This is a genomic window from Terriglobia bacterium (assembly GCA_020073205.1).
In the GTDB taxonomy this organism is placed as follows: Bacteria; Acidobacteriota; Polarisedimenticolia; order Polarisedimenticolales; family JAIQFR01; genus JAIQFR01.
This window is the reverse complement of record JAIQFR010000009.1, coordinates 1-57,671: the sequence shown is the minus strand read 5'-3', so window position 1 is coordinate 57,671 and position 57,671 is coordinate 1. Positions and strand designations below refer to the sequence as shown.

48 protein-coding genes (1 of these 48 running past the window's edge) are annotated in these 57,671 nt (G+C 70.2%); 27 read left to right on the top strand and 21 right to left on the bottom strand.

Annotation, left to right across the window (positions count from 1 at the left end):
* Positions 1–1,204, bottom strand: partial view of an FAD-binding oxidoreductase gene (locus tag LAO51_03255; GenBank protein ID MBZ5637757.1) — the 5' portion only. It extends 218 nt beyond the left edge of the window; only the first 1,204 of its 1,422 coding nucleotides appear in the window; the start codon lies at positions 1,202–1,204; the stop codon falls past the left edge of the window.
* A 213-nt stretch (positions 1,205–1,417) separates the two neighbouring features.
* Positions 1,418–1,987: an isoprenylcysteine carboxylmethyltransferase family protein gene (locus LAO51_03250; GenBank protein ID MBZ5637756.1), complete on the bottom strand. Its 570-nt coding sequence runs from the start codon at positions 1,985–1,987 to the stop codon at positions 1,418–1,420.
* Between the two features lie 129 nt (positions 1,988–2,116).
* Between LAO51_03250 and LAO51_03245 the strand changes: the two genes are divergently transcribed.
* A complete protein-coding gene (locus LAO51_03245) occupies positions 2,117–3,031 on the top strand; it encodes a class I fructose-bisphosphate aldolase (GenBank protein MBZ5637755.1) in 915 nt (304 codons plus the stop codon).
* A 7-nt stretch (positions 3,032–3,038) separates the two neighbouring features.
* Here the strand turns inward: LAO51_03245 and LAO51_03240 are convergent, their stop codons facing one another.
* Together LAO51_03240 and LAO51_03235 are read right to left on the bottom strand one after the other, a co-directional pair.
* Positions 3,039–4,259 carry an HDOD domain-containing protein gene (locus LAO51_03240; protein MBZ5637754.1) on the bottom strand — a complete coding sequence of 407 codons (1,221 nt, stop codon included), beginning with the start codon at positions 4,257–4,259 and terminating at the stop codon, positions 3,039–3,041.
* 60 nt (positions 4,260–4,319) lie between these two features.
* The gene (locus tag LAO51_03235; protein MBZ5637753.1) at positions 4,320–5,564 is read right to left on the bottom strand and encodes an AmpG family muropeptide MFS transporter; all 1,245 of its coding nucleotides are present in this window, start codon (positions 5,562–5,564) and stop codon (positions 4,320–4,322) included.
* Between the two features lie 144 nt (positions 5,565–5,708).
* Between LAO51_03235 and LAO51_03230 the strand changes: the two genes are divergently transcribed.
* The 10 genes from LAO51_03230 to LAO51_03185 all read left to right on the top strand — a co-directional run bounded on the left by LAO51_03230 (position 5,709) and on the right by LAO51_03185 (position 15,669).
* Positions 5,709–6,749 (top strand): hypothetical protein, encoded by a 1,041-nt coding sequence (locus LAO51_03230; protein MBZ5637752.1) that lies wholly within the window; start codon positions 5,709–5,711, stop codon positions 6,747–6,749.
* Positions 6,750–6,856: 107 nt separating this feature from the next.
* Positions 6,857–8,788 (top strand): glycosyltransferase family 39 protein, encoded by a 1,932-nt coding sequence (locus LAO51_03225; GenBank protein MBZ5637751.1) that lies wholly within the window; start codon positions 6,857–6,859, stop codon positions 8,786–8,788.
* 60 nt (positions 8,789–8,848) lie between these two features.
* A complete protein-coding gene (locus tag LAO51_03220; protein ID MBZ5637750.1) occupies positions 8,849–9,805 on the top strand; it encodes a hypothetical protein in 957 nt (318 codons plus the stop codon).
* A gap of 71 nt (positions 9,806–9,876) precedes the next feature.
* Positions 9,877–10,965 carry an AAA family ATPase gene (locus LAO51_03215; protein MBZ5637749.1) on the top strand — a complete coding sequence of 363 codons (1,089 nt, stop codon included), beginning with the start codon at positions 9,877–9,879 and terminating at the stop codon, positions 10,963–10,965.
* Between the two features lie 100 nt (positions 10,966–11,065).
* Positions 11,066–11,854, top strand: coding sequence for a PhzF family phenazine biosynthesis protein (locus tag LAO51_03210; GenBank protein MBZ5637748.1), 789 nt, complete (start codon positions 11,066–11,068; stop codon positions 11,852–11,854).
* Between the two features lie 24 nt (positions 11,855–11,878).
* Positions 11,879–13,177, top strand: coding sequence for a beta-ketoacyl-[acyl-carrier-protein] synthase family protein (locus tag LAO51_03205; GenBank protein MBZ5637747.1), 1,299 nt, complete (start codon positions 11,879–11,881; stop codon positions 13,175–13,177).
* 82 nt (positions 13,178–13,259) lie between these two features.
* Positions 13,260–13,874 (top strand): hypothetical protein, encoded by a 615-nt coding sequence (locus tag LAO51_03200; protein MBZ5637746.1) that lies wholly within the window; start codon positions 13,260–13,262, stop codon positions 13,872–13,874.
* Positions 13,875–13,902: 28 nt separating this feature from the next.
* Positions 13,903–14,247 (top strand): transcriptional regulator, encoded by a 345-nt coding sequence (locus LAO51_03195; GenBank protein ID MBZ5637745.1) that lies wholly within the window; start codon positions 13,903–13,905, stop codon positions 14,245–14,247.
* A gap of 28 nt (positions 14,248–14,275) precedes the next feature.
* On the top strand, positions 14,276–15,022 hold the full coding sequence (locus LAO51_03190) for a di-trans,poly-cis-decaprenylcistransferase (GenBank protein ID MBZ5637744.1): 747 nt from the start codon (positions 14,276–14,278) through the stop codon (positions 15,020–15,022).
* Between the two features lie 74 nt (positions 15,023–15,096).
* Complete coding sequence (locus tag LAO51_03185) at positions 15,097–15,669, top strand: hypothetical protein (GenBank protein MBZ5637743.1); 573 nt, start codon at positions 15,097–15,099, stop codon at positions 15,667–15,669.
* Here the strand turns inward: LAO51_03185 and LAO51_03180 are convergent.
* The 3 genes from LAO51_03180 to LAO51_03170 form a co-directional block, all read right to left on the bottom strand.
* On the bottom strand, positions 15,666–17,885 hold the full coding sequence (locus LAO51_03180) for a fused MFS/spermidine synthase (protein MBZ5637742.1): 2,220 nt from the start codon (positions 17,883–17,885) through the stop codon (positions 15,666–15,668). The two genes, LAO51_03185 and LAO51_03180, sit on opposite strands and share 4 nt — an antisense overlap.
* A gap of 157 nt (positions 17,886–18,042) precedes the next feature.
* Positions 18,043–18,603: a hypothetical protein gene (locus tag LAO51_03175; protein MBZ5637741.1), complete on the bottom strand. Its 561-nt coding sequence runs from the start codon at positions 18,601–18,603 to the stop codon at positions 18,043–18,045.
* An 84-nt stretch (positions 18,604–18,687) separates the two neighbouring features.
* A complete protein-coding gene (locus tag LAO51_03170) occupies positions 18,688–20,721 on the bottom strand; it encodes a matrixin family metalloprotease (GenBank protein MBZ5637740.1) in 2,034 nt (677 codons plus the stop codon).
* Between the two features lie 181 nt (positions 20,722–20,902).
* On the opposite strand from LAO51_03170, the gene LAO51_03165 reads away from it, so the two are divergent.
* Positions 20,903–22,615 carry a tetratricopeptide repeat protein gene (locus LAO51_03165; GenBank protein ID MBZ5637739.1) on the top strand — a complete coding sequence of 571 codons (1,713 nt, stop codon included), beginning with the start codon at positions 20,903–20,905 and terminating at the stop codon, positions 22,613–22,615.
* A 34-nt stretch (positions 22,616–22,649) separates the two neighbouring features.
* Here LAO51_03165 and LAO51_03160 read toward each other — a convergent pair whose 3' ends face one another.
* The 4 genes from LAO51_03160 to mgtA all read right to left on the bottom strand — a co-directional run bounded on the left by LAO51_03160 (position 22,650) and on the right by mgtA (position 29,104).
* Positions 22,650–24,419 carry a tetratricopeptide repeat protein gene (locus LAO51_03160; protein ID MBZ5637738.1) on the bottom strand — a complete coding sequence of 590 codons (1,770 nt, stop codon included), beginning with the start codon at positions 24,417–24,419 and terminating at the stop codon, positions 22,650–22,652.
* An 89-nt stretch (positions 24,420–24,508) separates the two neighbouring features.
* Positions 24,509–24,841: a hypothetical protein gene (locus LAO51_03155; GenBank protein MBZ5637737.1), complete on the bottom strand. Its 333-nt coding sequence runs from the start codon at positions 24,839–24,841 to the stop codon at positions 24,509–24,511.
* A 126-nt stretch (positions 24,842–24,967) separates the two neighbouring features.
* Complete coding sequence (locus tag LAO51_03150) at positions 24,968–26,527, bottom strand: hypothetical protein (GenBank protein MBZ5637736.1); 1,560 nt, start codon at positions 26,525–26,527, stop codon at positions 24,968–24,970.
* 36 nt (positions 26,528–26,563) lie between these two features.
* Positions 26,564–29,104 carry a magnesium-translocating P-type ATPase gene (gene mgtA, locus LAO51_03145; protein MBZ5637735.1) on the bottom strand — a complete coding sequence of 847 codons (2,541 nt, stop codon included), beginning with the start codon at positions 29,102–29,104 and terminating at the stop codon, positions 26,564–26,566.
* 108 nt (positions 29,105–29,212) lie between these two features.
* Here mgtA and LAO51_03140 point away from each other — a divergent pair, with 108 nt between their 5' ends.
* A complete protein-coding gene (locus LAO51_03140; GenBank protein ID MBZ5637734.1) occupies positions 29,213–31,615 on the top strand; it encodes an ATP-binding protein in 2,403 nt (800 codons plus the stop codon).
* Between the two features lie 29 nt (positions 31,616–31,644).
* A complete protein-coding gene (locus LAO51_03135) occupies positions 31,645–32,271 on the top strand; it encodes an endonuclease III (GenBank protein MBZ5637733.1) in 627 nt (208 codons plus the stop codon).
* Positions 32,272–32,287: 16 nt separating this feature from the next.
* Here LAO51_03135 and LAO51_03130 read toward each other — a convergent pair whose 3' ends face one another.
* Both LAO51_03130 and LAO51_03125 read right to left on the bottom strand, forming a co-directional pair.
* Entirely contained in the window at positions 32,288–33,952 is a 1,665-nt protein-coding gene (locus LAO51_03130; protein ID MBZ5637732.1) for a transporter, read from the bottom strand.
* A gap of 84 nt (positions 33,953–34,036) precedes the next feature.
* The gene (locus tag LAO51_03125) at positions 34,037–34,822 is read right to left on the bottom strand and encodes an energy transducer TonB (GenBank protein MBZ5637731.1); all 786 of its coding nucleotides are present in this window, start codon (positions 34,820–34,822) and stop codon (positions 34,037–34,039) included.
* A 166-nt stretch (positions 34,823–34,988) separates the two neighbouring features.
* On the opposite strand from LAO51_03125, the gene glk reads away from it, so the two are divergent.
* The 3 genes from glk (at position 34,989) to LAO51_03110 (ending at position 39,511) form a co-directional block, all read left to right on the top strand.
* Complete coding sequence (gene glk, locus LAO51_03120; GenBank protein MBZ5637730.1) at positions 34,989–36,005, top strand: glucokinase; 1,017 nt, start codon at positions 34,989–34,991, stop codon at positions 36,003–36,005.
* 4 nt (positions 36,006–36,009) lie between these two features.
* Positions 36,010–38,010 carry a transketolase gene (tkt, locus tag LAO51_03115; protein MBZ5637729.1) on the top strand — a complete coding sequence of 667 codons (2,001 nt, stop codon included), beginning with the start codon at positions 36,010–36,012 and terminating at the stop codon, positions 38,008–38,010.
* 454 nt (positions 38,011–38,464) lie between these two features.
* Positions 38,465–39,511 (top strand): OmpA family protein, encoded by a 1,047-nt coding sequence (locus LAO51_03110; protein ID MBZ5637728.1) that lies wholly within the window; start codon positions 38,465–38,467, stop codon positions 39,509–39,511.
* 68 nt (positions 39,512–39,579) lie between these two features.
* On the opposite strand, the gene LAO51_03105 is transcribed toward LAO51_03110, so the two are convergent.
* Complete coding sequence (locus tag LAO51_03105) at positions 39,580–39,828, bottom strand: type II toxin-antitoxin system HicA family toxin (protein MBZ5637727.1); 249 nt, start codon at positions 39,826–39,828, stop codon at positions 39,580–39,582.
* A complete protein-coding gene (locus tag LAO51_03100; GenBank protein MBZ5637726.1) occupies positions 39,812–40,006 on the bottom strand; it encodes a type II toxin-antitoxin system HicB family antitoxin in 195 nt (64 codons plus the stop codon). The genes LAO51_03105 and LAO51_03100 overlap by 17 nt, the downstream gene beginning before the upstream one ends.
* Positions 40,007–40,562: 556 nt before the next feature.
* Between LAO51_03100 and LAO51_03095 the strand changes: the two genes are divergently transcribed.
* On the top strand, positions 40,563–41,090 hold the full coding sequence (locus tag LAO51_03095; protein MBZ5637725.1) for a hypothetical protein: 528 nt from the start codon (positions 40,563–40,565) through the stop codon (positions 41,088–41,090).
* The gene (locus tag LAO51_03090; GenBank protein ID MBZ5637724.1) at positions 41,087–41,635 is read left to right on the top strand and encodes a hypothetical protein; all 549 of its coding nucleotides are present in this window, start codon (positions 41,087–41,089) and stop codon (positions 41,633–41,635) included. Before LAO51_03095 ends, LAO51_03090 begins: the two co-directional genes overlap by 4 nt.
* Positions 41,636–41,688: 53 nt before the next feature.
* On the opposite strand, the gene acs is transcribed toward LAO51_03090, so the two are convergent.
* Entirely contained in the window at positions 41,689–43,593 is a 1,905-nt protein-coding gene (gene acs, locus LAO51_03085; GenBank protein ID MBZ5637723.1) for an acetate--CoA ligase, read from the bottom strand.
* Between the two features lie 311 nt (positions 43,594–43,904).
* Between acs and LAO51_03080 the strand changes: the two genes are divergently transcribed.
* Entirely contained in the window at positions 43,905–46,658 is a 2,754-nt protein-coding gene (locus LAO51_03080; GenBank protein MBZ5637722.1) for a SpoIIE family protein phosphatase, read from the top strand.
* Positions 46,659–46,698: 40 nt separating this feature from the next.
* Here the strand turns inward: LAO51_03080 and pgl are convergent, their stop codons facing one another.
* The 4 genes from pgl to gnd are packed head-to-tail and all read right to left on the bottom strand — an operon-like array spanning position 46,699 to position 50,995.
* Positions 46,699–47,451, bottom strand: a complete 753-nt coding sequence (pgl, locus tag LAO51_03075; protein MBZ5637721.1) for a 6-phosphogluconolactonase — start codon at positions 47,449–47,451, stop codon at positions 46,699–46,701.
* Between the two features lie 7 nt (positions 47,452–47,458).
* Entirely contained in the window at positions 47,459–48,556 is a 1,098-nt protein-coding gene (locus tag LAO51_03070; protein ID MBZ5637720.1) for a glucose-6-phosphate dehydrogenase assembly protein OpcA, read from the bottom strand.
* Positions 48,556–50,091 carry a glucose-6-phosphate dehydrogenase gene (gene zwf, locus LAO51_03065; protein ID MBZ5637719.1) on the bottom strand — a complete coding sequence of 512 codons (1,536 nt, stop codon included), beginning with the start codon at positions 50,089–50,091 and terminating at the stop codon, positions 48,556–48,558. Before zwf ends, LAO51_03070 begins: the two co-directional genes overlap by 1 nt.
* 4 nt (positions 50,092–50,095) lie before the next feature.
* Positions 50,096–50,995: a decarboxylating 6-phosphogluconate dehydrogenase gene (gene gnd, locus LAO51_03060; GenBank protein ID MBZ5637718.1), complete on the bottom strand. Its 900-nt coding sequence runs from the start codon at positions 50,993–50,995 to the stop codon at positions 50,096–50,098.
* Between the two features lie 120 nt (positions 50,996–51,115).
* On the opposite strand from gnd, the gene LAO51_03055 reads away from it, so the two are divergent.
* The 7 genes from LAO51_03055 (at position 51,116) to LAO51_03025 (ending at position 56,593) form a co-directional block, all read left to right on the top strand.
* Positions 51,116–51,982 carry a hypothetical protein gene (locus LAO51_03055; GenBank protein ID MBZ5637717.1) on the top strand — a complete coding sequence of 289 codons (867 nt, stop codon included), beginning with the start codon at positions 51,116–51,118 and terminating at the stop codon, positions 51,980–51,982.
* Between the two features lie 5 nt (positions 51,983–51,987).
* A complete protein-coding gene (locus LAO51_03050; protein ID MBZ5637716.1) occupies positions 51,988–53,472 on the top strand; it encodes a 1-acyl-sn-glycerol-3-phosphate acyltransferase in 1,485 nt (494 codons plus the stop codon).
* Entirely contained in the window at positions 53,469–54,005 is a 537-nt protein-coding gene (locus LAO51_03045; GenBank protein MBZ5637715.1) for a hydrogenase maturation protease, read from the top strand. The genes LAO51_03050 and LAO51_03045 overlap by 4 nt, the downstream gene beginning before the upstream one ends.
* The gene (locus LAO51_03040; protein MBZ5637714.1) at positions 54,002–54,442 is read left to right on the top strand and encodes a hemerythrin domain-containing protein; all 441 of its coding nucleotides are present in this window, start codon (positions 54,002–54,004) and stop codon (positions 54,440–54,442) included. Before LAO51_03045 ends, LAO51_03040 begins: the two co-directional genes overlap by 4 nt.
* 202 nt (positions 54,443–54,644) lie before the next feature.
* The gene (locus tag LAO51_03035; GenBank protein MBZ5637713.1) at positions 54,645–55,439 is read left to right on the top strand and encodes a hypothetical protein; all 795 of its coding nucleotides are present in this window, start codon (positions 54,645–54,647) and stop codon (positions 55,437–55,439) included.
* On the top strand, positions 55,423–55,893 hold the full coding sequence (locus LAO51_03030) for a ribonuclease HI family protein (protein ID MBZ5637712.1): 471 nt from the start codon (positions 55,423–55,425) through the stop codon (positions 55,891–55,893). Before LAO51_03035 ends, LAO51_03030 begins: the two co-directional genes overlap by 17 nt.
* A 1-nt stretch (position 55,894) precedes the next feature.
* On the top strand, positions 55,895–56,593 hold the full coding sequence (locus tag LAO51_03025) for a YggS family pyridoxal phosphate-dependent enzyme (GenBank protein MBZ5637711.1): 699 nt from the start codon (positions 55,895–55,897) through the stop codon (positions 56,591–56,593).
* Between the two features lie 17 nt (positions 56,594–56,610).
* Here LAO51_03025 and LAO51_03020 read toward each other — a convergent pair.
* Positions 56,611–57,671, bottom strand: a 1,061-nt coding sequence (locus LAO51_03020; GenBank protein MBZ5637710.1) for a tetratricopeptide repeat protein, incomplete at its 5' end; no start/stop codon positions are given.

Here is a 57,671-nt window from a genome sequence, read left to right as displayed (position 1 = left end):
CCGTTTCCCAGCGGCCATGAACGTTCACGGCAAACAGCGTATCCCGGTGCGGGTACGCCGTGGCGTCCGGCTTGACCCGCATCGTCTGCCCCCCGATGCACCCGAAGAAGATCTCGCAGTGGGGCGACGGCAGGCGGTGCACCGAGTCGATCAGGGCGTCGATCGCGCCGTCGGCGAGGGAGGCGAAGTTGTGCGACTTCCAGTAGTTGCGGGCGCCCGGCGTGAGCAGGGGATCGAACGCCTGCTGCCACGACGTGTAAGGCTGGGCGCCGAGGTGGGCCCCGACCGGTGTCCCCAGGGATTGGGCCTTCGACAGGATCTTCTCGCCCTTGGCCGGATCACCGGCGTAGAAGACGGCGAACGCGACGATCTCCCTGCCATGCACGGCGGGGGGCAGGAACGGCAGCGGGGGCGCCTTGCGCGCCACCACCCACACGGTCGCCTCGTCAGGCAGGCTCGGCAGCCACTCGCGGTAGGCGGTGAGCACCTTCTTCGCTTGGTCGATCGGGTACACGACCAGGCCCGAGTACACCTGAGGCCCGAGCGGGTGGAGCTGGAACTCGAAGCCGGTCACGACACCGAAGTTGCCGCTGCCTCCGCACAGCGCCCAGAAGAGGTCGGGGTTCTCGCCGGCGCTCGCGCGAAGGAGACCGCCGTCGGCGGTGACGATGTCGACGGAGAGGAGGTTGTCGCAGGTCATGCCGGCCTTGCGCGAGAACCAACCGAACCCACCGCCGAGGGTGAGTCCCGCGACGCCCGTCGTCGAGTTGATACCGAGCGGCGTGGCCAGCCCGAAGGCCTGCGCCTCGTGGTCGAAGTCGGCCAGGGTTGCGCCTCCTTCGACCCAGGCGCGGCGGGCCTTCGCGTCCACCCGTACCGACCTCATGAGCGAGAGATCGACGACCATCCCGCCCTCGCAGATCGCGCTGCCCGCGATGTTGTGCCCGCCCCCTCGGACGGACAGCAGCAGGGAACGATCGGCGGCGAATTTGACGGCGCGCATGACGTCCGAGGTCCCGCGGCAACGAACGATGAGCGCAGGGCGGTGGTCGATCATGGCGTTCCAGATCGCGCGCGCCTCGTCGTAGCCGGGGTCTCCTTTCAGCACGAGCTGGCCACGCAACGATCCACGCAGCGAATCGACGGCGGCCGCGTCCAGAGACGTCGCCGTGCGCTCGAGGGTCATGATTTCGACAGCGGACATGCGCTCCTCCCTTCGGCGACCGGCAAGTGCGAGATGCTCTTCCCGAATATCGCCTAAAAAATATCCATTATATCACCCCGGCTCCATCCGGACTCGGCACACCCCCGTTGCTCCTCCTCGACACGGATCTGCTCGGGCTCGCGTGAGGAGCTCGACGTCGTCATCGGGTGAGGGATGGCACGACGGGCTCGATGCGTGATCGGAGCGGGGGGATCAGAACACGCCGGGGACGAGCCGCTTGGTTCGGGCGCAGTAGGACGCGTAAGCGGCTCCGAGCGATGCGGTGAGCGCCCTCTCCTCCTTCAAGATGCGGTTACCCACGGCCAGTGTGATGGGGAGGAGCAGAAGCAGCATGCCGAGCCAGTTGCCGAAAGAGACGCCGAGCCCGACGAAGGCGATCAGCAGACCCGCATACGAGGGGTGGCGTACGTAGTGGTAGAGCCCGGTCTCGACGACGGTGTGCTCGCGCTGGATCGCCACGTCCACGGTGAACAGGCGCCCGAGCGTGATAATGGCCGTCCAGCGGATGCCGAGCCCGAGGACCATGAGAACCAAGGCGATCACGCCAAGAAGTCCCGGCGAGCCGGGCAGGCGCGCCTCGGGAACGCCTCGAGTCACGATGGCCAGGGCCACGCCCAGGGAGATGGCCGCCCAGAGAAGGCGCATCGAGCCCCGATCCTGGACGTCGGCGAGGCTCGGATTCGCGCGCTTGACGACGGCGAGCACGATCTCCGAGGCCGGGAAGAGCGCGACGACGGCCCACAGCGTGAAGTAGAGCATCATCGTTGTCCCCTTTTCTTGCACGATTGTACCGCCCAGGCCGGTCGGGAGGCTCCGGCTTGAAATGACTCCCCGCTTCGGTCAGCATAGACGCCCGGAGGACGCAGTTCTTCCCTATCGAGAGGACGAATCATGACCCCACGCGTTCGAGAGATCCTGTCCTGGTACGAGAGCGACAACCCGGGCGTGAAGGCGAACCTCGCCCGCATGCTCAACCACGGAACCCTGGCGGGTACCGGGAGGATGGTGATCCTGCCGGTCGACCAGGGCTTCGAGCACGGTCCGGCGCGGTCGTTCGCGCCGAATCCCCCCGGCTACGACCCGCACTATCACTTCCAGCTGGCGATCGACGCGGGCTGCAACGCGTACGCGGCGCCGCTGGGATTCATCGAATCCGGCGCGTCCTCTTATGCCGGCGAAGTCCCGCTGATCCTGAAGCTCAACAGCCACGAGACTCTGCTGTCCGACAAGGACCCGATATCGGTGCAGACCGGAAGCGTCGGCGACGCGCTCCGGCTCGGCGCGTCGGCCATCGGCTACACGATCTATCCCGGCTCGAACTTCGCCGGCGAGATGTACGAGCAGATCCGCGACCTCGCCGAGGAGGCCAAGGCGGCCGGGCTCGCGGTGGTGATCTGGTCGTACCCGCGCGGCACGAGCCTCTCGAAGGAGGGGGAGACCGCCATTGACGTCGCGGCGTACGCGGCGCAGATCGCGGCGCAGCTCGGCGCCCACGTCATCAAGGTGAAGCTCCCGACGGGTTACGTCGAGCAGGACGCGGCGCGCAAGGTCTACGAGAAGGAGAAGGTCCCGATCGGCACGCTCACCGAGAGGGTCCGGCACGTCGTCGAGGCCGCGTTCGGCGGTAGGCGGATCCTGATCTTCTCGGGCGGCGCCAAGACCGGGGACGCGGAGCTCCTGGAGCAGGCGAGGGCGATCCGCGACGGCGGAGGCTTCGGCTCGATCATGGGCCGCAACTCGTTCCAGCGCCCGAAGGACGACGCGGTCAAGCTGCTCCACGCGATCATGGAGATCTACAAGGGATAGGCGGCCCTCACGCCGCCTCGACCTCGAAGCAGCGTCCTCCCCACCGGAGCGCCTCGAGGTAGAGGTCCGGGCAGCGGAGCTCGGGGATGCCCGCCGCCTCGGCCCGAACGGCGAATTCCTCCCAGTCCCCCCGCTCGTAGGCGAGCGCGCAGGAGAACACGGCCCCGATCGGGCTCGGCTCGCCGAGGAGCGCCGCGATCGAGTCGGCCGAGATCGGCAGGTCCTTGAGGAGGGACCGGAGCGGCCGGTCGAGCACCGCGTCGATGAGCGAGAGCATCCCGACGAGAAACAGCTCCTCGGATCGACGCGCCAGCCCCGCCAGAGGAGCCAGTAACTCGCAGAAGCGCGCTCGCGTCGCCGCGTGGACCAGGAGCTCGTGCGGCTTGTCCTCCGCCATCCCGGTGAGGACGATCACCGTGACCCAGCGCCGGACCTCGCTCTCCCCGAGTAGCACCAGCGCTCTCTTGATCGAGCCGATCCGCTGGCGCCAGCCGAACCAGGCGGAGTTGATGTACCGCAGGAACTTGTAGCAGAGCCCGGCGTCCTGTTTCAGGATCCGCTCGATCCGTGGAAAATCCAGGTCCACCCGGTTGACCTCCTGCAGGATGCCGAACAGGTGGAGCTTGTATCCGGGGATGTCCTTGGTGGCGAGAATCGCCGGGCGGGCGAAGAAGTACCCCTGGAAGTGGGAGTAGCCGGCTCGAACGGCCTCTTCGAACATCTCTCGGGTCTCGACCTTTTCCGCGAGCATCCTGATCCCTCGCGGGGCCATCCGCCGGACGATCGCCGCCCGCTCGTCGCCCCCCGTCGCCAGGACGTCCACCTTGACGAAGTCGGCGAGCGCGACGAGCGCCTCGTATTCCGGCCGGTCCACGAAGTCGTCGAGGGCGAGGAGGTATCCCTCGCTCTTGAGCCGGCCGCAAGCCGCGAGGACATCGGGCTCGGGGGCGACGGTCTCGAGGAGCTCCACGACGGTGTGGGCCGGCGGGAGGAGCGCGGCGTGCTCCTTCATCAGCACCTCCCGCGTGACGTTCACGAACGCCTTCTTCCCGCCGGTGATCGTCTCGAGTCCGAGGAGGTGCACGCTGTCCGAGATCACCTTCGACGCGGCGGCGTCGAGGTCGTCGGTCCGGCAGGCGTTGTCGAGGCCCGACCGGAACAGGAGCTCGTAGGCGAACACGTTCTGCTCGCGATCGAAGATCGGCTGCCTGGCGAGGAAGACGTCCAACGCGAACCCCCGCTCCGCCGCGAATCTAGCGCGAGGCGCCGGCGGCGGCAAGGCTCGGGCTCAGTCGGTGGGCGATGACGAAGCCTCCCGCCACGGCGCGACCCAGAGGAGCAGAACGAGCCCCGGGATCGCCGCCGCGGCGCAGAACGTGAAGAAGCCGGTCCAGCCGAGCGCCTTCGCCAGGAATCCCGTCGGGGCGGCGGCGAGCACGCGGGGGATCCCGGTCAAACTGCTGAACAGCGCGAACTGCGTCGCGGTGAAGCGCTTGTTCGTCTGGCTGGCCATGTACGCGGAGTACGCGGCGGCCCCCATTCCGAAGCTGAAGTTTTCCAGGCTGACCGCGCCGGCGAGGATCCCGTAGATCCTCCCGGCCTGCGCCAGGGCCGCGAACGCCAGCACCGACAGCGCCTGGAGGATGCCGAACGCCCAGAGCGACCGGCGGATCCCGAGCTTCAGCATGACGATCCCACCCACCAGCCCCCCGCAGATCATGGATACCAGCCCGAAGACTTTCACCACCGCGGCCAGCTCGGTCTTGCTGAACCCGAGATCCAGGACGAAGGGAGTGGTCATGGCCGAGGCCATCTGGTCGCCGACCTTGTAGAGGACGATGAACGCCAGGATCAGCCAGGCCCTCCGCCGGCGGAAGAAATCGACGAACGGCTCCACCACGGCGTCGCGAAGCGAGCGCGGAGGCGGGGCGTCGATGACGGGCTCGCGGCAGAGGAGGGCGGTCACGACCCCCACCGACATCAGACCCGCCATGAGGAAGTAGACGCTGCGCCACGGGACCCGGTCCGCCAGGGCCAGCGCGAGCGCCCCCGACACCAGCATGGCCAGCCGGTATCCGCTCACGAACACCGAAGTGCCGAACCCCAGCTCGACCTCCTCCAGCGCCTCGCGCCGGTAGGCGTCGAGCACGATGTCCTGGCTGGCGCTTGCGAACGTGAGAGCGAGGGCGAGAACGGCCACGCCGGACGGGGAGACGGCCGGGCTCGAGAGGCCGACGCCGGCGATCGCCGCGGCGACTGCGAGCTGAGTCAGGAGCATCCAGCCGCGCCGCCGGCCGAGAAAGGGCGGAACGTACCGGTCGAGCAGGGGCGACCAGAAGAACTTCAGGGTGTAGGGCAAGCCGACCAGCGCGAACAGACCGATCGCGCCGAGGTCCACCCGCTCGTCCTTCAGCCAAGCTTGGAGGGTGGATCCCGTCAGCAGCAGCGGCAGGCCGGACGAGAACCCTGCCAGGAGCTGCGCGAGCATCCTCGCGCTGAAGACGACGCGGTGCACCGGCGGGCGGGTCGCCATGGCGGGACACCCTACCACGTCCACCCGATCCCCGGCGCGGGGGGGACTCGTGGTGTAACATTCCGAGCTGTACGCTCCAAGGTCCTTCGCACCGGTATTCGGGATCGGGGGCCTGGCGGCGCAGCGAGGGGTAGGAGGCCATCCATGCAGAAGCGCGTCCTGGGAATCGCGGCCGTGGCGGGGCTTCTCGCCATCTCCGCCGCGCTGGCGCTCGCTCAGGAGACCGTGGCACCCGAGTACAAGTGGGTCAAGGGAGACACGGCGCGGTACAAGATGACGATCGAGAAGCTGCAGAAGGTAGCCGGCACCCAGCAGGGCGAGGCGACCGACAATCGGTTCTACATCTGGCGCCAGGAGGTGACCGACGTCGCTGCGGACGGCACGGCGACCGTTCAAGCCAAATTCGAATCCGCCGGGGATCATCTCCAGATCCCTTCGCAGAAAGTCGACTTCACGTACGATCCCGCGAATCCCGACGACGAGAAGCGGAAAGCGAGTCCCCTTGCGATCCCGTACACGGCGATCATCGGAGAGTCCATCACCTTCAAGCTGAACAAGAAGGGGAAGCTCCAGGCGGTCACCGGCTTCGACACGCTCACCAAGAAGGTCCTTGACGAGATGAAGGCCGCCCCCAACGGAGCTTCCTACCTCCCGTTCGCGCAGGACTCCCTCGGAGACCTGCTGGAGTGCCAGATGGAAGGGCTGTTCCGGCTGCTCCCCGAGAAGCCGGTGAAGCCGGGGACGCTTTACCGGAAGGCCAAGGTCCGGGAACCCCATCCGGTCCTAGGGTCCCTCATCTTCGAAACGGATTACACGCTCGCAGGTTCTGAGCCGTTCCAGGGGGACGACAGCTTCAAGTTCACCTACGCCACGTCGAGGACCGTCGAGATACCGGCTGCCGGCGCCGCTGCGCCTCCTCCCTCGCCGTCCAACGGCAAACTGAGCGACGCGAAGGGATCGGGCGAGTTCTACCTGAGCAAGTCGAAGGGAATCGTGACGAAGAACTCGTTCCAGTTCGGGATGACCACGGAAACGCCCGCGCCCGCTGCCGCGGGAGGGACGCCCGGGACGATCTCGACGCGCGAGGACCTGAAGACCGTCGTCGAGCTGGCTCCCGCCGAGGGCGCCCCCGCGGCACCCGCCGCGCCGCCGGCGGCGCCTCCCGCCGAGGGCCAGCCCAAGTAGGCCGCGACGCGATCGAGAGAAAGAGCGCAACGGGGGGCCGGGGGCGACGGGTTTTCCCGATGTTCCCGGCCCGTCGTGTTTTCCGACCTTTCTGGCTAGAATCCCTCGTGCCCATCCGACGCCTTCCGCACGTGTCCGCGGTGGTCCTCTTCGTCGCGCTGTTCGTCGCGTGCGGCGCCGCGTCGGCGCTCCGACTGTCCGCGACCTTCGACGAGACGACGCACCTGCCCGCCGGCTTCACCTATCTCGACCGGCTGGATTTCCGCCACAACCCGGAGCATCCGCCGCTGGCGAAGATGTGGGCCGCGCTGCCGCTCTGGATCTCCGGTCGGGGATCGGCGGACTACGATTCCCCGAACTGGCTGGGCGCCCACGTCCCGCCCGGCGACCCGCGCCGATCCCGGGCCGACCAGTGGAAGTTCGGGTACGAGTTCCTCAACGGGCGGATCGGCGATCCGGTCAGGAAGGACCCGAGGCGGGTGCTCATGCCCGGCCGGATGGCGATGCTGGCGGCGGGAGTGCTCCTGCTGCTCGTGGTGTACGCGCTGGCCCGGGACCTGTGGGGGAGGGATGGGGCGCTCGTCGCGCTCGCCCTGGGCGCGCTCTCGCCGACGACGCTGGCGCACGCCGGGCTCGTGACCACCGATCTACCCGCGGCGCTCGGCTTCGCGGCGACCGCGTGGTGCTTCCTGCGCTTCACCCGCCGTCCGGGGTGGAGGCCCGCCGTGGCGACCGGGGCGTCCCTCGGGGCCGCTCTCCTGACGAAGTACACGGCGATGCTGCTGGCGCCGATCCTCGTGCTGATGGCCGCCGTGTGGATCGTCGCGGGGGTCGCTCCCGGCGGCCGACCCGCCGCCGGCCGCTGGCGTGCCGCCGCGGCGGGTCTCGCCGGCGCGTTCCTGGTGGCGTACGTCGTCCTGTGGGCGGGGTACGGCTTCCGGTACTCGGCGGTGACGGATCCCGGCTACCGGCTCGAGTGGGAGATGCTGGACAAGGTCCACGGGCCGATGGCATCGGCGATCGCGTGGGCCAAGGACGCCGAGGTGCTGCCCGAGGCCTGGCTCTTCGGCCTCGCGTACGCTCGGGGCGGAGCCTCCGCGAGGCTCGCGTTCCTGAACGGGGAGCAGTCGGTCACCGGATGGTGGTACTACTTTCCGGAGGCGTTCCTGCTCAAGACGCCCCCAGCGTTCGTGCTCCTCCTTCTTTGGGTGCTTCTGGCGGGGATCGCGAGGACGCGGGGCCGCTCCGTCGACGGGTGGCTCCTCGCGATCCCGCCGGTCTTGTACTTGGCGGCGTCCATGGCGGGCAACCTGAACATCGGGTATCGCCACCTCCTGCCCGTGGTCCCGTTCCTGTTCGTCGCCGCGGGCGGGACGGCAGGCTTGCTCGAGGGCACCCGGGTTCGGCGGGCGGCGGCGACGACGCTCCTCGCGGGCTGCGCCCTTTCCTTCGGCCTCGCGACGCCCCGCTACCTGTCCTACTTCAACGCGTTCGCGGGCGGGGCCCGGGGCGGCTTCCGCTACCTCGTGGACTCGAACATCGACTGGGGCCAGGACCTGCCGGCCCTCGAGGCCTGGCTGGACGCGCACGGCCACGAGTCCGTGGACCTCGCCTACTTCGGCACCGCCGATCCCAAGGCCTACGGGATACGGTATCGGAAGGTGGTCCGGGTGCACGACTTCGAGCCGACCGAGCCGTCGGTGCGGCCGGGGCGCGGCGACCTTTTCGCGGTGAGCGTCACGCTCCTCGAGGGCGTGTACCTGGACGCGGACCACGAGGTGGCGCAGGAGGCGCTGCGCCGCGGCCTCGTCGCCGAGCGCAGGATCGAGGACTGGATCGCTCTGCGCGACGGCCGGGTCGCCCGCGGGGAGCGGTTCCCGCCGCTCGCCGACTGGCTTCTGGCGTCGGGGGGGATCTCCCCTGGCCAACGGACGGAGATCGAGGCAGGCCTGCTGACCACCTGGATGAGCCGGCTCCGGGACACGCTGACCCCCGTCGGACGCGCGGGAGACTCGATCCTGATCTACCGGATCCCCTGATCGCCCGATTGACTTTTCCCCTCCCGCGTCCTCAGAATCGGCGGCGGAGGGCGGAGCAGCATGGACATCGCCTTCATCGCCCCGCTCGAGCGGGCCCTGGACCGGATGAAGCGGATCCTCTTCAGGCCGTTCGAGGTCGAGACCTGGATCGTACTGGGCTTCGCGGCGTTCCTGTCCGCCCTCGGCGAGGGTGGAGGCGGTTGGAACGCCGTGCTCCGCCGCTCGATCATGCGGCGGGAATCGGAGGACCTGGGGGAGGCGACCGGCCGGGTCTTGGAGCTCCTCCGCAACCCGATCTGGGTCGTCGTGATCGTCCTCGCGGTCTGCATCGTGCTCGCCCTGGTCGTGCTGTTCCTCTGGATCAGCTCCCGGGCGAAATTCATCTTCCTCGACGGCGTCATCCACGACCGCGCGGCGATCGTGGAGCCCTGGAAGCGCTTCCAGAGGCTCGGGGACTCGCTCTTCCTCTGGCGGCTCGTCTTCGCGGCGATCTGCATCGTGCTGGCCCTCCTGCTCGTGCTGCCGCTCGCGCTCGTGGTCCTCAGCGCGTTCCGGGGCGGCTGGCTCGCGGCGCGCGTCCTCGCGCTCGTCGGACTGGGCGCCGTCATCGTGGCCCTGGTGCTCGCCGTGCTCTTCGTGGAGATGCTCCTCGGCAACTTCGTGGTCCCGGTGATGTACCGGGACGACCTGGCCGCGACCGCGGCGTGGGGGCGGTTCGTCCCGCTCCTCGGGAGCCACTTCATCCGGTTCCTCCTTTACGGGTTGTTCCTCTTCGTGCTCACGCTCGGGGTCGTGGTGGCGATCGTCGTCGCGGGCTGCGCGACGCTCTGTTGCGGCTTCATCCTCCTGGCGATTCCCTACGTCGGCTCGGTGCTCGTCCTGCCGGTCTCGGTGACCTACCGCGCCTACGGGCCGGAGTTCCTCGCGCAGTTCGGGGCCGACTGGTCGGTGTTCCCACCGCCGCCGTCACCGGAGCCCGTTTCACCGCCGCTCCAGGAGGACGGTCCGGTCGCGTAGTCCGGGCGGCGCCCGTCCCCGCGGTCTATAATGCCCGGCTCGGTCCGACCTGACGGCGGAGAGCCAAGCCCATGCAGCCGGTCGAGATCAACCAGAACCTCCAGACGGCGGTCCTCGGGCAGGAAGAGACCCTTCGATTCGTGTCGGTGGCGATCTTCAAGCACCTGCAGGGGGAGAAGTACGGGAACCTCCTGCTGATCGGGAATTCCGGCACCGGCAAGACCACGGTCATGCGGGCCATGGAGCGGCTGTACCAGTCGCAGCCGGCGTTCGCGGAGTACCGGGTCGTCGTCATCCTGAACGCGAACACGATGGCGAGCGAGGAGGGCGTGATCGACACCTCGCGCCTCCTCTTCAGGCTCGAGGAGCGCGCGCGCCAGATCCTGGGCGACGAGGCCTCCGGCGAGGAGATCGGCCGCTACATGGAGCGCGCCACCGTCTGCCTCGACGAGATCGACAAGATCTCCAGCGTCGTGGGCGGGAAGCCGTACGTCACCGGCATCAACATCCAGCAGGCCCTCCTCACCCTGATCGAGGGGGAGCGGATGCTCCACCAGCTGACGATCTTCAAGGGCAAGGTGCCCGAGCGCGCCTCGGTGACCGTGAATACCGGGAAGATGCTGTTCCTCTGCGCGGGCGCGTTCGAGACCCTGTACGACCAAGTGTTCCGGCGCGTCACGTCCGCCACGAGCCGCGTGAAGCTCCCCACGGAGACCGTGTACGAGAACGGCGAGGTCCAGATCCGGGAGGTCTTCGCGCTGCGCCATCACTTCAAGCAGGAGGACCTGTTCGACTACGGAATGGTGCCGCAGTTCCTCTCCCGGTTCGACAACGCGATCATCCTCGAGGACCTGAACGGACCGCTCCTCAAGCGCATCTTCCTCGAGCCGCCGGACAGCGTCTTCAACGCCTCGAAGAACTTCTTCAAGAACTACAAGATCGAGCTCGAGGTGACCGACGACGCCGCCCGCAAGGTCGCCGAGGAAGCCGCGCTGTCCCGTCGCATCGGCGCACGCGCCCTGAAGGCGATCTGGGGGCGGATCATCAAGCGATTCGAGTTCGACCCGTTCTCCCAGCCCGAGGTGAAGAAGGAAGGGGACCGGTTCCGCTTGGTCGTCGACGACAAGGTCGTCTACCAGGCGCTCAAGCCCCCCGTCTGACGGCGGGGGTCCCGGACCCGCCGGCCCGGTCGCCCGATTCCCTCGCGCCGGGCGCCGAGGTTCAACGTGCGGTCCCCGACGCGAGGAGCGGAGCCCCGAGATGAGCGTGCGCATCACCCAGGTGGACGCCTTCACCGACCGGCCGTTCGCCGGGAATCCCGCCGCGGTCTGCCTCCTCCCCGAGCCCCGGCCCGACGCCTTCATGCGCGACGTGGCGCGGGAGATGAACCTGTCGGAGACGGCCTTCCTGGTCCAACGGGGGGGTGATTTCGACCTGCGCTGGTTCACGCCGACGGTCGAGGTGGACCTCTGCGGGCACGCGACCCTGGCCTCCGCGCACGTCCTCTGGGAGGAGGGCCGGCTGCCCTCGGACGCGGCGGCGCGCTTCCACACCCGGAGCGGGCTCCTGACCGCCGAGAAGCGCGGGACGCTGATCGAGATGGACTTTCCCGCGGAGCCGGCGACGGAGTCGGAGGAGTCGCCCGATCTCGAGCACGCCCTCGGCGTCCGCCCGACGTTCGTCGGCAGGAACCGGCTTGACCTCTTGGTCGAGGTGGAATCGGAGGAGACGGTCCGCCTCGTCTCGCCGGACTTCACCTGGCTCAGGGCGATCACGACGCGCGGGGTGATCGTGACCAGCCGCTCGTCGTCGCCAGATCGGGACTTCGTTTCGAGGTTCTTCGCCCCGGCCGCGGGCATCGACGAGGACCCGGTCACCGGCTCCTCCCACTGCTGCCTCGGGCCGTACTGGGGCGCGAAGCTCGGCCGTCCCCGGCTCGTGGGCTACCAGGCGTCCGCCCGCGGCGGCACGGTCAACGTGCGCCTGAACGGCGACCGGGTGATTCTCGGAGGCACGGCGGTCACCGTCCTCCGCGCGGAGCTGCTGTAGTCCGCGGCCTTCGGAGGGGAGCGCTTGGGCCAGCCACCGCATCGGGTCGTCGTCACGGGTCTCGGGCCGGTCACCTCGATCGGCAACGGGGTCGATGCGTTCTGGGAAGGGATCGTCCTGGGCCGCTCGGGAACGCGCACCGTGGACTACGACTGGATCCACGGGCACCCCTTCAAGTCGAGGGTCGGCGCCCCCGTGGCCGATCCGGATCCCGCCTCGTTCGGTCTGACCGGGCGGGAGGCGCAGCTCCTGGATCCGACCTCCCGCTACGCCCTCGCCGCGGCCGCGCTGGCGCTCCGGGACGCCGGCCTGAGGACGACCCCCGTGGACGAGAAGGGCCGCGAGCTGAGCGTCGACGGCATCGATCCGGAGCGGACCGGCGTGATCATCGGGACCGGCATCGGCGGGCTGTGCACGCTCGAGAAATCGCACCGAGCCTGGGTCCGTGGGGAGCCCATCACCGGCGCGCTCCGCTACTCGCTGCCCATGCTGATCCCGAACGCGCTGCCGGCGCAGGTGGCGATCCGCTACGGCTTCCGCGGCGAGTGCAAGGCCGTGGTCACCGCCTGCGCGTCGGGGACCATGGCCCTCGGCGACGCCTACCGGCTGATCCGGGACGGCGAGCTGGACGTGGCGGTCGCGGGGGGGGTGGAGAAGACGCTGTCCGACGTGGACGGCTACGGCCTCCTCGGCTTCGACCTCCTGAGGACCCTCTCGACGCGAAACCACGAGCCGGAGCGCGCCTCGCGGCCCTTCGACACCGACCGCGACGGGTTCGTGCTGGGCGAGGGGGCGGGGCTTCTGGTCCTGGAGCGCGAGGAGCACGCGCGGGCCCGCCGCGCGAGGATTCACGCCCGCGTCGCGGGGTACGCCACGACCTCAGACGCGCACTCGATGATGCAGATCGAGCCGAGCGGCGACCAGATGGTCCGCGTGATGGAGCGCGCGCTGGCCTCGGCCGGCGTCGCCCGGGACGAGGTCGGGTACGTCAACGCCCACGGAACCTCGACGAGGCTCAACGATCCGCTGGAAGCCCGGGCGCTCCGCCGGGTGTTCGGAACGCGCATCTTCGACGTCTGGGTGAACTCGACGAAAGCGATGACCGGGCACGCCATCGGCGCCGCGGGAGGGATCGAGGCGATCGTGACCGTCCTGAGCCTCGCCCGGGGGCTCGTTCACCGTTGCGTCAATCTCGACAATCCCGACCCCGAGTGCGACCTGGCCCTGCCGAGGGAGAACCGGCCGCTCCGGGCCGTCGCGGCGCTCACCAACTCGTTCGCGTTCGGCGGGCACAACGCGACGCTGGTGCTGGCGGCGTCCTGACGCCGGGGCGCGGGCCGATCGGTCCGTAACTCTGTATCACAAAGTACTTGACAAGTCCGTTCCGTCGCCCTACGATCTCCGCATGAGGTCCACCGCACCGCTTCGAACGCGCGCCGGGGCCCCTCCGGCCCTGGAGGAGCGCGCGCTCGACCACCTGCACTTCATCCGCGACACGATGGAGGGGGCCTCGCGGTTCACCGCGGTGCCGGGGCGGGGGATCGTCCTGATCGGACTGACCGCGCTCGCGGCCGCGTGGCTCGCCTCGACGCGGGGGAGCGTCCTCGGGTGGATCGTCACCTGGCTGGCCGAGGCGATCACCGCCCTCGCCATCGGTGTGGCCACGGCCGCGCTCAAGGCGCGCGCGGCGGGGGTCGCGCTCTTCACTGCGCCCGGACGCAAGGCGGCGCTGGCGTTCGCCCCGCCGCTCCTGGCAGGGGCGTTTCTCACGGCGGCGCTGTACCGGGCGGGTCGACCGGACCTCCTGCCGGGCACCTGGCTCCTCCTGTACGGGACCGGGATGGTGACCGGCGGCGCGTTCTCGGTCCGGGTGGTGCCGGTGATGGGACTCGGGTTCATGCTGGCGGGAGCGGGCGCCCTGCTCGGCCCCGCGTCGTGGGGCGGCCCGGCGATGGCCGCGGGCTTCGGAGGCCTGCACCTCCTGTTCGGCCTCCTGATCTGGAGGGAGCACGGTGGGTAGGACGAGGTCCGCCTCGCGGGCGCAGGAGATCACCGGCCGCCCGGCCTCGCGCGGCGCGGCGACGGAGCCGCCGGGGAAGGCCGCGGCGCTCGACCGGCTGATCCACGAGCGGCTGCGCCTCGGGATCGTCAGCGCCCTGGCGGTGAACGACGCGCTGACGTTCGTGGAGCTGAAGGCGCTGCTCAAGACCACCGACGGCAACCTGAGCGTCCACGCCCGGAGGCTGGAGGAGGCCGGCTACATCGCGTGCACGAAGCGATTCGAGGGAAGGCTCCCGCGGACCCACTACCGGCTCACGGCGAGCGGTCGAAGGGCGCTCGAGCGTTACCTGGACCACATGGAAGCGATCATCCGCGCGACCCGCGTGCGCTGACGGGTTTTTTTTCGGGAGAGACTCTACGATGCAAAGCACTTTGAAAACCGCCCGCCATGGCCTCCACGTGGCGATCATCATGGACGGGAACGGCCGGTGGGCCGCGGCGCGCGGCCGCCCGCGGACGGCGGGGCACCGGGCCGGCGCCAGGGCGGTGCGACGGACGGTGGAGGCTGCCCCCGGACTCGGAATCGACACGCTCACGCTCTACGCCTTCTCGTCCGACAACTGGAAGCGGCCGCCGGACGAGGTCGCGACCCTGATGCGCCTGTTCCGGGACTACCTCCTGGGACAGACAGCGCGCTGCGTGGAGAAGGGGGTCGACCTCCGCGTGATCGGGCGGCGGGACCGGCTCCCGCCCGACGTCCTGACGGCGGTGCGCGCCGCGGAGGAGTCGACGGCCGGCGGGACCGCGCTCGTGCTGAGGCTCGCGGTCGACTACTCCGCGCGCGACGCCATCGCCGCGGCGGCAACGGGCCTCGCGCGCGCCTCGGCCCCGCCCGGCCTCGGGGGGGACGCGAGGGGGGCCCTCGCGACGCTCCTCGATCCCCAGCACCCGGGGGCGGGGGCGGCGCCCGACGTGGACCTCCTGATCCGGACCGGCGGCGAGCAGCGCCTCTCCGATTTCCTTCTGTGGGAGTGCGCGTACGCGGAGCTGTACTTCACCCCGGTGATGTGGCCCGACTTCGGGGCCGAGCACCTCGAGGCGGCGCTCGCCGAGTTCCGGCGGAGGGAGCGCCGGTTCGGCGGCCTGGCGCGCGCCGCGACGGGTTGAGCACGGGGTTCCCGAGGATCGAGGGTCCTAGGAGCCCGCGATGCGGCGAAGGATCGCGGGCGGGGAGGTGAGCCGTGCGGGTCGCGAAGGGCGTTCTCGGACACTGGTTGCCGATCGCGGCGGTGGCGACCGTCCTCTGCGGCCTCGTCTACCTCTCGGTTCAGCAGACGTTGCGGAGCTCGGCGAACGATCCGCAGATCCAGCTGGCGGAAGACGCGGCGGACTCCCTCGCCCGCGGCGAACCCGTCACGTCCGTCTTGCCCTCGGGCCGCATCGACGTCGCCCGAAGCCCCTCGTCGTTCATGGTGGTGCTCGACGAGAAGGGGGAAGTCGTGGGAGCGTCCGGGCTCCTGCACGGGAAGGTGCCGATCCTCCCCCCGGGGGTGCTCGGGTTCGCCCGACAGCACGGGGAGCACCGGGTCACCTGGCAGCCCGAGGCGGGGGTGAGGATCGCCACGGTGGTGATCGGCTACGACGGGGAGAAGCCCGGCTTCGTCGTGGTGGGGCGCTCGCTGCGCGAGATCGAGACCCGGATCGCCCGGGTCGGCGGGTTCGCCCTCGCCGCCTGGCTCGCCGCCCTCGCGGGGTCGCTGGTCCTGGTCCTCGCCTGCGAGCTGTTCCTGCTCGGCGAAAGGGAACGCGCCTAGCCTCCCGCCCCGAACGTCCGCCGCAGGAAGAAGTACTCGTTCACCGGATGGTCGTCGCTCAGGGCGGGAACCCGCGGGCCTTTCGAGACCACGGAATCGAGGGAGAGTTCCCTCGTGAGGACCTGAGCGAACGGCGCCCTGGGATCGATGCCCGGCCACCACTCCATCAGATCCCTCGTCGCGGTCGGCGGGAGTCGCGAGGCGAGGGTCAGGGCATCGGCGGGCGGCAGTGGCTCCTCGGTGCACAGGAAGTGCATTCCATACCCCGCCACCGACGGGAACGCGCGCACGTTGGGGAATGACGCCAGGAGGGCGCGGACCACCGACGAGACGGTCGCCTCGTCCCCCTTGTAGAACCACTGCTGCAACACCCCGCCGGGCGCCAGATGCCGGCGAATCAGCCGGTAGAACTCCTCGGAATAAAGGAGGCTCGACCCCGCCGCCTCGGCCGGAGGCGGCGGATCGATGGCCACGAGGTCGTAGAGCTCCGACGTTCGCTCGAGGAATCGCCGGCCGTCGTCGATCACGACGCGGGCGTTCGGGGAGCGCAGGAGGTCGGGACCGTCGGCGTGGTAGTAGCCGAACAGGGCGGGAACGCTGGGCACCAGCTCCACCGCGGTCACCGGGATGTTCCACGAGAGGGCGGACCGGAAGCTGGTTCCCATGCCGAAGCAGATCACCAGGGCGTTCCGCGGCGGTGACGAGCGGAACGCCGCCGGGAAGTGCACCATCATCTTGGTGACCGGGGTCAGCGCGGACATCCCGTACCCGTTGACCAGGAGCTGCTTCTTCATCCCCTCGCCCGTCGCGATCACCGTCGCCTCGTAGTCGCGAAGGACCTGGCGCGCGGGGTACACCGTCTCGAAGTCCTTCGTCGCGCCGCCGAGGACTAGCGCCACGGCGGCGCAGGGGACGAGGACGGCCAAGCCGCGGCGGGGTCCCGGCTCTCCCGGGGCGATCCGGCCACGGGCCAGCGGCCAGAGCGCGAAGAGCGGCAGCGCCAGGAGGATCAGGGAGGTTCGCTCCCCGATGTGCGGGAGGAGCACGAACCCGGCGAGGAGGGGGCCCGCGATGCAGCCGAGCACGTTGACCGCGTATGCGCGCCCGGCGCGGTCGGGATCGCCGCCCGAGCACCGATCCACGAGCATCGGCGTCAGGAACCCGACGGCGCCGCAGAACAGGACGAGCCCGATCCCCACGCGGACCGTTCCCGGGAACGGCTTGTCCACGAGGGGTAACCGTGGATCCGCGGCGAGCAGCGGCATCAGGCCCGCCGCCCCCGCCAGGGGCCAGGCGTGGAGTCCGAGCGCGGCGAACCGTCCGGCGCCGCGCGACGAGGCGGCCCACCGGCGGTAGAGTCCCGAGCCCACGAACGTGGCGGCCAGATAAACGGCGAGGATGCAGGCGAACGCGTAGACGAACGTCCCGAGGTACGGCGTGAACTGGCGGGTCCAGACGACCTCCATCGCCATGCTGACCATGCCGGTGCAGAACAGCATGAGGAGAAGGGGCCACGGCGACGCGCCGACCGGCGCAGGCCGCTCCGGCGGAGCCTTACGCTTCTCCTCCTTCCCTTCCTCGCGCCTCCCGAGGCTCAGGGCGAGGGCCGTCGCCGCCAGCGCCAGGTTGAGGATCGCCGCGGTCGCGAGCGTTCCCCTGAAACCGAACAGCTCGATGAGCACGAACGCGGAGGCCAGGGTTCCGGCGGTCGCGCCCATGACGTTCGCGACGTAGAGGTAGCTGAACGATCGCTCCGGCGCCGAACCGGCGGCGCGCCGGATCGCCGACATCGCCAGCGGGAACGTCGCGCCCATGCAGACGCAGAACGGGAGCAGCGCCAGGGCGACCCAGGAGCCCGAAACGAGGTAGTAGGCGGCGGAGCGCCAATCCGCCCCGCGATCCACCCCCAGAAGAAGAAGGCGCCCCCACAGGAACAGGCGCGGCACCGCGAGAGCCGAGATCGAGATCCCGAGCTCCGCCGACGCGTAGAGCCTCAGGGGGAGGGACGGACCCCGGTGCGCGAGCCGCGCGGCGAGCCGCCCGCCGCCGACGCTGCCGACGGCGAGGCCGGCCATGAACACCGACAGGACCGTTGACACCGCCGGGGTCGTGGCGCCGAACGTCGCCATCGCGAGACGGATCCAGACCACCTCGTAGACGAGGCTGCAGAATCCCGAGACGAGGAAGAAGCCGTAGAACCACCGGATCCTGATCAAAGGGCGTCTCCCGACGGATGCGAGCGGGCTCCGGACTATAGCAAAAAGCTCCTTCCTTACCTGCCTCGACGCCGAATCCCGTGGATCTCTCCCCCGAGGTCGTCCGACACGAGCATCGACCCGTCGGGCAAGACGTCGACGGCCGCCGGCCTCCTCCTCACGCCGCCGGCCACAGCAGCCGGAACACGAGCCCGGTCGCGACCGCGTACACGACCGCGTCGGCGATTCCCCTCAAGGAATTCGCCCACGGGATCCCCTTCCAGATCGAATCCTGGAAGTACCCGTAGGCGTACCCCACGAACGCCACGGTTCCGGTGATGCGCATGACCGTGAGCCCGTCGGTGGAGAGGGAGAGACTGTGCCGGGCGACGTAGGCAGCGGTGAAGCTGATGAGAAGACACAGCAGGGCCCACTGCAGCAGGTGCTTCCCGAGGGCCGGCGCGCCGTGCCGCATCAGCGTGAGCATCGCGACGGGGCCCTCGGTGTACTTCTTCATGACCGCCGGGTCCTTCATCTGGGAAGGGGTGCCGCAGTACGGGACGAAGTAGACTCCCGGGGCGGCGCCGCCCTTCTGCACCACCTCGCGGAACGCCTCCTCGTTCGGCAGCCCTCGGTAATCGTGCTTGTGGTGTTTCAGCAGCATGTGCGAGATGGAGCTGAGGACGAACACGGCGACGGTTGAGACGACGACGGGGAGCCACAAGGTCCCGAACGGCATGGCGGCCTCCTGTTCCGGCATCTCCGGGGGCCGGATCCCGCCATGCTAACCCGGCGGCCGGCGCCGCGCACCAAAGTGCTCGCCTCATTCGCAGGAGCTCGCCTCCCTTGGCGCGCATGCCCCCTGCGACGCGGGCCTCGGCGTTCCCGACGACCGCGCGCCGAGGGTTCCCTCGATCGAGCCCGCCCGCGGCGCGACGAGGTAGTACCGGCTCCCGACGCCGGGCGTGAGCGTCTGCGTCAGGTCGGCTCCCGCGGAGCACGCGACGGGCAGGTGATCCCAGCTCCCCGCGCGGAGCGCCGAGAGCGTCCCTTCGTAGATCGCGTAGTCGGTGGCGGTCCCCGCGCACGAGGCGCCCCAGGTCATGGTGAGGTCCGCTCCCGCCGCCTTCGCGACGCGGACCGGCGCTCCCGGGGCGCCGTCCGGGACGGTCCCCGCCGCAGGGTTCGCCGCCGCGATCGTGAAATCCGCGTTCGTGGCGTCCGAGCTGCACGCGGACGGGTAGGGGAAGGGGGTCGGGCTCACGCGGTTCGGGCGGATCACCCGGACCCGTGCGTGGGCCCCGGGCGCCGAAGGCACCGTCCACGAGTACGTGCCGTCGTTGGCCTCGCCCGTGGCGATCGGAAGCCACGACGAGCCGGAGTCCGTCGAGTATTCGAGGCTCACCGTCCCCGGGTCCGCTCCGGCCTCCGTCGTCGCGGTCCAGCTGATCGAGTGCACCGTCCCCGCCGTCCAGCTCTCCCCCCCGTTCGGCGCGGTGACCGCCAGCGTGTGCGGGTAGTGGCAGTGCGCGGCGTCGCGGTCGTCGTCGCCGAGCCGCGGGCCACGGCCGTTGCCGTAAGCGGTCGCCCGCATGATCGAGTCGGCCACCGTGGAGTGCCCGAAACCGATCCCGTGGCCGAGCTCGTGCGCGGCGACCTCCGCGAGGTTGTCCGTGTTTCCGAGAAAGCACTCGAAGGCGTTGTTGAAGATCAGGTAGAGCCGGAGCGCCGGGTAGAAGGTCACGTTGTTGACCGTCCTCCCCGTGGATCCCGAGCGCCAATACCCGCCGAGCGCCAGGACGCCGGAGCAGCCGGAGGGGTCCGTGATCTCCCCGTACGGGTCGCCGAACAGGACGATGTTCACAGGAGGGTAGGCGACCGCCGGGCTCTGCGCATTCGTGCCCGAGAAGTTGTAATTCTCGTTGCCGCTCTCAAGCATCACCCGCCCCTCGGGCACGTGGGTCCACGCGGCCATGCCACGCTTGATCTCGTTCACGGCGGCGGGGCCATTGCTCAGCGGGTTCCTCGCCTGCTCGATGTTGACCGTGATCGCCGTTCCCGAGTCGGTCTCCTCCCACCGCGTCGGCGACGTGGCGCTCAAGGGGGTGAAGTCGAAGGCCGGCGGCGCTCCGACGTCGACAGGGCGGTATCCTGCGGCGAGGCTTCCGCCGCCCCCTGCGACCGGCGCGCTGCCCGGCACGACGCGCTCGTCGTCCCAAAGGAGCCGATCGAGCTCGGGCGGAGCGAAAGCCATCCCCGCCGGCGGGGAGAGCGTGCGAGGGCGTCGTACCGCAGGCTTCGACGTCCCCGGGGAACGGAACGGGTGGTTCTCGACCACCGCGACCAGATCGCGGACCGGCAGGTCTTCGATCGAAGGGTCGGGGCGGCGCAGGATCGTCCCCTGTCCCGAGAGATCCCGCGTCGCGCGGTCGCCGTCCCGGGTGGCGCCCTGCCGAATGGCGAACTTGCCGAAGAACATCCCCGCGGTTCGCGGCGCTCCGTCGCGCGCAAACTCGACGAAGACGAAGACCCGCTCGCCCGGCTCGTAGACCGGAACGGCGTCCACCTCGTGAACGAGTCCACCGTACCTTCCACCGGGCTGCCGGAGCACGATCTCGCGCAGGTCGTTCGGTCCCCGGTACGCCGCGACGACCCCGATGCTGACGTAGGTTGCCAGTGATCCTGTTTCAGGATCGTAACCCGAGGCGACGCGCGTCACGTCGCCCTCGACCACGACCGGCGCGATCTCCGCGAGCCCCTCGGGCGGCAGGTAGATCGACATCGTTGCAAAAAGCGGCGTCACGGCGAGGAAAGCAGCCGGGATCGACGCTCCGAGCGAAGCCCAGGGACGGCGCATGGCGCATCCTCCCGCGCCGGACGTCTCGTCGCGCTCCGGCGGTCCATCAGGAACTTCGTGCAACGCGCGAGCCAAAGGAGATCCGCCTTGGACGCTCCGGACCTCCCCCGGGCGGGCTTTGCCCCGCCGAGATCGCGTTGTTATGCTTCGCGACATGGCGCCCCGGGCATCGAAGGCCGTCGTGGCTCCGTCGCCGCGACGCGGGACCTCTCGCGTGCTCGTGGTCGTCGTCCTCGCCGTGGCGGTGCTCGTCGCGTACCTTCCCGTGCTCCTGAGCGGCTTCGTGGACTACGACGACGACCAGTACGTCACCGCGAATCCCCACGTGCAGAGCGGCCTCACCGCGGACAGCCTCCGCTGGTCGTTGACCTCGTTCGACGCCGCAAACTGGCATCCGGTCACCTGGATGTCGCACATGCTCGACTGGCAGCTCTTCGGGCCGCGGCCGGCGGGGCATCACGCGGTGAGCCTTCTGCTCCACCTCGCGAACACGCTGCTGCTGTTCCTCCTCCTGGAGCGCATGACCGGGTGCAGGCTCCGCAGCGCCGCGGTCTCACTGCTCTTCGGGCTGCATCCGCTGCACGTGGAGTCGGTGGCCTGGGTGGCGGAGCGCAAGGACGTGTTGAGCACCTTGTTCTGGCTCCTCGCCACCTGGGCCTACGCGCGCTACGTCGACGCGCCCGGGGTGGCCCGGTACGCCGTGGTCCTCCTCTGGTTCGCCGCCGGGCTGGCCGCCAAGCCGATGCTGGTGACCCTCCCCTTCACGCTGCTGCTCCTGGACCGCTGGCCGCTCGAGCGGGACGTTCGTCCGGCGCGGGTCCTCCTGGAGAGGCTGCCGTTGGCCGGCCTGGCCCTCGCCTCTTCATTGATCACCCTCGCGGCCCAGCACGCCGGCCGGGCGATCGTTCCCCAGGAGCTCATCTCGTTCCCCGAGCGCCTGGCGAACGCCACGGTCGCGTACGTCGCCTATCTCGTGAAAGCCTTCGCTCCCTTCGGCCTCGCGGTCCTCTACCCTCACCCGCGATCGGCGCTCCCGGCGTGGAAGGTCGCCGGCGCCGCGCTGCTCTTGATCGCGATCACCGCCGCCGCGATTCGGCTGAGGCGCCGCGCCCCGTATCTTTCCGTCGGATGGTTCTGGTATCTGGGGACGCTGGTGCCCGTCCTGGGCCTCGTGCAAGTCGGCGAGCAGGGGATGGCGGACCGCTACACGTACGTCCCCCTCGTGGGGATCTTCGTCATCGTCGCGTGGGGAGTTCCCGATTTGCTCCAGGCGGCCCGGGTTAGGGTGGGAAGGAGCGGAACTCGCGCGCTCGCCGCGCTGTCGCTGCTGATCGCGGTGGCGCTGGCCGGTGCCACGTGGGCTCGAACGCTCGCCTGGCACGATTCGGCGACGCTCTGGCGGGACGAGGTCCGAAAGCAGCCGCGGAGCGCCCGCGCCCACTACAAACTGGGATTCGCCCTCGCGGCGGACGGCCGCGAGGGTCAGGCGATCGGAGAATACGGTCGGGCCATCGAACTCGATCCGTACGATGCCGCCGCGCACAACAACCGCGGCAATCTCCTCGGTCGCGAAGGGCGCGATCGCGAGGCCCTCCTGGACCTCGACCGGGCCGTCGCGATCCAGCCGAAAGCCGAGACTTACAACAACCGGGGGATCATCCGAGCGCACCTCGGGGACCATGCGTCCGCGGTCGCGGACTTCGACCGGGCCATCGCCCTCGACCCGAGCTACGGGGCGGCGCGCGGAAACCGAGCGGTGTCGCTCTGGAAGCTCGGCGATTACGATCGCGCGTGGTCGGACGTCGAGGCGTCGCGGCGGCTCGGTCGCGAGCCGCCTCCCGCGTTCATCCGGGCGCTGGAACAGGCGAGCGGCCGCCATCCGGGGTCGGGCTAGATCGCGCGGCGCGCCGGCGTCGCCCCGCGTGAGATCACGGGCGCTGGCGGGCGCGCTCCTGGGCCAGACGGAGATCGGCGCGAGCCTCTTCGAAGTCCGGCTGGATCCGCAGCGCCTCTTGGAACCGTCCGATCGCCTCAGGGATCCGCCCCAGCCGGAGAAAGGCGAGGCCCAGATTCACGTGGGCCTTGGCGAGTCCCGGGCTCAGCCGGAGCGCCTCGCGATACTGCTCGACGGCCTCCTCGAGCCTCCCGAGACGGGCCAGGGCGTTCCCCAGGTTGTTGCGGGCTTCGCCGTCGTCCGGCTTGAGGCGTAGCGCGTCGCCGTAGTGCCGGATCGCCTCGGCCGGCCGGCCGGCGTCGAGCAGCTCGTTGCCCAGGTTGTAGTGTGCGTCCGCGAGGTCCGGGCGCTTCCGCAGCGCCTGCTCGTACTCCTCGATCGCCTCGAGGCGACGCCCTTCCTTTCCCAACGCGATCCCCAGATTGAAGTGGGCCTCGGCGTAATCCGGCCAGATCCGCAACGCTTCCTCGTAGTGGGCGATGGCTTCCATGGTCCTGCCCCTCTTGAACAGGACGAGGCCCAGATTGTTGTGCACCAGCCAATTGTCCGAGGTGACCGCCAGGGCGTGCTCGTAGAGCGCCACGGCGTCCGCCCAGTACCCGACCTGGGTCCGCGTCACCAGGCCCAGCGGCAGGACGGCGGCCAAGGCCGCGCAGGCGGCGGCACCCCGGGAGAGACGGCTCCCCCTCGCGAGCTCGCCGAGACCCCATGCGATCGCGACGAAGAGGCCGACGAACGGCACATAGGTGTAGCGATCCGCCATCGCCTGTCCTCCGACCTGGACCAGCCCGATGACGGGGACCAGCGTGCCGAGGTACCAGAGCCAACCGACGGCGAGGTAGGGGGCGCGCGACGCCAACCGGAGCGCCATCGCCGTGACGCCCGCGAGAAGGAGCGCCGACCCCGCCACCTCCCACGTGAGGAGCCCGAGGTGCCGGTAGGGGTAGAGGATCGCCAGCGTCGCCGGCCAAACCGCTTTCCCGAGGTAGGAGGCGTAGGCCACCACCCCGTTCGCGAGACGCTCGACGAAGGTAAAGTCCAGGAGGGTCTTCACGGCTCCGCCGCCGCGTTGGGCGACGAAGGTCACGACGCAGGACGCCGCCGACAAGGCGAACAGGGGCGCCTTCTCCCGCAACAGGCCGGCGAGCGGGCCGGACGACCACCGGACCGGAAGCGTCATCCGGCAGAGCGGCCAGACGTCGAGCAGCAGCAGCGTGAACGGCAGCGTCACCGGCATCGGCTTCGCCATCAGCGCGAAAGCGTAGAGCCCGAGCACGAGGACCTGCCGGACGACGGTCCTCGACTCCAGGTACGAGAGCCAGGCGGCGAGCGTCAGGAGCCAGAACAGCGTGCTCAGGACGTCCTTCCTCTCCGCGATCCAGGCGACCGATTCCACGTGCAGCGGGTGAATGGCGAAGAGGCAGGCGGCGAATGCGGGCCGCCAGAGCGCGCCCGTCATGCGGGAGAGGAGCAGGAAGAGCAAGGCGGCGTTCGCCGCGTGGAGCAGCAGGCTGGTCCGGTGGTGCTTTCCGGCGTCGAGACCGAAGAGCCGCACGTCGAGCAGGTGGGAGAGCCAGGTGAGCGGGTGCCAGTTGGCGCAGTCGGTGGCGGTGAGGGCCCAGGCGACGGAGCGTCCGTCGAGTCCCTCCCGGACGTGCACGTTATCCGTGACGTAGAGGTTGTCGTCGTAGTTGATGAAACCGCTCGAGAGCACTCCCTCAAACGCGGCGAGCGTGACGGCCACGAGCGCGGCCGAGATCGCAGCGCGGGCGGCGGCGGATGGGCGCCGCCGGGCGACGGGATCCGCGAAGGTTCTCGTCCGTCCGCCGAGCCTCATTTCGCGGGAGGCGGGACGCGGCGGAGCCCTCCGGCGTCCACGAAGAAGCGGAGCGTGCCGTCCGCCATCCGGCGCCACCCCGTCAGATACGAGGTGTAATCGACGACCTCCTTTCCGGACGGGTCCTTGTCACGGATCTCGGCTTCGCCGACGGTGACGCCCAGCGAGCCGTCGGCGCCGCCGGCGGCGAGAGCGGTCTCGCGATCCAGCTCGATCAGCTCGCGGTCGGGCGACGGGTCCGCCCCCCGGGATGCGGGGAGCAGGACGACGATCGAGCAGGTCAGGGTGGCCGCGGCGAGCCGCCGATGGAATCTGCCTTTTCGCGTCATTCCGGGCCTCACGAGTTCCACGGTCTCATTCTCGACCCGTGGCCCGGGAGATGACAAGCCGCTCGATCCTGGCGGTAGGAAGCTCGGAGTGGACCGGCTCCCTCGAGCGTGTGGGTGAGGCGGAACTCAGAACAGCGATTCGGTGGTGATCTGGAACACCGGGCCCTTGCCGCGATCCGGGAGCGCAACCTCCAAGCGGAGGATGCGCACCACGGAGGCGCGGGTGACCTCCGCGAGAAGCCCGCAGCCCACGTTGCCACGCCACCCGTCGGTGGGCGGCCCGATCCGTGGCTTCCACGTCCTGCCGCCGTCGGCGAATACCGTGAACCCCAGGGCCGCCACGTGGAGGAGCTCGCCGGTGATGCGGCGACGCCACTCCAGATTGGTCACCATCCTCGACGTGCCGTCGAAGGTCCTGGGGTCGTAGCCGCGAAGGCCGGAATCGGCCCCCAGCGTGAGCTGCTGCTCGCCATCGAGCTTGTGGCCGATATCGGCCGCCAAACGCATCCGCCAGCCCGCTGTTCCGGTGAGCGCGCCCCCCAGCTCGAGGTGGGTGACGCCGTTGGCGAAGGCGCCCCGCTCCAGCCGACCCGAGAGGCTGCCCACCAGCCAGGAATACGTCCGACCCGTCATCTGTCCCACGGTGAGCGAGCCTCGATAGCGCAAGCGGGCCCGGTCAGCGCCGAACGCCGGAAGCGAAGGGCCGGCCGTCACCTGCCAGTTGGGCCCCAGCGGCAGGTCCTCCTGCCGCAGCCACGCTCGGAACCCCTGCACCACTCTCCAGTTGAAGATCTGGTGCTCCCAGCCCACCTCGATGCCCCGGAGGTCGCGGTCTTGCGGCTGGGGATACGGGGAGCCGTCGAGGCGTTGCCAGTCGTGGAAGAGGGCTCTCTCGCCGAACACTCCGAGGGTGAGGCGGTCCGTGAGGATGCCGTCGCCCGGCAGCCGCAGCCCACCCCACACGTCGAAGCTGCGGGTGTCGACCTGGCCCACCACACGCCGCTCGCCGCCCGACCAGAGGTACTCCTGCAGCCCCTCGCGCCGCCACGCGGCGCCGCCGGCCCGCGGCGTCAGAATGGCGAAGAACGGATACTGGAGTTGAAAGAAGTCCGTGGACCCGTCGGAGGACTTCTTGTGCTCGAGCTCGAGCTGCCAGCGGGTGCTCAGGAAGGTGAGGTCCCTGTAACGGAAGGTCGTGGTCGTGCGCTCGGGGTCGGAGCCGAACTCGAGAAGGATGCTCTTGCCCAGGCCGAAGAGGTTGTCCTCCGAGATGCTCGCGCTGGAATGCCCGCCGTTCCCGGAGATGCCGACGTCGATGCCGACGCCGGTCGTCCACTGGTCGTGGGTCTCCACCAACACTTCGGCTCCACCGGGGACCGGGTGCGCCGAGATGTGCACCGGGTTGAGGAAGCCCGTGCTTCTCAGGATCAGCTCGCTCTCGGCGAGGCGCGTCGGATCGAGAGGGTCGCCGACGTGGACGACCAGCAAGGAGCGAATGAAGTTCTCGCGGGTCAGGATGTGCAAGGCGTCGACCCAGCGGTAGGGCCACCTGGACGTGGCCGGGTCGTCGAGATCGTAGACATCGTGGCGCTCGACGCGCACTGCCACGATCGGCGTTCCGAGCGCCACCTCCTCCGTGCCCGCGCCCATGGCAGCGAGCGCGCATACGGCGCCGACGACCCACATGTCGACCTTCGATGAGCCGGCTCTCGAGAAACCTCGTCACGGGCGGCCGGCAGGCGCCGGTTCGAAATGGCGGTAGAAGAAGCGCTTCGCGAGCTCCCCGGAGACGATGTACATCGCGACGATGAGAGCGAGCAGAGCCAGGAAGGACGCGGGCAGCCGCGTCAACCCCAGGGCGGGCGCGAAGGGGAGGAAAGGCAGCACCAGCGTGACCGCCGCCACGCCCAGGGTCGCCAGCAGCAGGCGCCTCCCCGGTCGGCTGCGAAAGAAGGGGCGGCGGCTGCGGACCACCAAGACGATGAGGGATGCGGAGAGCACCGACTCGACGAACCAGCCGGTGCGGAACTGATCGGTGCCGGCGCGGAGAAAATACAGGAGCGCGCCGAAGGTCAGGTAGTCGAAGACCGAGCTCAGCACGCCGAAGGTCAGCATGAAGGAGCGGATGAAGCCGATGTCCCAACGGCGGGGCCTGGCCAGCATCTCGGCGTCGACGCGATCGCTGGCGATGGTCATCTCCGGCATGTCGGTGAGCAGGTTGGTGAGCAGGATCTGCTTGGGCAGGAGCGGGAGGAAAGGCAGCAGCAGCGAGGCGCCGGCCATGCTGAACATGTTGCCGAAGTTGGCGCTCGTGGCCATCAACACGTACTTCAGCGTGTTGGCGAAGGTGGTCCGCCCCTCCCGTACGCCCGCGATCAGCACGTTCAGGTCCTTTTCCAGCAGCACGATGTCGGCGACCTCCTTGGCGACGTCCACGGCGCTTTCGACCGACAGGCCCACGTCCGCGGCGTGCAGCGCCGAGGCGTCGTTGATCCCGTCGCCGATGTAGCCGACCACGTTGCCCGCCTTGCGCAAGGCCAGGATGATGCGCTCCTTCTGGTTGGGCTCCACCTCGGCGAAGACGTCCACCTGGCCGACCCGGGCGAGGAGCGCCCCGTCACTCATCCGCCTCAGCCCATGTCCCGAAAGCACCCGGGCGCCACCGAGCCCGATCGCGCGCGCCACGGTGGCGGCCACGAGTGCGTTGTCCCCCGTGATGACCTTGAGATCGACGCCGAGCTCGCGCAGCCGGCCGACGGTCGCCTCGATGCCGGGCTTGGGTGGGTCGGAGAACAGGATGAAGCCGACGAAGCTCATGCCGGCTTCGCTCTCCTTGCCGATCCTGGCTTCAGTGCCTGGCCGCCTGCAGGCGATGCCGAGGGTGCGCTGGCCATCGCCGCTGTACCGGACGTACTGCGCCTCGATCTGTTCCCGCACGCTCTCCAGCGGTATCGGGGCTCCCGCCGCGGTCTCGGCGGTGGTGCACACCTCCAGTATCTGGGCCAGGGCCCCCTTGGTGATCATCAGGTGGCCTTCGGGGCCGGCCGCGAGGATGGAGAGGCGCTTGCGGAGGAAGTCGTAGGGGACTTCGTCCAGCTTCTTCCAGCCCGAGATGTCGATGCTGCCGTGATTGCGGATCGCGGCATCGATGGGGCTCGGGAAGCCCGTCTCGAAGGAGGCGTTCAGGTAGGCGTAGAGCAGCGCCCGATCGCTCGCCTGTCCGTCCAGGTCGTTGGCGGACTGGAGCGTGACGGCCCCCTCAGTGATGGTGCCGGTCTTATCCGTGCACAGCACGTTCATGCTACCGAAGTTCTCGATCGAAGCCAGGCGCTTGACGATGACCTTCTGCTCGGCCATGCGGCGCGCGCCGTGAGCGAGGTTGATGCTGACGATCGCCGGAAGGAGCTGCGGGGTCAGGCCCACGGCCAGCGCCATCGAGAACAGGAAGGAATCGAGAACGGGGCGGTGGAGGTAGACGTTGAAGGCGAAGATGCCGATCACCAGCAGCAGGGTCACCTCCAGGAGCAGATAGCCGAAGCGCCGCACCCCGCGCTCGAAGTCGGTCTCGGGAGCGCGCAGCTTGAGGCGTTCCGAGACGGCGCCGAACTCCGTATCCCTTCCGGTCGCCACCACCACCGCCGTGGCCGTGCCGGAAACCATGTGGGTGCCCATGAAGACGGCGTTCGTCCGCTTGGCGAGCGGCGTACCGGCGTCCAGGACCGAGACGGACTTCTCGACCGGGAACGTCTCGCCGGTGAGGGTGGCCTCGTCCGCGAAGAGGTCTCGCGCCTCGAGGAGCAGGCAGTCGCCCGGGGCCGTGGCGCCGGCCGAGAGGAGCACGACGTCGCCGGGCACGACGTCGGTCAGGGGAACGTCGTGCGGCGCGCCATCCCGCAGCACGCGGGTCTTGACTTCGACGAGCGAGAGGAGCTTCTCCACGGCTCCCGCCGCCCCCCGCTCCTGCCAGAACCCCAACAGGCCGCTGGCCGCCACGATGACGAGGATGATCGCGGCGTCGGTGTTATCGCGCAGGAAGACCGAGATCACGGTGGCGCCGAGGAGCATGAGCACGATGGGGCTCGAGAACTGCGATAGGAGGAGCGTCAAGGCGTCCGTGCGCTTCTTGGGCGATAAGCGGCGGCCCGCGCAGCGCTTCGCGCGGTCGGCGGCCTCGGCCGCGGAGAGGCCGCCTGGGGCGGTCTCGAACCGTCTCAGGACCTCCGCGGCGGGTACGCTCCAGAAAGGTGGAAGTTGCGGCTCCATCCAAGCTCATTCTCGCCCCGGTGCCCGAGGGAGTTCAAGCTACGCGCGAGCCGGGGCCGGACCTCAGGTGCGGGGTTAGAATGTCGGCCCTCGCGAACGGAGCGCGCCATGCAGGATTACGAGAAGCTCGGCGTCTTCTATCTCGGCCGCGTCTACGACCCCGCCGCGGGGCGGCGCAAGGACGATTTGCTCCTCTACGACTCGCGCGATCTCCTGACGCACGCGGTCTGCGTCGGCATGACCGGGAGCGGAAAGACCGGGCTCGGCCTGGCGCTGCTCGAGGAGGCGGCGATCGACGGAATCCCAGCCATCGCCATCGATCCGAAGGGGGACCTCGGCAACCTCCTCCTGACGTTCCCCGGCCTCGCCCCCGCCGACTTCCTGCCATGGATCGACGCGGAGGAAGCGTCGCGGCAGGGGATCTCCCCCGGAGATCTCGCGTCGAGCACCGCCGAGAGATGGCGGAAGGGGCTCGCGGACTGGGGCCAGGCCCCCGCGCGCATCGCGCGCTTCCGCGATGCCGTCGACGCGGCGATCTACACGCCCGGCTCCTCGGCGGGGATCCCGCTCTCGGTGCTCCGCTCGCTCGGCCCCCCGCCGCCTCCCGCGGCGCTCGACGAGGACGCGGCGAGCGAGCGGATCACGGCGACGGTGTCCGGGCTCCTCTCGCTGGTCGGCGTCGAGGCGGACCCGATCAGGAGCCGCGAGCACATCCTGGTCTCGAACGTCCTCGACCGTGCCTGGCGGGAGGGAAAGGACCTCGGGATCGGCGACCTGGTGCGGCAGATCCAGTCGCCGCCGCTCGAGCGCGTGGGCGTCGTGGATCTCGAGTCGTTCTTCCCTGCGAAGGAGCGCCAGGCGCTCGCGATGGCGTTCAACAACCTTCTGGCGTCCCCGCGGTTCGCGTCGTGGATGGAAGGGGAGCCGCTCGACGTCGGACGGCTGCTTTACACTCCCGGCGGGAAGCCTCGCCTCGCGGTCCTCTCCATCGCCCACCTCTCGGATACGGAGCGGATGTTCTTCGTCACGCTGCTCCTCGGCGAGGTGATCGCGTGGATGCGGTCCCGCCCGGGAACCACGTCGCTGCGCGCGATCCTCTACATGGACGAGGTGTTCGGGTACTTTCCTCCGACGGCGAACCCTCCGAGCAAGACCCCGATGCTCACGCTCTTGAAGCAGGCCCGCGCGTACGGCCTCGGGGTGGTGCTCGCCACACAGAACCCGGTCGATTTGGACTACAAGGGGCTCGGGAACGCCGGGACGTGGTTCCTGGGTCGGCTCCAGACCGAGCGGGACAAATTGCGAGTGCTCGACGGGCTCGAAGGAGCGTCCGCGGCGTCGGGGAGGGGATTCGACCGCGCACGGATCGACCGGATGCTCTCGGGCCTCGGCAACCGCGTATTCCTGATGAGCGACGTTCACGAGGACGCGCCGGTGCTGTTCGAGAGCCGATTCACGCTCTCGTACCTCGCCGGACCGCTGTCGAGGGCGCAGATCCAGACGCTGATGGCGCCCCGGAAGGACAGCGCCGCACCCGTCACTGCGGCGGCGGTCACCGGCGGTACCGCCGTCTCCGAGGTGTCCCGCTCGCTCGCGCCCGCGGCCGCGGCGCTCTCCGGCAGCGAGCGCCCGCTGCTTCTCCACGACGTGCCGGAGAGGTTCCTCGCGCCGCGTGGGGAGCCGGTCGTCTACCGACCGGGCCTCCTCGGCACGGCCAAGGTGCACTACGTGGACGCGAAGGCCGGGATCGACCTCTGGGAGGACGTGGCGGTGGTGGCGCGTCTCGGGGGCGAGGTCCCGCCCGACCCGTGGGAGGGCGCGGAGGCTTCGGCCCGACGATCTCTCGACGTGCTCGAGGAGCCGCCCTCGGGCGCTTCGTTCGCGTCGATCCCTGCCGAGGCGGCGAAGCCCAGGAGCTACGCCGCCTGGAGCAAGAAGCTCGCCGAGTCGCTCTACCGCGGTCGCTCGGTGGAACTCCTGCGCTGTCCGGCGCTCACGCTCGTGTCGAGTCCCGGCGAGAGCGAGGGGGACTTCCGCGTCCGCGTCGCGGAGGCGGACCGCGCGCGGAGGGACGGCGACGTCGATCGGCTGAGGAAGACCTACTCGCCGCGGCTCGCGGCGCTTGAGGAGCGGATCCGGCGGTCCGAGGAGCGGGTCAGGCGGGAGCGGGCGCAGGTCCAGCAGCAGACCGTCGCGACGGCGATCTCGGTGGGCGCCACCGTGCTGGGTGCCCTGTTCGGCAGAAAGGTCCTGAGCGCCGGAACCCTCGGTCGCGCGACCACCGCCGCCCGAGGCGCCGGCCGCGTCGCGAGCGAGAGGCAGGACGTCGCGCGGGCGAGCGAGAGCGTCGAGGCGCTCCGGCAGCGCCTCTTGGATCTCCAGTCCGAGTTCGACGGGGAGGTGGCGGCCCTCGCGGCGGGAGGCGACCGAGCGGCCGTCGAGAAGGTCGCCGTCCGTCCCAGGAAGTCCGACCTCATCGTCGAGCAGGTTCTGCTGTTGTGGCTGCCCTGACCTCGCGCTCCCCGGCCGATCGCGCCGCGATGAACTGGGTCGTGCGGAAGCTCGCGCGCCGGTACGAGACCACGCGTTTCAAGGACGCGAACGGCCCGGATCCGTTCCGGATCCTGATCGGGTGCGTCCTCTCGCTGCGCACGAAGGACGAGGTCACGTACCCCGCGACGGAGCGGCTCTTCGCCCGCGCGAAGGGCCCGGCGGCCATGCTCGCGCTCCCCGCCCGGACCATCGCGAGGCGGATCTATCCGGTCGGCTTCTACCGCAGGAAGGCCGTCCAGATCCGGGGGATCAGCCGGAGGCTGCTCGAGCGGCACGGCGGCCGCGTTCCCGACACGATCGAAGAGCTGCTCGAGCTGCCCGGGGTCGGACGGAAGACCGCGAACCTCGTGGTGACCCTCGGGTTCGGCAAGCCCGGGATCTGCGTCGACACCCACGTCCACCGGATCTCGAACCGGCTGGGGTGGGTCGAGACGAGGCACCCCGTCGAAACCGAGGAGGCGCTGCGCGAGGTGCTGCCCCGGCGGCACTGGATCCCGATCAACGAGATCCTGGTCCGGCACGGGCAGCGGGTCTGCAAGCCGGTCTCGCCGCTCTGCTCCGAGTGCCCGGTCTCCCTCGACTGCCCGAGGGTCGGCGTCGCCCGGCATCGGTAGCGGTATTGCCGGGCCGCTAGAACGCCATCAGGACCAGTACCTGCGCCAGGACGATCTTCGCGATCAACGCGACCGGGTAGACCGCGGCGTACGAGACGTTGGGGTGGTCGGACCCCGTGTGCGCGTTGGCGAAGGCCAGCGCGGCGGGCTGGGTGTGGATCCCCGAGAGCATCCCGAACGTCGAGATCATGTCGTAACCGAAGACCCGGTAGGCGAGGAACACGATCAGCAGCGACGAGACCAGCGTCACCGACGCGCCGACGAGGAGGAGCACGAGCCCCTGGCTCTGGAACGTGTGCACGAAGCTCCCGCCGGCCCGGGTCCCGACGCCGGCCAGGAAGAACAGGATCCCCAGCTGGCGCATGGTGAGGTTCGCGTTGGGCGGCATGGTCCAGACGATCGGCCCGGTCCGCCCGAGCCGCCCCAGGATGAGCGCGACCACGAGCGGTCCCCCGGCGAAGCCCAGCGTGACCCTCTGGCCGCCGGGAAGAGGGATCGGGACGGTGCCGAGGAGGACACCGAGAATCATGCCGAAGCTGAACGAGAGGAAGTCCGCCTCGGAGTAGTCCGTCATCGGGTTGCCGACGACCTCGGTCGCCCGGTCCAGGAAATCCTTGTCGGTCACGATCCGGACCTGGTCGCCGAACTCGAGAACGGTCTCGGGGTGCGGCGTGATCTGGACCCCACCGCGGCGGATCCGGCTGACGATCACCGGGTGGCCGACGGCGTCGGAGAGCCTCGCCGCGGCCGTTCCCGCGACCTTCCGGTCGAGCACCAGGAGGTCCCGGTACTCGATGCCCGGGGACAGTCGTTCGACCTGCTCCTGAACCAGCGGGCCGATCAGGAGCTCCGCCTTGCGCACCGCCTCCGGTGATCCCACGCCCACGAGGACGTCCCCGAGGTTCAGGACGCGTTCCGGGACCACCAGGTCGACGCTCGAGCCGCGCTTCAGGCGGGTGAACACCATCCCGGTGACTTCCGTCGCCAGCGATTCGCCGTAGGTCTTACCCACGATCTGCGGGTTCGTCACCCGCACCTCGCGGCTCAGGAGCTCCTCCGAGCCCATCCCGCTGGAGCGCACCGCCCTCTTCCGCTCCGACTTGAGGTCGATCCTCGCGAAGCGTGTCGAGAGCTGCATGACGATGATGAGCCCGGCGACCCCGAGGGGGTAGGCGATGCTGTACCCGACGGTCGGCCCGTCCAGGGCCAGCCGCCTCGACGTCTCGTCGAGGGGTGCGCCGGCGAGGCTGCTCCTCAGCGCCTCGACCGCGGCGGCGAGCGCCGGGGTGTTGGTGAGGCTGCCGCAGAACAGGCCGGAAGCGACCGGCGCCGGCACGTGAAGCGCCCGGGCGGCGGCGACGGTCAAGGCGGCGGCGATCACCGTCGAGACCAGGGCCAGGGAGGTGATCTTCAGCCACTGGCGCCGGAAGAGGTTGAAGAATATCGGCCCGGACTGGAGGCCGACGGTGTAGACGAACACGATCAGACCGAGGACGTAGATCACCTCCGGGATCGCGAACCGCGGGTCTGCGGCTCCGAACCCGAGGCCGACGAAGAGGACTGCGGCGATCCCGAGCCTGAACCCGCCGATCTTGAGGTTGCCGAGGAAGTAGCCGAGCCCGACGACGGTGAACAGGAGCACCACCGGCTGCGTCGCGAGGAGGTCGTAGAATCGAACCATGGCGTATCGCCGCCGGCAGCGCCGACGGCGGGCCGGTGAGGATACCGCACCGCTCCCGCGCCCTGCCAGGTCGGGGGCCGCCCGTCACTTCAGCTGGAATTCGACACGGACGCTGAAGTACACGCGGACCGGCCTCCCGTTCTGGAGCGCCGCCCGGTACTTCCACTGCCGGACCGCGTCTTTCGCCGCGTCGGTGAAGAGCGGGCTCGAGGCCCTGAGCACCGCCACGTCCTCGACGTTCCCGTCCTCGCCGATCACGGCCTGCAGCAGCACGAACCCCGGAAGCCGGGCCGCCCGCGCCGCCGCGGGGTAATCGGGCTGCACCTTGCGGAGGAGCACCGGTGCCACCATGTCGGGCGTGACGTCGAGCGGCCCCGACGGCGGAGCCGGCTCGACGCGCTCGCCGACGCCCTTTCCTCCGGAGCCCAGACCGTCGCCCCGGCCGTTCGGGACGCCCCACGGCCAGCCGGGTCCGCCGACGCCGGCGCCGCCGATGCCGTGCAGGTCGAGACCCGGCACGGCCTCGTCCATCGTCTCCTCCGGCCGGTCCGGCGATGGCGCCTGGGGTGGCGCCTCCCGGGGCTGAACGATGTCGTGGGGCACGGGAGCTTGCCGCCGGGGGACGACCAACGGCGCCCTGCCTCCGGGACCTCCCTCCCCGAGCGGCGGATCGGAGCGGGGCCCGATGATCACGCCGATCTGCTGGTTCCAGAAGGGGCTGTCGATGTCGGGGACCTTCTGGAGCATCAGGAGCGACGTCGCTACGATCCCTCCGACCACCAGGAAATGCATCGAAGCTGCCACGGGGTAGGGCCAGACCGCCCGCGCGCGGGCACCGCTTCTCCGGGTCTCGAGCATCGTGTCGAACATGCGGGCCCTCCTTTCGTCGGACCTCCTGGTAGTTGGATAGGACTCAAGCCAGGAAGTTCCAAGGGATTGAGACCGTACGCGCTGTGTGGACGCAGCGGCGCCGGGCAGGCCCGGCGGGATGCGGCGACAGCCGCAAATCGCTGCAAAGACCCTCTATAATGGCGCCGTGATCCTCGCTGGCGACGTCGGCGGAACCAAGACGATCCTCGGACTTTTCTCCCGCCGGGGGCGCCGGCTCGTCGCGTCCCGCCAAGGGACGTTTCCCAGCGCCACCAACCCGTCCCTCGAGGCGATCGTCGAGGCGTTCCTGGCCGAGGGCAGCGAGCGGGTGACCGCCTGCGCGATCGGCGTCGCGGGTCCCGTGATCGGGGAACGGACCGAAGTGGTGAACCTGAGCTGGTCCGTGGATGCGCGGAAGGTCGCCCGGCTGCTCCGCCTGAAAAAGGTCCACCTCCTCAACGATCTCGAGGCGACCGCCTGGGGTATCTCCGCCTTGCCGAAGGGAGGAACCCTCGGCCTCACGACTGGGTTGCGTCCGCGTCCAGGGAACGCAGCGCTCCTCGCGGCCGGGACCGGCCTCGGCACCGCGATCCTGTTCTGGGATGGGCGTCGCCACTGGCCGGCGGCGAGCGAGGGGGGCCACGTGGGTTTCGCGCCGAGGGACGAGGAAGAGATCGAGCTGCTGCGATACTTCCTGCGGCGCCATGGCCGCCTCAGCCTGGACCGGCTCGTCTCCGGTCCCGGCCTCAGGGGGATCTGCGACTTTCTCCTGGAGTCCGGCCGCGGGGCGGCCTCGCCCGTCATCGCCGCCGCGCTGGCGGCCGGCGATCCGAGCGCCGCGATCGCGGCGGCCGGCCTTCGAGGCGAGGACGCGACCGCCGAGCGCGCCCTCGATTGGCTCGTATCGCTCTACGGCTCGGCCGCCGGCGACCTGGCCCTCGTCGCCGGGGCGGTCGGGGGCGTCTGGGTCGGAGGGGGGATCGCCCCCAAGATCCTTCCGAGGCTACGATCGGGGGCCTTCCTTCGTTCCTTCCGGTCCAAGGGAAGGCTATCCCACTTCCTCGAGCGGATCCCGGTGCGCGTGATCCTGGAGCCGCGCACGGGTCTCCTGGGTGCGGCCGTGCGCGCCGCCCAGGGAGTCCCGGGATCGCTCCTGGCGTCCTCGATGGGACGCCCGAGGTGACGTGATGCACGCCGCTCCTGATCCCGAGCTCGCCCGCGACGCCGTGGACACGCTCAAGTTCCTGGCGGTGGACGCCGTCGAGAAGGCGAAATCGGGGCATCCTGGAATGCCGATGGGGGCCGCGGATGTGGCCTTCGTGCTCTGGGGCCGCTTCCTCAGGTACGACCCCACGGCCCCCGACTGGCAGGACCGCGACCGCTTCGTGCTGTCCGCGGGGCACGGGTGCATGTTGCTCTACGGGCTCCTCCACCTCGCCGGCTACGACCTTCCGATGACCGAGATCCAGGCCTTCCGGCAATGGGGAAGCCGCACGCCGGGGCACCCCGAGTTCGGCCACACCGTCGGGGTCGAGGCGACGACCGGTCCCCTCGGTCAGGGGATCGGGAACGCGGTGGGGATGGCGCTGGCGGCGCGGATGCTCGCGGCGCGGTTCAACGCCGACGACTTCAAGCCGGTGAACCATCGAGTCTTCGTCCTCGCGAGCGACGGGGACATGATGGAGGGAATCTCTGGGGAGGCCTCGTCGCTCGCGGGCCACCTCATGCTCTCCCATCTCGTGGTCCTCTACGACGACAACCGGATCACGATCGAGGGCAAGACCGACCTCGCGTTCTCCGAGGACGTCGGCCGCCGCTACGAGGCGTACGGCTGGCACGTGGTGCGCGTGGACGGCCACGACCACGAGGCGATAGCGCTGGCTCTCGATGGCGCACTCGCGGAGGACGCGCGCCCCTCCCTGATCGTCTGCAGGACCCACATCGCGCATGGCGCCCCCACGAAGCAGGACTCCGCGTCGTCCCATGGGTCGCCCCTCGGCCCCGACGAGGCGGCCGGCGCGAAGGAGAAGGCGCGCTGGCCCGTCTCGCCGCCGTTCCTCGTGCCGGAATCGGTTCGCTCCTTCTGGAAGGCGCGCGCCGCCGAGGGGGCCGCGCTGCGCACCGCGTGGGAGGCGCGGTTCGCCGAGTGGCGCTCGAGCCATCCCGAAGGGGCCGCGCTGTGGGACGCGCTCGCCGGCCGCCGCGTTCCCCCCGATCTCACCGCCAAGCTGCTCGAGACGGCGCCGGCGGGAGCCGCGGCGACCCGCGAGCACTCCTCCGCGGTGCTCCAGAGAGCGGCGGATCTCATGCCCGCCCTGGTCGGGGGATCGGGCGATCTCGCTCCGTCCACACTGACGATCATCAAGGGCGCCAAGTCGGTGGCGCCCGGCGAGTACGGCGGAAGGAACCTCCACTTCGGGATCCGTGAGCACGGCATGGGCGCGATCCTCAACGGGATCGCCTATGACGGGAGGTTCCGGCCGTACGGCTCGACGTTCCTGGTGTTCTCGGATTACATGCGCCCGTCGATCCGTATCGCCGCATTGGCCAGGCTGCCGGTCGTGTACGTGTTCACGCACGACTCGATCTTCGTCGGGGAGGATGGTCCCACTCACCAGCCGATCGAGCACGCCGCCGCGCTGCGGCTGATCCCGAACCTGCGGCTGATCCGGCCCGCGGACGGCTACGAGACGGCACTGGCGTGGGGGATGGCGCTGGAGCGGACCGAAGGGCCGACCGCGCTCCTGCTGAGCCGCCAGAAGCTCCCGCCGATCGTGCGCGATGCCGCGGGAGACCTCGCAGACCCCAGGAGGGGGGCGTACCTCGTCGGCCGCAGCGACCGCCCGGACGCAGTGATCGCGGCGACCGGCTCCGAGCTCCACCTCGCGGTCGGCGCGCGCGAGCTTCTGTCCAAGGAGGGGAAGAGAGTCGACGTGGTCTCGGTTCCCTGTCTCGATCTGTTCCTGGAGCAGGATCCGGCCTTCCGCGCTCGGCTCTTCCCGAAGGACGTGCCGGTCGCGACCGTCGAAGCCGGCCGCACGGACCCGTGGAGGGTGCTGGCGGGACCGGACGGCCTGACCCTGGGGATCGACCGGTACGGCGCCTCGGCACCCTACCCGATCCTGGCGGAGAAGTTCGGGTTCACCGCGGAAAGCGTCGCGGCTCGGGTGCTCGACTGGCTGAGGTGAGACGGGGATGCTCGAACGCCGGCTTTTCGTGCATGATGCACTGCAACGGGAGACACAACTCATGAGTGGAGGAAAGGAGGACGGAATGTTTTCGTCGAAGGGGGCGCTCGTTTTCCTTGCGTGTTCGGTGGCGCTGCTGGCGACGGCGGCGCCGATGCCGGCCCGTGCGGCGGAGGACTATCCGAACGACATCGCGGTCATGGTGGGCGTCTCGCGTGCGGACAAGCACCTGACGGACCCGCAGGCCAGCCCGGAGTTGGGGCCGGTGGGCGTGATCCGATACTCCCGCCTGTTCACCGAGCATGTCGGGAGCTTCGTCGACATGGCGTGGACCGGGTTCGGGGGAGGAGCAACCAAGCCGCACACCGGCATCGCCACGGCCCGGCTCGGGGCCGAGTGGCTCACCGCGTGGCGTGACGACTGGCGCTGGTCATTCACGGCCGGTGCCGGATGGATGGGGGTTCACCCCAACCACGAGGACGGCGTGAGCCGCGGGATCATCTCGGCGGGCTTCGGGCAGCGCCATGCGGCGGGCGACCGGGGGAACTTCCGCTGGGAGATCCGGGCGGATCGCAGCGTCACCGACGCCGGGTTCGGCGGCAGCTCCCTGACGATCTACGACGCCCTGGTCGGATGGTCGTGGGGCTTCGGCGGGGCGCCCAAGGACACCGACGGCGACGGGGTCATCGACCGCAAGGACAAGTGCCCGAATACCCCGAGGGGCGCCGTCGTGGACGCGAGAGGGTGCCCGCTGGACAGCGACGGCGACGGCGTGTTCGACGGGCTGGACAAGTGCCCCGACACGCCGAAGGGAGTCCAGGTGGATTCGGCCGGGTGCCCTCTCGACAGCGACGGCGACGGCGTGCCGGACTACCTCGACAAGTGCCCGAGCACCCCGAAGGGGGCGAGGGTCGACCGTACCGGGTGCCCTCTCGACAGCGACGGCGACGGCGTTCCGGACTACCTCGACAAGTGCCCCGACACGCCGAGAAGCGTGAAGGTCGACCGGACCGGCTGCCCTCTCGACAGCGACGGCGACGGCGTGCCGGACAACGTCGACAAGTGCCCCGATACCCCGAGAGGCGTGCAGGTCGACGCGAGCGGCTGTCCGCTTCCGCCGCCGCCGACCCACACCACCCAGCCGATCTTCGAGGAAGGCAAGCGGAGCCTGGTGCTCGAGGGGGTCAACTTCGAGTACAACAGCGCGAAGCTGACCGCGGCGTCCGAAGCGGTGCTCGACAAGGTCGCCGCGTCCCTCGTGGACTGGAAGGAAGTGAACGTCGAGGTGGACGGGCACACCGACGGCCGCGGGGGCGACGCGTACAACCTGAAGCTGTCGCAAGCGCGCGCAGAGGCCGTCCGCGACTTCCTGGTCTCGAAGGGCGTTGCCGCGTCCCGGCTCGCGGCCAAGGGCTTCGGCAAGACCCGGCCGATCGCGGACAACAAGACCGACGCTGGCCGCGCGAAGAACCGCCGCGTCGAGCTGACGAGGACCAACTGATCGTCGCACGCTAGGAATCGAGGGAAGGGCCCCGGGGGAAGCACCCCGGGGCCCACCTTGGTCCCCGTTCACTCCGTGAAGAAGTGCGTCCGGAGTTCGTCCTCCGGGACGAACCGGCACGCTTGCCGGAAGATCGCGTGCACGGTTCCACGGGACAGGACCCTGTGGAGCGGCACCGTCAGAACCTGAGTCTCGCCGGCCGGAGTGCTCCGGCGGAGCTTGGCGTGGCTGCCACGCACCGATGCGACCTCGAAGCCGAACGATCGCAGCGCGCCGAGGACCTGGCGGGCGGTGAGCGACCTAATCCGCGGGGGCATCGGCAGGACGAGGCAGCGGGTAGGTGATCGTCACTCGCGGAGAGGGAGACAGGCCCCACGCCCGAAGGTCCTCGCCCTCGAGGTGAAGGCCGATCGCCTCCTCGAGGTTGGCCACCACCTCGTCCAGAGTCCTGCCCTGGGTGACCACCGCGACCTCGAGACATTCGGCGGTGTACATTCGCCTGTCCCGGCGTACGACAGCGTGGATCGTGTCGCTGAGCGAGACACCCGCGGAGGCACCGTATGCCGGGGACGGCTCCGCGACGTGCGACGCGGCCTTCGCCGACGGCTTGCGACCAGGCTCCCGCCGGTACGGGGGCTCGAGGGAATAGACGCCGCGCTGCACCCGGCGAAAGTAGGGGGGCCGATCGGCGTGATGCGCCGGCGCGTTGACGCAGCATCGGCTCGCAACGTGGGTCCTCACCCCTCCTTCGTTGAGGTGGGGAAGGACGCGGACCACGTCGCGGACGAGGAAGGTCCAGCTCCCGGACTCGCGGCACAGCCGCCGTACCACCCGCAGGATCTCTTCGTGAATGGGCACGAATGAATCTCCAGACCTCAATGTACAAGTGAACAAGTGAATATTCAAGTACGGTTCGCCAGGGTCTTACGGAACCCGTGTTCAGGCGAGCCGGCTCTGCCTTGACGGGTCCGACCGCCGGGCAGTAGGCTTGCCCCGCGGAAGACCTTGAAGGAACTAGACTTTCCCGCGTCGAGCGACGAGAGACATCACGATGACGAGATCCGCCAAGACGAAGAAGCCCGGCGCTGCGTCCGATATGATGGTCGGTCCGATCGCGCGCCTCGTACGTTCGGCGGGGTTCCTCCTGTTCGTCGCGCTCTCGATCGCCGGGTGCGCCCACCGCGAAACGGTGGTCACGAGGTACACGATGACGCCCTCCGCCTCCCGCTCCTGGGTCGGCGTGCGAGTGGAGGACGTCCTGGAGCGGTGGGGCCAGCCGGCCGAGAAGGCTCCCGACGGCGAGGGCGGGACGATCCTGACCTACAAGACGAAGCCCAAGGTGGAGATCTCGACCCGTGCCTCGGAGCCGGGCACGATGCGCAACGCTGGCGAGCCCGGATCGGGCTACCCCCCGATGGCCGGAAACGAGCTGGAGACCAGGACCCCGCCGAAGCCATCGGCGACCTTCTACGTTTCCGCCAAGGGGATCGTGTACCGCTACACCTTCAGCCCCGAGTTCCTGGCGAGCGGGAAGGCTCCCGAGCCTCCGCTTCCCGCGGAGAAAGAGACCGGGCCATGACCTCCGACAGGTTCGTGGCGTCCGTCGTGCTCGCGCTCGTCCTCCCGGCCCTCGAGGCGTGGTCCGCCCCGCCGGCGCCGCCACCGAACGTGCGGATCACGATCGAGGTGGGGCGGCTCGACGGCGGCAAGAAGGCGCCGGTCGGCCATTACGAGATGGTGGTGTCGAGCGGCGACGAGAACGCGAAGCTCCTCGTCGGGACCCGCATGCCGATCCCGACCTCGACCAGCCAGCAGGCGAACGCATCCGGCGGCGACACGCCCGTCCAGGTCACCTCGTTCACGTATCAGAACGTCGGCCTCACCGCGGACCTTCGCGTCGTCTCCGCCGATTCCGCCCGCATCCGTGTCAGTGGAACCATCGAGGCGAGCTTTCTGAGAGGCCCGGTTCCCGAACACCCCACCCAAGGCGGCCCGGCGGTGGGGACGGTGAGCCACGCCGTGGACGTGTCCTTGAGGCCGGGAACTCCGACGAGGATCGTCGCGGTGGAAGAGGCCGGGGCGGGATCGTTCTACCTGGAGATGACGGCGGACCCGGTCGACTGACGGACCGCAGTCCTCGTGGGTCCTGGGGTCTCTTCGCGTCGAGACGGCTAAGGCTAACCTTCCAGCGTCGAGATGTCCCCCTCCGGCAAGCCGAGCGCCCGCGCCTTGAGCACGCGACGCATGATCTTGCCCGATCGGGTCTTCGGCAGGGCATCGACGATATCCACCTTCGCCGGCCGCGCGATCGGTCCGATCTCGTGGCCGACGTGCTGGATCAGCTCCTCGCACAGCTCGGGCGAGCCGGCGAAGCCCGCCTTGAGCATCACGAACGCGTGGATGACATTCCCCTTGACCTCGTCGGGCAGGCCGATCGCCGCCGCCTCGGAGACCGCGCGGTGGCTCACTAGCGCCGACTCGATCTCGGCGGTCCCCAGCCGGTAGCCGGAGACCTTGATCACGTCGTCCACCCGGCCGATGATCCAGAAGTAGCCGTCCTCGTCGATCTTCGCGGAGTCGCCGGTCACGTACTTGCCGGGATAGGTGGACCAGTACTGCTTCACGTACCGCTCGGGATCCTTGTAGAGTCCGCGGAGCATCCCGGGCCAGGGCTTGGTGATGACGAGCTTCCCCTCCTCGCCGGGAGCGACCTGCTTGCCGTCGTCGTCCACGATCTCGGCCTCGATCCCGGGAAACGGCTTGGTCCCGGAGCCGGGCTTCAGCGGGAACGAGGGGACCGGCGCGATCATGAAGCCGCCGGTCTCGGTCTGCCACCAGGTGTCGATCACCGGGCAGCGCTCCTTCCCGACGACCCGGTGGTACCAGCGCCACGCCTCGGGGTTGATCGGCTCGCCGACGGAGCCAAGGAGCCGGAGCGTGGAGAGGTCGTGCCGGTTCACCCACGACTCGCCGAAGCGCATCAGGCCGCGGATCGCGGTGGGAGCGGTGTACAGGACGGACACGCCGTATTTCTCCACGATCCGCCACCAGCGGTCGGGGTAAGGATGGGTGGGCGCGCCCTCGTAGATGATCTGCGTCGCGCCCAGGATCAAAGGCGCGTAAACGATGTAGCTGTGTCCGGTGATCCAGCCCGGATCCGCCGCGCACCACCAGCGGTCCTCAGGCCTCAGGTCGAAGCAGTACTGCATGGTCGCGCTGATGTGGACCTGATACCCGCCGTGCGTGTGCACGATGGCCTTGGGCTTCCCGGTGGTCCCCGAAGTGTACAGGAGGAACAGCGGGTCCTCGGCGTCCATCACCTCGGTCGAGCACCGCTCGCCGTTGACCGGCCGGGCGATGGGGAGGCTCAGCAGGTCGTCGTAGTAGTAGTCCCGCTCCGCCTCCATGTTGACCGGCTGCCCGGTCCGCTTCACGACCACCACGTGCTCGACCACGCCGCAACGCTGGAGCGCCTCGTCCACGATGGCCTTGAGCGGAACGATTTTGCCGCGCATGTAGCCGCCGTCGGCGGTGACGACCACCCGGGACTCCGAGTCCTCGATGCGCTCGTGGAGCGACTCGACGGAGAACCCGCCGTACACCACCGAGTGCACCGCGCCGATCTTCGCGCAGGCGAGCATCGCGATGGGCAGCTCGAGGATCCGGGGGAGATAGATCGTCACCCGGTCCCCCTTTCGGACCCCCATGCTCTTGAGCACGTTCGAGAACTGGCAGACCTCGCGGTTTAGCGCGAAGTACGAGTACGTCTTGAGGGTCCCGTCCTCGCCCTCCCAGATCAGGGCGAGCTTGTTCTGCATCGGGGTGCCGAGCCAGCGGTCGAGCGCGTTGAGGACGACGTTGGTCTTCGCCCCGACGAACCACTGATAGAAGGGGGCCTTCGAGTCGTCGAGCACCTTCGACCACGGCTGGTACCACGCCAGGTCTCGGGCTCGCTCCTCCCAGAACTTCAGCGGATCGCGGGCGGCCTCGGTCCGGACGGCGTCGTAGTCCTTGACCAGGGCCTTCTCGACCACCGCCTTGGGGGGAGTCCAAATCGCCGAGACGTCCTTGTCCGAGGGCATGGAGAACCTCCGCGTTGCGGGTGGCCACGTCGCGCTGTCGGGTGGTTCCTCCGCGCGTCCTACCCAGTCGATCCCCTGAGCGAATCGGATTATTCTACACGAAAAGCGTCCCAATACGACGCAAACACAATCCGACCGACCTACTTTCCCTATCGAGAATGGAGAAACTTCGGTTTCTCGAATCGTCAACGATTCGGCGGCACCGCGCGGCGTGCCAACTTTTCGGGACCCGTCGACGTATTCTAGGGCAGGGGGTAGCATCGGGGTCAGCACCTCGCGCATCGCGACGAGCGGTCCGAGGAGGCCGGACGGTGAAGGTCAAGCTAGCGGTCATCCTGGTACTGGCGGCTCTCACGGTCGCCTACCGAGGCATGGCCGCCTACATGCGCTACTTCTCCCCTGACCTCCAGACGCGGTCGCCCTTCGAGACCGAGTACAAGAAGGGCGCGCTCACCGTGGCGAGGGTGGAAACTCCGTGCCCGCAACCGAAGGAAAAGCAGGTCGCCTGCTCGAACCATCCGCACCCGGGCGACCGGATCGTCGAGATCTACGACGGGAAGGGGCAAGGCGGGGCCGTGACCGGCGGCTTCACCTACGGGGCCTACCTCCGGCCGATCGGGAGCCGGGAATCCTGGAAGATGGTGGTGGACCGCCCGCTCCCTGACGGGACCCTGAAGCGGATGCCGCTCCAAATGGCGCCGGCGATCCCTCTCCGCTGGTCCGTCCGCGAGTGGCTGACCAACCTCGGGTTCGACGTGTACTTGCCGCTCCTGGCCATGTCCGCGGGCCTGTTCATCGGGGTGCTCCGGCCCGACAACCGGCAGGCGTTCCAGGCGGCGGTCGTGTTCCTGGGCTTCTCCGCGGTGTTCGGGACCGACGTGTCCCAATTCCCGGCCGGATGGAGGGAGATGGGGCTGATCCTGCGGGTGACCGCCGGCATCTTCTCGCCGTTCCTGATCCTGAGGTTCTTCCTCGAGTTTCCCCGTCGCTCCGTGATCGTCCGGAAGTTGCCTTGGCTGGTGCCGGCCTGTTTCGCGATTGCCTCGGTGGTATGGGGCGTCGGGCTGACGCTCCAGACGGCCGCGAGCTACTCGTTCCGCGCGTACGAGCGGATCGTCGAGATCCTGGGCGCGGGGAGGGTCACGGGCCACGCTCTCGCCTACGTGGGAACCGCTCCCGGCGCGGGGATGATCCTCCTCGCGCTGGTCGCGCTCGCTCTCAACACCGCACGCGCGGGGTCGAGGGACGACCGGCGCAGGCTGATTCTGATCTCGATCGGCGCAGTGGGGGGGCTCTTCCCGTGTCTGATCCTGTTCCTCTGGCCGTCGAAGGTGCCGACGGCGGTGCTGCTGATCACGCTCCCTTTGATCGGGCTCTTCCCGATCACGTTCGTCAGCGCGGTCGTGCGGCACCGGATCTTCGGCATCCGCCTGATCCTGCGACAGGGGCTCCAGTACGCGCTCCTCTCGCGGGGGTTCCTCGTGGTGGAAGGGGCGGTGATCTTCCTGGCCCTGTACTTCGCCGTGGGTCCGCTCCTGGTCCGTTACGTGCCGGACTCCGCGCAGAGCGTCGCGTCGGTCGGCATCGCGGCCGTCACCCTGGGGCTCGTCTTCGGCACCCAGCGCGTGAACCGGAGGATCATGCCGGTGATCGATCGGAGGTTCTTCCGCGAGGCGTACGACGCCCAGCAGATCCTGACCGCCCTGGTGAAGGCGTTGCGCCAGCTGGCCTCGCGCCCCGACCTCCTCCTCCAGAAGGTCGTCGACGAGATCTCCGTGGCGTTCCATCCCGATCACGTCGCGGTGTTCCTCACGGAAGAGCCCTGGCCGCACCTCTCGCCCGTCACGGGACCCGACGCGGCCTGCTGGATCGCCTGCGCGCCGCAGCGGACGGGAGCCCGGTACGCGCTGTACGTGCACCGCGCGCGCGCCCTGCCCGGCGTTCAGGGGGGCTGGCGGGAGAAGCTCGCGCCGGAGCCTGTGCGTTACAGCCGGACGCCGGTCGCGCGGCTCCTCGAGGGCTGCGTCGAAGGCGAGCCGGAGATTCTCGACGTGTTCCTCGCCGCGGGGCCGCGGGCCCCGAGGGACGAGGAACAGCCTCCCTCCCCGTGCCTCGAAGACACGGAGATGTTCGCGCGCTTCGACGCGCGAATCGTCGTTCCGCTGGCGACCCAGGGGAGGGCGCTCGGGTTCCTCCTGCTGGGACAGAAGCGCTCGGAGGAGCATTACGCGCGCCAGGACCGCGAGCTGCTGCTGGCCGTCGCCGAGCAGGTGTCCATCGCCCTCGACTACAGCCGGATGATCGAGGGGGTCGCCGAGCAGCAGAAGCTCGAGCGGGAGATCCAGATCGCCCAGGACGTGCAGGCGAAGCTCTTCCCCCAGGACCGGCCGGTGCTCCGGACCCTGCGATGCGCCGGCACCTGCCGGACGGCCCGCGGCGTCGGAGGGGACTACTTCGACTTCCTGCAGCTGGGCCCGGACCGACTCGGGATCGCCGTCGCCGACATCGCGGGCAAGGGGCTGTCGGCCGCGCTCCTCATGGCCAGCCTCCAGGCGCTGGTGCGGAGCCACGCGCCGGCGAACGCCCACGGCCTCGACGGCTTCGCAGGCGAGATCAACCGCCACCTCTGTGATTCCACCGACGACGCCCGGTTCGCCACGCTGTTCTTCGGCGTATACGACGACGCGACGCGTCGGCTCAGGTACGTCAACGCGGGGCACAACCCGCCGATCCTGCTTCGCCAACCCGGCGGGGCGGGGGACCGGGTGCGGAGGCTCCTCCCTACGGGGACCATTCTCGGCTGCTTCCCGGAGCGCTCCTGGCAGGAGCAGGTGGTGGATCTCGCGCCCGGCGACCTTCTCGTGGTCTTCTCCGACGGGATCGTCGAGGCGACGAACGCCGCGGACGAGCAGTTCTCCGACCCACGGCTCGTGAGCCTCGTGGAGCGGAGCGCCCACCTCGGGGAGGACGCGCTCGCCGCTCTCGTCATGGAAGAGGTCGGCCGATTCCTCGGAGGGGTACCTCCACAGGACGACATGACGCTGATCGTCGCCGGAGTCAGGTGACCGGCACCCGCCCGCGGATCCGGCCGCCGTCCCGGGAAGCTCAGCGGTGTGCTCGGAACGCTCCCGAGCCCGCTGCCGCCTCGTCCAGCAGGACCTCGACGGCTCCCGACTGGAGCGCGACGCGCTCGGCGGGATAGGGACTGGGGTGCGGCAGCCCGCCGAAAACCTCCGCGGCCGTCCATGCCTTGTCGGCCCCCACGATCTGGAACAGGACGCGCCTCGCCCCGCGGAGCGCCGGAAGGGTGAGCGTGATCCGCCCGACGGGGGGCGAAGGCGCGCGGACGACCGCGACCCAACGCGAGGTCTCGTCGAGTGCCGCCGTGCGCGGGAACAGCGAGGCGGTGTGGCCGTCCGCGCCCATGCCCAGGAGAACGAGGTCGAAGCTCGGCGCCTCCTCCCCTGGGAACAGCCCGCGAAGCTCCTCTTCGTACCGGGCGGCGGCGCTCGCCGGCTCGGGATCCTCCGCCACGATCCGGTGGACGGCGCCGGGGAGGACCGGGACGTGGCGGAGCAGGCTCTCGTCGGCGGCGTGGAAGTTGCTGTCGGGGTGGTCCGGAGGGACGCAGCGCTCGTCGCCGAACAGGACGATCGTCCTCCTCCACGGGACGACGCTCCTGACGTGCGGCGACGCCAGTATCGCGTAGAGGGCACGCGGGGTGCTCCCCCCCGCGAGCACCAGGGAGAAACGGCCTCGCGCGGCGACGGCGTCGCGCGCCGCGGCTTCCACGCGCTTCGCCGCCTCTTCGGCGACCGCGCGGGAATCCTCGAGGACGACGACGGAGACGCCACCCATGTCGCTCTCAGGACGCGGCGGCGCCGACGGCCTCGACGAGCGCCGCATCGAACAGCGGGTCGCGTGAGGTTCGCTCCAATTCGCGGCAGAGGAGCGAGGCGTCGTCGGGCTCGCCGAGCTTCAGCGTGGCCGGGAGGGGGCAGGTCCCCTCGATCTCGACGGTCAGCCTCACGATCTCCGACCCGGGGGAGATCCTCTCCGCCGAGAAGCGCGCCGGCGGCTTGCCGTCCGCCGCGTCGATCCGAACGGCACCGACGCCTCCGGTCCTGGCGGCGCCGTCGCGCGATACCTCCACCCGCACCTCGCGTCCGTCCCGTCGGCTCCACGTCCACGGACCCGCGCCGCGGGACCAACCGAGGCGCGCCGCGAGCCAGCCGGCGAGGTACGCGGCGGCGACGGTGGTGCCGCCGCGGCCCATCGGGCCGCCGGCGGCCAGCTCGACGCGTGTGATCCCGTCGAGGTGCCGGCGGGTGAGGGGCGAGTCGAAGAACGACGCCACCGCCTCGCGCCACCTCTCGAGACGCGTCCAGGCGAGATCGCCGGGACTTCCGCGCCAGGATTCGCGCCCGGCCAGAGCCGCGAGGTCCCGGAGCGCCTTCTCCGGCTCCGCATGGCGGGCGGCGTCGATCAGGAGGCGATCGGACATCCTCGCGAGCGGCTCCCAGAGCGGGTCCGGAGCGAGCGCCGCGCGGCGCCACCAGACGAACACCGGCGTGTCGGAGACCAGCAGTCGGAGGAGCGTCGACGGCACCAGCAGGAGCGAGGCACGCGCCGCCTCGAGCGTGACCTGCTCGCTGCAGACGAGGCTCCCACCCGGCCCGCGATGGCAGTGGGCCGACACGAACACCGCGAGCGGCTCGCCGGATGGCGCGTCCTCGCGCGCGCCGGAGACGACCAGCGCGCGTCCCGGGTGGTTCAGGGAGAGCAGCGCGATCGCCCGGGTCGCCTCGCGCGCATCCTCGGGGGTGTCGCAGGCGACGACGAGGTTCAGCATGGACGCCCGGACCACCGGGTGTTCCTCCGACGACGCGGCTCGCCACATCTCCCCGAGCTGCTTCTCGACCGACTCGACGTCGGCGACCATCGCGGGCCCCAGCTCTTCCATCAGAGCCTCCGCCACGAGCGCCCGTCGCGCTCGAGCAGCGAGTCCGACTCGGCCGGGCCCCAGGTCCCGGCGGAGTACGGCGCGGGGGTCCGGCCCGAGGCGCCCCAGCCGGCCTCGATCGCGTCGATCCACGCCCACGACGCCTCGACCTCGTCGCGACGGATGAACAGGGTCGGATCGCCGAGGATCGCGTCGAGCAGCAGCCGCTCGTAAGCTTCCGGCGGCTCCTGGCCGAAGGAGGTCCCGTACCGGAACTCCATGGCCACCGGCTGGATCCGCGGGTCGGGCCCCGGGACCTTCGAATCGAACCGTAGCGCGATCCCCTCGTCCGGCTGGATCCTGAGCGCGAGGTTGTTGGGATCGGGCACGGCAGCGCCACCGTCGAACAGGCGATGGGGGACCTGGCGGAAGGTCAGCGCGACCTCGGTCACGCGCTTGGGGAGGCGCTTGCCCGCGCGGAGGTAGAACGGCACGCCGGCCCATCGCCAGTTGTCCACGAAGACGCGGAGCGCCACGAAGGTCTCGGTTCGCGAGCCCGGGGGCACGCCGGGTTCCTCTAGGTACGCCGGGACCGGACTTCCGCCCGAGGCCCCGGCGCCGTACCGCCCGAGGACGGACTCCTCGGGTACGCGCTCCGGCACGACCGGTCGGAGCGCGCGGAGCACCTTGACCTTCTCGTCCCGGATCGCGTCGGCCTCGAGCGAGACCGGGGGCTCCATCGCCGTGAGGCAGAGGAGTTGGAACATGTGGTTCTGGACGATATCCCGCAGGATCCCCGCTTCTTCGAAGTACTCGCCGCGACCCTCGACTCCGAGGGTCTCCGCCACCGTGATCTGGACCTGGTCCACGTGCTCCCGTCCCCAGAGCGGCTCGAAGATGGCGTTGCCGAACCGGAAGACCATCAGATTCTGGACGGTCTCCTTGCCGAGGTAGTGGTCGATTCGGAAAACGTCCCGCTCGTCGAACGCCGCGTTGACCTCGACGTTGAGCGCGCGCGCGGACGCGAGGTCGCGGCCGAACGGCTTCTCCACCACGACGCGCGCGAAGCTCCCGCCCGGTCCCGGCCGGCTGAGCCCGGCGAGGGCGAGGTTCTTGACGATGGTCGGGCACGCCGACGGAGGTGTCGCCAGGTAGAAGAGGCGGTTCCCGCCGGTCCCGCGCTCGCGGTCGAGCCGCGCGAGGTGCTCCGCGAGGCGGGCGTACCCCTCGGCATCCTCGAAGCTCGCGGGGATGTACGAGATCCTCGGCGCCATCTCCTTCCAGAGGTCGAGATCGAGCGGCCGTCGCGAATGGCGGACGATCCCGTCGCGGATCGCGTCGGCGAACGCGGAGCCGCCCAGCGGCCTCCGCGCGACGCCGACCAGGGCGAAGCCGGCCGGGAGCAGCCGGTCGAGGTGGAGGTTGTAGAGCGCAGGCACGAGCTTCCGGCGGGTCAGGTCCCCCGAGGCGCCGAAGATGACCACCGAGCTAGGTCCTGCGGCCCGCTCCCGCCTCAGGCCGGCCCTCAGCGGATTCGGTTCGAGGAGGGCGTCCACGCCGTCACCCCGACTTCTTGACCGCGTGGCCGCCGAACTCGTTCCTGAGCGCGGCGATGACCTTGGCCGAGAACGACTCGTCCTGGCGCGAGGCGAAGCGCGCAAGGAGCGAGAGGGTGAGCGCCGGCGCGGGGACGTCGAGGGCGATCGCCTCCTCGACGGTCCAGCGGCCCTCGCCGGAGTCTTCCACGTATCCGCGGATCGTCATGAGCCGCGGGTCCTTCTCGAATGCGAGCTCCGCGAGCTCGAGGAGCCACGATCGGACGACGCTGCCGCGGTTCCAGAGGCGCGAGATCCGGGCGAGGTCATACGCGAACGGGCTTCGCGCGAGGATCTCGAATCCCTCCCCGTACGCCTGGAGCATCCCGTACTCGATCCCGTTGTGGATCATCTTGGCGAAGTGGCCCGATCCCGTGGGACCGGTATGGAGGTAGCCGCCCTCCGGCGCGAGATCCCGCAGGATCGGCTCGGCGCGGCGGAAGTCGGCATCGTCCCCCCCGACCATGAGGCAGTACCCGTTGTCGAGGCCCCAGATCCCTCCGCTCGTTCCCGCGTCGAGGAAACCGAGCCCCTTCGCCCCGAGCTCGGCGCCGCGGCGGATCGAGTCGTGGTAGTTGGAGTTGCCGCCGTCCACGACCACGTCGCTGCGGGCGAGGCGGGGAGCGAGATCCGCCAGGACTTCGTCCACGGTCGGCCCCGACGGGACCATGAGCCAGACGAGGCGCGGCGGAGCGAGGGCGCCCACCAGCTCGCCGACGCTCGCCGCCGGCTTCCCGCCCGCCCCCTCGAGCATCGCGAGCGATTCCTTTCCCTTCGCCGTCCCGGCGACCGCGTGGCCGCGACGGAGTAGGCGGGTCGCCATGTTGAGGCCCATCCTCCCGAGACCGATCATTCCGAGATCCATTCGATGCTCCTCCGAGTCCCGGCCGTTCCGCTCCTACTTTAACCCGGGTGCCGGATCGCGGGTCGCGGCCTGTACAAAACCGCCACGATCGGCACCATAATGGGGGTTCGCGGAGACCCCATGACCCTTCCGATCCCGTCGATCATCCTGGCGCTGGCGTTGGCGCTGCTGCTCGCCGCGCCGTTCGCGTTCCTCGCGGGACGGCGAGGCGGGCACCATCGAGGCATGCCCGGCTGGGTCGGGTTCTGGGTGTTCTTCGCGGGCCTGCTCGTGATCCTCTCGCGCGCGGCGCTGTGGATCTCGTTCCCCGTCCTCGGCGTGCTGATGTTCGTGGCGCTCCGGGAGTACTTCTTCCTCACGCCGGTGCGACCGCAGGACCGTTGGGCGATCCTGGCGACCTACCTCTCGATCCCGTGCGCGCTGGCCCCGGCGTTCACGGACAACCTCGCGCTGTTCGTCGCGGTGGTCCCCGTCGCGCTCCTGCTCGTGCTGCCGGTGCTCCTGGCGTTCGGTCCGCGGCAGCCCGGCCTCCTGGACTCCGTGGGACGCGTGCTGCTCGGCGCACTGTTGTTCGTGTTCGCCGCGGCCCATCTCGGCCTGATGGCGCACCAGCCGGACGGGAGGCTGGAGCTGTTCGCGATCCTCGTGCTGTTCGGCGAGCTTCCCCAGCGCGTCGCCGGCCGGCCGCGCCCCGGAAAGGAGCTGCGCCGACCGGCGATCGGGGTCGCGCTCGCGATCGTCGTCTGCGCCGGGATCGGCTGGTGGCTGGGACCGCTGGGCGCCGTCACCCGGGAGCAGGGTGTCGTCGCCGGGGCCCTCGTGGCCCTGGCGGTCACCGCAGGGGCGCTGGTGGCCGACGCGATCGCGCAGGACCTCGGCCTCGGGGCGGCGTCCTCGCGATTCGGGCGAGGCGCCTTCCTGGACCGGGCGATCCCGGCGCTCTACGCGGCGCCGGTCTGCTATCACTACTTCCGGTACTTCCTCTGATCGCGATGCGCCGGCTGCTCCGCACCGCCGCGGTCCTCCTGTTCCAGGCCCTGATCGTGCGGCCGGTGATCCTCGGGTTCGTCGGCGTGCGCTACCGGCGGCGCGCCCTCGTTCCCAAGGGGCCGTGCCTCGTGGTGGCGAACCACAACTCGCATCTCGACGCCGGCGTGCTCCTCACGCTCTTCCCGCTCCGGCGCGTCGCCCATGTGCACCCGGTAGCGGCGGCGGACTACTTCGGGAAGACCTTGCTCCGCCGCACGATGGCCCTGCTCTTCATGAACGGCATCCCGATCGAGCGCGTCGCGCGCGCGGGACACGATACGCTCCAGCCGATGATCCGGGCCCTCGAGGCCGGGGAGAGCCTCATCCTCTTCCCCGAGGGAAGCCGCGGCGAGGCGGGGGTCGTCGGTCCGTTCCGCTCCGGCGTCGGGCGGCTCGTGCAGGCGGTCCCGGGCCTCCTGGTGGTCCCGGTGTTCCTCACCGGGCCCGAGCGGATCTGGCCCCGCGGCCAGAGGATCCCGGTTCCTCTCGGCATCGACGCGAACGTGGGAAAGCCCCGGACCTACCGGCCCGATGCGGATGCGAGGGTCATCGCCGAGCAAGTCCGCAGCGACGTGCTGGCGCTCGCTCCTCCTCCGTCGCCGGTTCCCGGCGCGCGCCCGGCGCCGCCGGTCCGTGCGGCCGTCTGCGGCATCGATCCCTGGAGCCGCGGCGCGCTGTCCGTCGAGCTCGTCCGCCGCCTCGGACGCAGCAGCCGAACCCTCCTGATCGCGGATCCGGCGCTGGAGGCGGACGCGCGAGGCGTGAGGGAGGCGCCCGGCGGGATACCGGTGGCGAGGAGCCGGGCGTGGATCGCGCTCCTCGCGCGGCTCTTCCGGACGGGGGGGCTGTACCGCGGATCGAAGTTCGCCGAGATGGTCGAGCGCGCGCGCATGGACGAGTCCCTCGAGGACGGGCGGGCCGCCCGTTTCGTGGTCGGCGACGGGAGCGCGCTTCTGGACCTCCTCGCCTGGGCGGAGGCGGACGCCCACCGGAGGGGGTTCGACGAGCGCGGCCTCCACCACGCGCTGCTCTACCTGTCGGGCGAGCGCCGCATTCCGGTCCGGCAGTGGTGGACCTTCGCGCGCAATTCCCCCGGTGCATGGCTACTGAACGTCTTCGGCCTCGCGCGCCTCATGGTTCCAGGCGTTCTCGTCCTGGTCATCGCCTCGCCGGCGCGGGTGATGGCCCGGAGGCGCTCCGCCGGCAGGCCGCTCGAGCCGCACGAGAACGAGGCGTTCCTCGGGAGGCTGCAGGACGCCTACCGCGAGATCGCGGCGCTCCTCAAGCGGCGCGGAGTGGAGGTGTTCGAGATCGAGGACGGCGCGCTCACGCCGGAAGCGGACGCGGCGCGGGTCGAGGAGGCGTGCCTGCGCCTCGCGGAGAAGACCGGCGAACGCGCGGAGCCGGCGCCGGCCGACGGGGCCGGGGGAGGAGGATCGACGCGATGACCCTTATCCTCGTCGTCGGCCTCGGCAACACGCTGATGGCCGACGACGGCGCGGGGGTCGCGGTGGCCGCGCGCCTGTGCGAACGTCCGCTCCCGTCTTGGGCGCGAGCGGAGGCCGGGGGCACGGACGCCCTCCGTCTCGTCTCGCTCTGGAGAGGCGAAGCGGAGGTTTGGCTGGTCGACGCGATCTTCCGTGGCGCGGAGCCCGGGACGATTCACCGCCTGGCCCACGAAGAGGTGCTCTCGATTCCCCAGGGTCACGCGGGCGCCCACGCGCTCAGCCTGCCGGAGAGCCTCCGCCTGATCGCCGGGACCCAACCCGACATGGCCGCCGTGCGCTACCGGCTCTGGGGGATCGAGCCGGAGCGCGTCGGTCCGTCGCCCGGGCTCACGCCTCGGGTCGCCCGCGCGGTGGAGGCGGTGGAGGAAGAGATTCGGTCGGAATTCGGCCGCGTCGGGGCCAAGGAGGTTGACGACGGAGGGGGGCGGGGAGACAGTATCGGTGGACAGCGGGAAACGGAGGCGGAGCCATGAACGAGTCCGGGACCTTCGAGCGTCTGACGGAGCGATCGCTGGAGGAGCACCGTCAGATCCACTTCTTCCTGGACCAGCTCCAGAAGGCGCTTCGGGGGATCGGCCCCGAGCGAACGGAGCTTGAGCCGATGCGGCGCGTCGCCGCGGAGCTCGAGGGGCTGATCGAGAGGCTCAGCGAGCACTTCGAGCGGGAGGAGGAAGGGGGGCTCTTTCGAGCGCTCGTGGACGCCGACGAGGCGACCGCCCCCGATGTCCGCCGCCTTGAGGACCAGCACGCGCGCTTGATCGAGATCCTCGAGATGGCGAGGATCCACGCGGAGCGGGGCGACACCGTCGACGCCGGGCCGCTCAAGGAAGACGTCGAGGGATTCCTGGAGGTCCTCCGCGCTCACGAGAAGGCCGAGGAGGCCCTCTTTCGGCGCGCCCTGTCCGTTTGACGAGAGCCCGCGCCGGTGATACGTTCGGCCGTTGCCGTGATGAGAGTGAGTCCGCATCCACCTCGCCCGCCCGTGCCGGGCGGTCTCCGCGAAAGGGGGGCCGCATCGGCGGGAAGGCCGCTCTGAGGGGCGCTCGGTCTCCGAGCGCCCTTCGTGTTTGGAGCGGTCTCGCGAGGTGTTTAGCCGCGGTAGGAGTGGCCGCATGCTGGAGCCGAAGGAGCAGCTGATACGGCTCGTGGCGATCCAGGATCTGGCTCTCGCGATCCAATCGGCCCGTGCCGTGGTCGACGGAGCCCCGTCCCGTATCGACGAGATCGAGAGCCGGTTCCGCGAGCGCAACGCCGAGTACGTCGCGGTCAAGGAGCGATTCGAGGCCCTCGAGACGGACCGGAAGGACCGTACCCTCGAGCTCGAGACCCTGGAGGCCGCGCGCAAGAAGTTCATGGAATCCCTCATGCAGGTGAAGAACCAGCGCGAGTACGCGGCGGTGCTGAAGGAGATCGACGCGGTCAAGGCGCACATCGGAGCCCACGAGGAGGCGGTTCTCAAGGGGATGGAGGAGTCCGAGACGCTCAAGACCGACCTCAACGCGCGCTCCGAGCACATCGAGCAGGAGCGGATCCGGGTGGGGGAGGAGCGCGCGCGCGTCGAGGGGGATTCCGCCGCCGCCGCGCAGCGGATCGTGGACGCGGATCGGGAGCGCGCGCGGCTCGAGGCGGACCTTCCGACGGACCTGACCGAGGCTATCCACCGCGTCGAGGAGAGCCGCGGCGGCCTGTTCCTCGCGAAGGCCGAGCAGGAGTTGTGCCAGGCCTGCTTCGTGCGCGTCCGTCCCCAGGTGTTCCAGGAGATCCGGGCCGCGTCGAGGATCCACAATTGCGGCCAGTGCCGGCGCTTCCTCTATTACGAGCCGGCGCTCAGGTCCGAGCCCAGCGGTCCGCCCGCCGGCGACGCCGGCGAAGCCGGGGTCGAGACGGCGAATGGCGGAGCGGTTTAGGGCCGCGGTCGACGGCGGGTCCCGCGGGAACCCCGGCCTCGCGGCCTGGGGAGTGGCGGTCCTCGGCCCCGGGGGACGCTGCGTCGAAGGGCACGCCGGGACCCTCGGGCGCGCCACCAACAACGTCGCGGAGTACCAGGCGCTTCTCGAGGCCCTGAAGCGCGCCGAGGCCGCCGGGGCCCGGGACGTCGAGATCAGGGCCGACTCGGAGCTGATCGTCCGCCAGGTCGAGGGGCGGTACAAGGTGCGGCATCCCGGCCTCGTCCCGCTCCACGCCGAGGCGAAGCGCCGGATCGGGAAGTTCCGCTCCTTCCGCTTGGTCCACGTCTCTCGGGAAGAGAACCGCGAGGCGGACCGTCTCGTGAACCTGGCGCTCGACCGCGGCGCGAAGGCGCGTCCCGACGAGACCGTGCGCGTGCTGGTCGTGCCGGAGCCCCCGACGAGCGAGGCGTGAGGTGGAGCCGAGGGCAGCCCGCGCCCTCGAGGACGTCCGTCGGCGGATCGCCGACGCGTGCGCCCGCGCCCGGAGGAAGCCGGCCTCGGTCTCGCTCGTCGCGGTCTCCAAGACATTCGCCGCGGAGCGCGTCAAGGACCTGCTCCTGTGCGGGCAAGACCTCTTCGGCGAGAATCGGGTTCAGGAGGCGCTCCTGAAGATCCCGCGGGTCGGCCCCGGCGCGCGGTGGCACCTCGTCGGGCACCTGCAGCGCAACAAGGCGCGCCACGCCGTGGGCGCGTTCGAGCTGATCCACTCGCTCGACGACCTCGATCTCGCGCGAGAGGTGGCCCGTCGGGCCACGGCGCTCGGCATCGTCCAACCGGTCCTGGCGCAGGTGAACCTGTCGCGGGAGGCGACGAAGTCGGGCACCGGAGAGGACGACACCCTGCCGCTGCTCGAGGCGGCCGCGGGGCTGGCCGGTCTCGAGCTGCGCGGGCTCATGACGATCCCTCCCCCCGCCGCCTACCCCGAGGAATCCCGCCCCTGGTTCGCGCGGCTGCGCGAACTCCGGGACCGCGCGGAGGCGCGCCTCGGCATCGCGCTGCCCGAGCTCTCCATGGGGATGAGCGACGACTTCGAGGTCGCGGTGGAGGAGGGGGCCACGCTGGTCCGCGTCGGCCGCGCGCTGTTCGGGGACCGGGAAGCGTCTCCAGCCTGACCGAATCTCCGGCCGGGTCAGGGCCGCCGCGCGCAGCGGGACAGCAGGTCGCGAAAGCCGCCGGCCTGTGGGCTCGCGTCCGGTACCAGTTGCAGGCCTTTCTGGGCCGTAGTCACGGCGTCGTCCGTCCTGCCGGCCTCGAGGTAGGCCGTGCCCAAGGTGAACAGCACCTTCGCGTCCCGGCCGAAGGTCAGGTCGCGGGCGCGCTCCGCCAGGGCCACCGCCCGAGCGGCGTCCCTTGTCGAAGGATCGGTGCCCGTCGTCAGGAGCCAGGCGAGCCCGCAGAGCGCCTCGACCGACTCCGGCTCGCGTCGGAGCGCCTCGCGGAGCGCGCCGATGGCCTCGAGCGGCTTCCCCTGGCTCGAGAGCCGCTTCGCGAGCCGGCTCAGGGCCCGCGCGTGGCCGGGGTCGATCCTCAGGGCCTCGTCGATCTCCCGGGCGGCCTCGTCCGGCCGGGAGGCCTGGAGGAGGTCGCCGAGGAGGACGTGCGCGTCGGCGAGTCGAGGTTCGATCTCGATCGCGCGACGGGCGTGCAGGATCGCCCCGTCGCGGTCCTTCCCGGAAGCGAGCGCGGAGGCCAGGTTGTAATGGGCCTGAGCGAAGGCGGAATCGAGGCGCAGCACCTGCTCGTAGAGCGCGACGGCCTCGTCGCGTCGCCCCGCCGCGAGGAGCGTGCCGGCGAGGTTGTGCATCACCCGCACGTCGCTCGGCTCGATGGCGAGCGCGGCGCGATACTCGCGCTCCGCGCCGGGAAGGTCACCCTCGAGACGAAGCGCGTTGGCCAGGTTGAAGTGCTGGATCCTGGCGCCGGCGGGGCCCGCGAGCCCGCCCCCGAGCGCGAGCGCCTGCCTCAGGTGCTCGATGGCCTCGTCCGTCTTTCCTTCGGAGCTCAGGAGCGTGCCCAGGTTGTTGTGGGCCATCCACGAGCCGGGGTTCTTCCGCAGGGTGTCCCGCCAGAGCGTCTCGGGATCCGCGAAGACGCGCGAGCGCTCGAAGCTCGCCGCGCCGAGGGCGAGCAGGATCGCGGCCGACAGCAGGACGAAGGCGCTCCGCCGCGGCACGAGGGCGGCGAGCGTGG

Bases quoted from the DNA above. Each gene is read 5' to 3' on its own strand.
- LAO51_03250 (MBZ5637756.1), bottom strand. From the start codon at position 1,987: ATGATGCTCTACTTCACGCTGTGGGCCGTCGTCGCGCTCTTCCCGGCC.
- LAO51_03245 (MBZ5637755.1), top strand. From the start codon at position 2,117: ATGACCCCACGCGTTCGAGAGATCCTGTCCTGGTACGAGAGCGACAAC.
- LAO51_03235 (MBZ5637753.1), bottom strand. From the start codon at position 5,564: ATGGCGACCCGCCCGCCGGTGCACCGCGTCGTCTTCAGCGCGAGGATG.
- LAO51_03230 (MBZ5637752.1), top strand. From the start codon at position 5,709: ATGCAGAAGCGCGTCCTGGGAATCGCGGCCGTGGCGGGGCTTCTCGCC.
- LAO51_03220 (MBZ5637750.1), top strand. From the start codon at position 8,849: ATGGACATCGCCTTCATCGCCCCGCTCGAGCGGGCCCTGGACCGGATG.
- LAO51_03215 (MBZ5637749.1), top strand. From the start codon at position 9,877: ATGCAGCCGGTCGAGATCAACCAGAACCTCCAGACGGCGGTCCTCGGG.
- LAO51_03210 (MBZ5637748.1), top strand. From the start codon at position 11,066: ATGAGCGTGCGCATCACCCAGGTGGACGCCTTCACCGACCGGCCGTTC.
- LAO51_03200 (MBZ5637746.1), top strand. From the start codon at position 13,260: ATGAGGTCCACCGCACCGCTTCGAACGCGCGCCGGGGCCCCTCCGGCC.
- LAO51_03190 (MBZ5637744.1), top strand. From the start codon at position 14,276: ATGCAAAGCACTTTGAAAACCGCCCGCCATGGCCTCCACGTGGCGATC.
- LAO51_03175 (MBZ5637741.1), bottom strand. From the start codon at position 18,603: ATGCCGTTCGGGACCTTGTGGCTCCCCGTCGTCGTCTCAACCGTCGCC.
- LAO51_03170 (MBZ5637740.1), bottom strand. From the start codon at position 20,721: ATGCGCCGTCCCTGGGCTTCGCTCGGAGCGTCGATCCCGGCTGCTTTC.
- LAO51_03155 (MBZ5637737.1), bottom strand. From the start codon at position 24,841: ATGACGCGAAAAGGCAGATTCCATCGGCGGCTCGCCGCGGCCACCCTG.
- LAO51_03150 (MBZ5637736.1), bottom strand. From the start codon at position 26,527: ATGTGGGTCGTCGGCGCCGTATGCGCGCTCGCTGCCATGGGCGCGGGC.
- mgtA (MBZ5637735.1), bottom strand. From the start codon at position 29,104: ATGGAGCCGCAACTTCCACCTTTCTGGAGCGTACCCGCCGCGGAGGTC.
- LAO51_03140 (MBZ5637734.1), top strand. From the start codon at position 29,213: ATGCAGGATTACGAGAAGCTCGGCGTCTTCTATCTCGGCCGCGTCTAC.
- LAO51_03135 (MBZ5637733.1), top strand. From the start codon at position 31,645: ATGAACTGGGTCGTGCGGAAGCTCGCGCGCCGGTACGAGACCACGCGT.
- LAO51_03130 (MBZ5637732.1), bottom strand. From the start codon at position 33,952: ATGGTTCGATTCTACGACCTCCTCGCGACGCAGCCGGTGGTGCTCCTG.
- LAO51_03125 (MBZ5637731.1), bottom strand. From the start codon at position 34,822: ATGTTCGACACGATGCTCGAGACCCGGAGAAGCGGTGCCCGCGCGCGG.
- tkt (MBZ5637729.1), top strand. From the start codon at position 36,010: ATGCACGCCGCTCCTGATCCCGAGCTCGCCCGCGACGCCGTGGACACG.
- LAO51_03110 (MBZ5637728.1), top strand. From the start codon at position 38,465: ATGGGGGTTCACCCCAACCACGAGGACGGCGTGAGCCGCGGGATCATC.
- LAO51_03105 (MBZ5637727.1), bottom strand. From the start codon at position 39,828: ATGCCCCCGCGGATTAGGTCGCTCACCGCCCGCCAGGTCCTCGGCGCG.
- LAO51_03100 (MBZ5637726.1), bottom strand. From the start codon at position 40,006: ATGTACACCGCCGAATGTCTCGAGGTCGCGGTGGTCACCCAGGGCAGG.
- LAO51_03095 (MBZ5637725.1), top strand. From the start codon at position 40,563: ATGACGAGATCCGCCAAGACGAAGAAGCCCGGCGCTGCGTCCGATATG.
- LAO51_03090 (MBZ5637724.1), top strand. From the start codon at position 41,087: ATGACCTCCGACAGGTTCGTGGCGTCCGTCGTGCTCGCGCTCGTCCTC.
- acs (MBZ5637723.1), bottom strand. From the start codon at position 43,593: ATGCCCTCGGACAAGGACGTCTCGGCGATTTGGACTCCCCCCAAGGCG.
- pgl (MBZ5637721.1), bottom strand. From the start codon at position 47,451: ATGGGTGGCGTCTCCGTCGTCGTCCTCGAGGATTCCCGCGCGGTCGCC.
- LAO51_03070 (MBZ5637720.1), bottom strand. From the start codon at position 48,556: ATGGAAGAGCTGGGGCCCGCGATGGTCGCCGACGTCGAGTCGGTCGAG.
- gnd (MBZ5637718.1), bottom strand. From the start codon at position 50,995: ATGGATCTCGGAATGATCGGTCTCGGGAGGATGGGCCTCAACATGGCG.
- LAO51_03055 (MBZ5637717.1), top strand. From the start codon at position 51,116: ATGACCCTTCCGATCCCGTCGATCATCCTGGCGCTGGCGTTGGCGCTG.
- LAO51_03050 (MBZ5637716.1), top strand. From the start codon at position 51,988: ATGCGCCGGCTGCTCCGCACCGCCGCGGTCCTCCTGTTCCAGGCCCTG.
- LAO51_03045 (MBZ5637715.1), top strand. From the start codon at position 53,469: ATGACCCTTATCCTCGTCGTCGGCCTCGGCAACACGCTGATGGCCGAC.
- LAO51_03040 (MBZ5637714.1), top strand. From the start codon at position 54,002: ATGAACGAGTCCGGGACCTTCGAGCGTCTGACGGAGCGATCGCTGGAG.
- LAO51_03035 (MBZ5637713.1), top strand. From the start codon at position 54,645: ATGCTGGAGCCGAAGGAGCAGCTGATACGGCTCGTGGCGATCCAGGAT.
- LAO51_03030 (MBZ5637712.1), top strand. From the start codon at position 55,423: ATGGCGGAGCGGTTTAGGGCCGCGGTCGACGGCGGGTCCCGCGGGAAC.